The sequence below is a fragment of the Microbispora sp. ATCC PTA-5024 genome (assembly GCF_000511135.2).
GTDB lineage: Bacteria > Actinomycetota > Actinomycetes > Streptosporangiales > Streptosporangiaceae > Microbispora > Microbispora corallina.
On record NZ_KI866522.1, the window covers coordinates 499,055 to 556,607 of the forward strand.

Annotated in this window: 49 protein-coding genes and 1 riboswitch (1 of these 50 only partly in view); of the genes, 23 read left to right on the forward strand and 26 right to left on the reverse strand. The window is 72.8% G+C overall.

What is annotated here, in order from left to right:
- A partial coding sequence (locus MPTA5024_RS02275; protein WP_198166913.1) for a tetratricopeptide repeat protein occupies positions 1-380 on the forward strand: 380 nt, incomplete at its 5' end.
- A gap of 86 nt (positions 381-466) precedes the next feature.
- Here MPTA5024_RS02275 and MPTA5024_RS02280 read toward each other — a convergent pair.
- Together MPTA5024_RS02280 and MPTA5024_RS02285 are read right to left on the reverse strand one after the other, a co-directional pair.
- A complete protein-coding gene (locus MPTA5024_RS02280) occupies positions 467-2,833 on the reverse strand; it encodes an ABC transporter permease (protein ID WP_036319216.1) in 2,367 nt (788 codons plus the stop codon).
- Positions 2,834-2,873: 40 nt separating this feature from the next.
- On the reverse strand, positions 2,874-3,458 hold the full coding sequence (locus tag MPTA5024_RS02285; RefSeq protein ID WP_051457617.1) for a TetR/AcrR family transcriptional regulator: 585 nt from the start codon (positions 3,456-3,458) through the stop codon (positions 2,874-2,876).
- A 35-nt stretch (positions 3,459-3,493) separates the two neighbouring features.
- Here MPTA5024_RS02285 and MPTA5024_RS02290 point away from each other — a divergent pair, with 35 nt between their 5' ends.
- A complete protein-coding gene (locus tag MPTA5024_RS02290; RefSeq protein ID WP_269750527.1) occupies positions 3,494-4,213 on the forward strand; it encodes an alpha/beta fold hydrolase in 720 nt (239 codons plus the stop codon).
- 25 nt (positions 4,214-4,238) lie between these two features.
- Here the strand turns inward: MPTA5024_RS02290 and MPTA5024_RS02295 are convergent, their stop codons facing one another.
- From MPTA5024_RS02295 to MPTA5024_RS02335, 9 genes are all read right to left on the reverse strand, one after another.
- A complete protein-coding gene (locus MPTA5024_RS02295) occupies positions 4,239-4,994 on the reverse strand; it encodes a GntR family transcriptional regulator (RefSeq protein ID WP_036319222.1) in 756 nt (251 codons plus the stop codon).
- Complete coding sequence (trpA, locus tag MPTA5024_RS02300; RefSeq protein ID WP_084369381.1) at positions 4,991-5,806, reverse strand: tryptophan synthase subunit alpha; 816 nt, start codon at positions 5,804-5,806, stop codon at positions 4,991-4,993. Before trpA ends, MPTA5024_RS02295 begins: the two co-directional genes overlap by 4 nt.
- On the reverse strand, positions 5,803-7,008 hold the full coding sequence (gene trpB, locus MPTA5024_RS02305) for a tryptophan synthase subunit beta (RefSeq protein WP_051457618.1): 1,206 nt from the start codon (positions 7,006-7,008) through the stop codon (positions 5,803-5,805). Before trpB ends, trpA begins: the two co-directional genes overlap by 4 nt.
- Positions 7,009-7,295: 287 nt before the next feature.
- Entirely contained in the window at positions 7,296-8,045 is a 750-nt protein-coding gene (locus MPTA5024_RS02310; protein ID WP_036319228.1) for an SDR family NAD(P)-dependent oxidoreductase, read from the reverse strand.
- Positions 8,038-8,664: a VC0807 family protein gene (locus MPTA5024_RS02315; RefSeq protein WP_051457619.1), complete on the reverse strand. Its 627-nt coding sequence runs from the start codon at positions 8,662-8,664 to the stop codon at positions 8,038-8,040. Before MPTA5024_RS02315 ends, MPTA5024_RS02310 begins: the two co-directional genes overlap by 8 nt.
- Positions 8,661-9,299, reverse strand: coding sequence for a TetR/AcrR family transcriptional regulator (locus MPTA5024_RS41755; protein ID WP_036322860.1), 639 nt, complete (start codon positions 9,297-9,299; stop codon positions 8,661-8,663). Before MPTA5024_RS41755 ends, MPTA5024_RS02315 begins: the two co-directional genes overlap by 4 nt.
- A 558-nt stretch (positions 9,300-9,857) precedes the next feature.
- The gene (locus tag MPTA5024_RS02325; RefSeq protein ID WP_036319231.1) at positions 9,858-10,229 is read right to left on the reverse strand and encodes a dihydrofolate reductase family protein; all 372 of its coding nucleotides are present in this window, start codon (positions 10,227-10,229) and stop codon (positions 9,858-9,860) included.
- A 65-nt stretch (positions 10,230-10,294) separates the two neighbouring features.
- On the reverse strand, positions 10,295-10,936 hold the full coding sequence (locus MPTA5024_RS02330) for an AraC family transcriptional regulator (RefSeq protein ID WP_198166915.1): 642 nt from the start codon (positions 10,934-10,936) through the stop codon (positions 10,295-10,297).
- Between the two features lie 360 nt (positions 10,937-11,296).
- Positions 11,297-12,292, reverse strand: a complete 996-nt coding sequence (locus MPTA5024_RS02335) for a helix-turn-helix transcriptional regulator (protein ID WP_051457621.1) — start codon at positions 12,290-12,292, stop codon at positions 11,297-11,299.
- A gap of 64 nt (positions 12,293-12,356) precedes the next feature.
- Between MPTA5024_RS02335 and MPTA5024_RS02340 the strand changes: the two genes are divergently transcribed.
- Both MPTA5024_RS02340 and MPTA5024_RS02345 read left to right on the forward strand, forming a co-directional pair.
- Positions 12,357-13,340: an MDR family NADP-dependent oxidoreductase gene (locus MPTA5024_RS02340; protein ID WP_232326412.1), complete on the forward strand. Its 984-nt coding sequence runs from the start codon at positions 12,357-12,359 to the stop codon at positions 13,338-13,340.
- Entirely contained in the window at positions 13,337-14,626 is a 1,290-nt protein-coding gene (locus MPTA5024_RS02345; protein ID WP_063794606.1) for a winged helix DNA-binding domain-containing protein, read from the forward strand. Before MPTA5024_RS02340 ends, MPTA5024_RS02345 begins: the two co-directional genes overlap by 4 nt.
- Here the strand turns inward: MPTA5024_RS02345 and MPTA5024_RS02350 are convergent.
- Positions 14,568-15,653 (reverse strand): helix-turn-helix domain-containing protein, encoded by a 1,086-nt coding sequence (locus MPTA5024_RS02350; RefSeq protein WP_036319237.1) that lies wholly within the window; start codon positions 15,651-15,653, stop codon positions 14,568-14,570. The genes MPTA5024_RS02345 and MPTA5024_RS02350 overlap by 59 nt on opposite strands.
- 99 nt (positions 15,654-15,752) lie before the next feature.
- Between MPTA5024_RS02350 and MPTA5024_RS02355 the strand changes: the two genes are divergently transcribed.
- The 3 genes from MPTA5024_RS02355 to MPTA5024_RS02365 all read left to right on the forward strand — a co-directional run bounded on the left by MPTA5024_RS02355 (position 15,753) and on the right by MPTA5024_RS02365 (position 19,143).
- Positions 15,753-16,997, forward strand: coding sequence for an MFS transporter (locus MPTA5024_RS02355; protein WP_051457622.1), 1,245 nt, complete (start codon positions 15,753-15,755; stop codon positions 16,995-16,997).
- Between the two features lie 123 nt (positions 16,998-17,120).
- Positions 17,121-17,591, forward strand: a complete 471-nt coding sequence (locus tag MPTA5024_RS02360; protein WP_036319240.1) for a hypothetical protein — start codon at positions 17,121-17,123, stop codon at positions 17,589-17,591.
- A 10-nt stretch (positions 17,592-17,601) separates the two neighbouring features.
- Positions 17,602-19,143, forward strand: coding sequence for a multicopper oxidase family protein (locus MPTA5024_RS02365; protein ID WP_036319243.1), 1,542 nt, complete (start codon positions 17,602-17,604; stop codon positions 19,141-19,143).
- 11 nt (positions 19,144-19,154) lie between these two features.
- Here MPTA5024_RS02365 and MPTA5024_RS02370 read toward each other — a convergent pair whose 3' ends face one another.
- Positions 19,155-20,528, reverse strand: a complete 1,374-nt coding sequence (locus MPTA5024_RS02370; protein WP_036319246.1) for an FAD-binding oxidoreductase — start codon at positions 20,526-20,528, stop codon at positions 19,155-19,157.
- A gap of 335 nt (positions 20,529-20,863) precedes the next feature.
- Between MPTA5024_RS02370 and MPTA5024_RS02375 the strand changes: the two genes are divergently transcribed.
- Complete coding sequence (locus MPTA5024_RS02375; RefSeq protein ID WP_036319249.1) at positions 20,864-24,370, forward strand: S8 family serine peptidase; 3,507 nt, start codon at positions 20,864-20,866, stop codon at positions 24,368-24,370.
- Between the two features lie 60 nt (positions 24,371-24,430).
- Positions 24,431-24,718 carry a hypothetical protein gene (locus tag MPTA5024_RS02380; protein ID WP_157099257.1) on the forward strand — a complete coding sequence of 96 codons (288 nt, stop codon included), beginning with the start codon at positions 24,431-24,433 and terminating at the stop codon, positions 24,716-24,718.
- Between the two features lie 82 nt (positions 24,719-24,800).
- Here MPTA5024_RS02380 and MPTA5024_RS02385 read toward each other — a convergent pair whose 3' ends face one another.
- Both MPTA5024_RS02385 and MPTA5024_RS02390 read right to left on the reverse strand, forming a co-directional pair.
- On the reverse strand, positions 24,801-25,400 hold the full coding sequence (locus tag MPTA5024_RS02385) for a YdeI/OmpD-associated family protein (protein ID WP_036322869.1): 600 nt from the start codon (positions 25,398-25,400) through the stop codon (positions 24,801-24,803).
- A gap of 160 nt (positions 25,401-25,560) precedes the next feature.
- Positions 25,561-26,010: a carboxymuconolactone decarboxylase family protein gene (locus tag MPTA5024_RS02390; RefSeq protein ID WP_036319255.1), complete on the reverse strand. Its 450-nt coding sequence runs from the start codon at positions 26,008-26,010 to the stop codon at positions 25,561-25,563.
- A 169-nt stretch (positions 26,011-26,179) separates the two neighbouring features.
- On the opposite strand from MPTA5024_RS02390, the gene MPTA5024_RS02395 reads away from it, so the two are divergent.
- From MPTA5024_RS02395 to MPTA5024_RS02410, 4 genes are all read left to right on the forward strand, one after another.
- Positions 26,180-27,130: a helix-turn-helix transcriptional regulator gene (locus tag MPTA5024_RS02395; RefSeq protein ID WP_036322871.1), complete on the forward strand. Its 951-nt coding sequence runs from the start codon at positions 26,180-26,182 to the stop codon at positions 27,128-27,130.
- Positions 27,131-27,196: 66 nt separating this feature from the next.
- Positions 27,197-27,802: a phosphotransferase enzyme family protein gene (locus MPTA5024_RS02400; protein WP_198166916.1), complete on the forward strand. Its 606-nt coding sequence runs from the start codon at positions 27,197-27,199 to the stop codon at positions 27,800-27,802.
- A 241-nt stretch (positions 27,803-28,043) separates the two neighbouring features.
- Positions 28,044-28,703 carry a ComEA family DNA-binding protein gene (locus MPTA5024_RS02405; protein WP_198166917.1) on the forward strand — a complete coding sequence of 220 codons (660 nt, stop codon included), beginning with the start codon at positions 28,044-28,046 and terminating at the stop codon, positions 28,701-28,703.
- Between the two features lie 250 nt (positions 28,704-28,953).
- Positions 28,954-30,441, forward strand: coding sequence for a hypothetical protein (locus tag MPTA5024_RS02410; protein WP_157099258.1), 1,488 nt, complete (start codon positions 28,954-28,956; stop codon positions 30,439-30,441).
- A gap of 896 nt (positions 30,442-31,337) precedes the next feature.
- Here the strand turns inward: MPTA5024_RS02410 and MPTA5024_RS39205 are convergent.
- The 3 genes from MPTA5024_RS39205 to ligD form a co-directional block, all read right to left on the reverse strand.
- Entirely contained in the window at positions 31,338-32,213 is an 876-nt protein-coding gene (locus tag MPTA5024_RS39205; protein WP_084369384.1) for an HD domain-containing protein, read from the reverse strand.
- A gap of 191 nt (positions 32,214-32,404) precedes the next feature.
- Positions 32,405-33,196, reverse strand: a complete 792-nt coding sequence (locus MPTA5024_RS02425; RefSeq protein WP_036319266.1) for an alpha/beta fold hydrolase — start codon at positions 33,194-33,196, stop codon at positions 32,405-32,407.
- Between the two features lie 169 nt (positions 33,197-33,365).
- Positions 33,366-34,379 carry a non-homologous end-joining DNA ligase gene (ligD, locus tag MPTA5024_RS02430; protein ID WP_157099259.1) on the reverse strand — a complete coding sequence of 338 codons (1,014 nt, stop codon included), beginning with the start codon at positions 34,377-34,379 and terminating at the stop codon, positions 33,366-33,368.
- Positions 34,380-34,588: 209 nt separating this feature from the next.
- Here ligD and MPTA5024_RS02435 point away from each other — a divergent pair, with 209 nt between their 5' ends.
- Complete coding sequence (locus tag MPTA5024_RS02435; RefSeq protein ID WP_036319268.1) at positions 34,589-35,572, forward strand: ArsR/SmtB family transcription factor; 984 nt, start codon at positions 34,589-34,591, stop codon at positions 35,570-35,572.
- An 89-nt stretch (positions 35,573-35,661) separates the two neighbouring features.
- Here the strand turns inward: MPTA5024_RS02435 and MPTA5024_RS02440 are convergent, their stop codons facing one another.
- Positions 35,662-38,457: an ATP-binding protein gene (locus MPTA5024_RS02440; protein WP_036322879.1), complete on the reverse strand. Its 2,796-nt coding sequence runs from the start codon at positions 38,455-38,457 to the stop codon at positions 35,662-35,664.
- A gap of 179 nt (positions 38,458-38,636) precedes the next feature.
- On the opposite strand from MPTA5024_RS02440, the gene MPTA5024_RS02445 reads away from it, so the two are divergent.
- The 3 genes from MPTA5024_RS02445 to MPTA5024_RS40555 all read left to right on the forward strand — a co-directional run bounded on the left by MPTA5024_RS02445 (position 38,637) and on the right by MPTA5024_RS40555 (position 39,705).
- A complete protein-coding gene (locus MPTA5024_RS02445; RefSeq protein WP_036319270.1) occupies positions 38,637-38,993 on the forward strand; it encodes a VOC family protein in 357 nt (118 codons plus the stop codon).
- Between the two features lie 77 nt (positions 38,994-39,070).
- Positions 39,071-39,523: an iron chaperone gene (locus MPTA5024_RS02450; protein WP_036319272.1), complete on the forward strand. Its 453-nt coding sequence runs from the start codon at positions 39,071-39,073 to the stop codon at positions 39,521-39,523.
- A gap of 35 nt (positions 39,524-39,558) precedes the next feature.
- Positions 39,559-39,705, forward strand: a complete 147-nt coding sequence (locus MPTA5024_RS40555; RefSeq protein WP_157099260.1) for a hypothetical protein — start codon at positions 39,559-39,561, stop codon at positions 39,703-39,705.
- Positions 39,706-39,727: 22 nt separating this feature from the next.
- Here MPTA5024_RS40555 and sigJ read toward each other — a convergent pair whose 3' ends face one another.
- Positions 39,728-40,600 (reverse strand): RNA polymerase sigma factor SigJ, encoded by an 873-nt coding sequence (gene sigJ, locus MPTA5024_RS02455; protein WP_036319274.1) that lies wholly within the window; start codon positions 40,598-40,600, stop codon positions 39,728-39,730.
- Positions 40,601-40,804: 204 nt separating this feature from the next.
- On the opposite strand from sigJ, the gene MPTA5024_RS02460 reads away from it, so the two are divergent.
- Positions 40,805-41,344: a DUF1772 domain-containing protein gene (locus tag MPTA5024_RS02460; RefSeq protein WP_036319276.1), complete on the forward strand. Its 540-nt coding sequence runs from the start codon at positions 40,805-40,807 to the stop codon at positions 41,342-41,344.
- Between the two features lie 159 nt (positions 41,345-41,503).
- Here the strand turns inward: MPTA5024_RS02460 and MPTA5024_RS02465 are convergent, their stop codons facing one another.
- The 6 genes from MPTA5024_RS02465 to MPTA5024_RS02490 form a co-directional block, all read right to left on the reverse strand.
- The gene (locus MPTA5024_RS02465; RefSeq protein WP_157099261.1) at positions 41,504-42,592 is read right to left on the reverse strand and encodes a quinone oxidoreductase family protein; all 1,089 of its coding nucleotides are present in this window, start codon (positions 42,590-42,592) and stop codon (positions 41,504-41,506) included.
- Between the two features lie 16 nt (positions 42,593-42,608).
- On the reverse strand, positions 42,609-42,884 hold the full coding sequence (locus MPTA5024_RS02470) for a DUF302 domain-containing protein (RefSeq protein ID WP_198166918.1): 276 nt from the start codon (positions 42,882-42,884) through the stop codon (positions 42,609-42,611).
- Positions 42,885-43,432: 548 nt separating this feature from the next.
- Positions 43,433-47,605, reverse strand: coding sequence for a TIGR02680 family protein (locus MPTA5024_RS02475; protein WP_036319278.1), 4,173 nt, complete (start codon positions 47,603-47,605; stop codon positions 43,433-43,435).
- Positions 47,602-48,969 (reverse strand): DUF2398 family protein, encoded by a 1,368-nt coding sequence (locus tag MPTA5024_RS02480; protein WP_051457626.1) that lies wholly within the window; start codon positions 48,967-48,969, stop codon positions 47,602-47,604. The genes MPTA5024_RS02475 and MPTA5024_RS02480 overlap by 4 nt, the downstream gene beginning before the upstream one ends.
- A gap of 59 nt (positions 48,970-49,028) precedes the next feature.
- Positions 49,029-50,567, reverse strand: a complete 1,539-nt coding sequence (locus tag MPTA5024_RS02485) for a TIGR02677 family protein (protein WP_036322885.1) — start codon at positions 50,565-50,567, stop codon at positions 49,029-49,031.
- Positions 50,568-50,665: 98 nt separating this feature from the next.
- Positions 50,666-52,741: an AfsR/SARP family transcriptional regulator gene (locus tag MPTA5024_RS02490; protein WP_036319280.1), complete on the reverse strand. Its 2,076-nt coding sequence runs from the start codon at positions 52,739-52,741 to the stop codon at positions 50,666-50,668.
- A 113-nt stretch (positions 52,742-52,854) separates the two neighbouring features.
- Between MPTA5024_RS02490 and MPTA5024_RS02495 the strand changes: the two genes are divergently transcribed.
- The 5 genes from MPTA5024_RS02495 to MPTA5024_RS02515 all read left to right on the forward strand — a co-directional run.
- Positions 52,855-53,733, forward strand: a complete 879-nt coding sequence (locus tag MPTA5024_RS02495; RefSeq protein ID WP_036319283.1) for an alpha/beta fold hydrolase — start codon at positions 52,855-52,857, stop codon at positions 53,731-53,733.
- Positions 53,734-53,925: 192 nt separating this feature from the next.
- Positions 53,926-54,063: riboswitch (cyclic di-AMP (ydaO/yuaA leader) on the forward strand.
- An 11-nt stretch (positions 54,064-54,074) separates the two neighbouring features.
- A complete protein-coding gene (locus MPTA5024_RS02500) occupies positions 54,075-54,884 on the forward strand; it encodes a glycoside hydrolase family 25 protein (RefSeq protein ID WP_036319286.1) in 810 nt (269 codons plus the stop codon).
- Positions 54,885-55,031: 147 nt separating this feature from the next.
- Positions 55,032-55,628, forward strand: a complete 597-nt coding sequence (locus MPTA5024_RS02505; RefSeq protein ID WP_036319289.1) for an NADPH-dependent FMN reductase — start codon at positions 55,032-55,034, stop codon at positions 55,626-55,628.
- A 36-nt stretch (positions 55,629-55,664) separates the two neighbouring features.
- Positions 55,665-56,804, forward strand: coding sequence for an EstA family serine hydrolase (locus MPTA5024_RS02510; RefSeq protein ID WP_036319291.1), 1,140 nt, complete (start codon positions 55,665-55,667; stop codon positions 56,802-56,804).
- A 63-nt stretch (positions 56,805-56,867) separates the two neighbouring features.
- On the forward strand, positions 56,868-57,553 hold part of the coding region annotated (locus tag MPTA5024_RS02515) for a BTAD domain-containing putative transcriptional regulator (protein WP_084369386.1) (this coding region is incomplete at its 3' end). 2,360 nt of the annotated region lie beyond the right edge of the window; 686 of 3,046 annotated nt are visible.

The following is a 57,553-nucleotide window of genomic DNA, read 5'->3' on the forward strand; positions in this document are numbered from 1 at the left end:
AGCGGCAGCAGCAGTTCGCGTGGTCGTTGCATGTGCTGTCGGCCCGGTATCAGCAGGCGGGGCGGGCGGCCGAGGCCCATGGCCTGGGCACCGAGGCGCTTGGTCTGCTCCCCCGCGTGGCCTCCGCCTCGGATGCGGTACGGGCCGACGTGGCGGCCAACCTGATGTACCTGTCCGGATACCTGCTTCCCGGCGAGGAAGCCGTCACGCTGGCGTTCGCCGTCACCGATGTGTACCGCGCGCTCCTCGCGAGCTCGGGATCGGAGGAGGCGAGACACGCGCTCGCCACCGCCCTGAACAACCTCGCCGCCCGCCTGACCGCCGCCGGCCGACCGGACGAGGCGCAGGCCGCCACCCGCGAGGCGCAGGCCCTGTCGTAGGGACACGCCCGCTCCCCCGTACGCGATGCGCTTACGGGGCGGCGCGTGACGATCCCGGGGTCGGGAGGACGGGCGCGGCGGCGGGCTCACTCCGCCCTGAGGATCCGGGAGACCGCGAGGCGGGCCATCGAGCGAGCGGGCTGGGCGGCGATGGCCGCGGCTGCCGCCAGGGTCACGGGGGTGATGAGGGCCAGCGTCGCGACCGGGACCGGGGGCACGTAGACCATCGGGGTGTAGTCATGGGTCACCAGGCGCCAGAGCCCCCGGCCCGCGATCAGGCCGAGGGGGACGCCGGCGATCAGGCCGAAGGCGCCGAGCGTGCCCGCCTGGGTCAGCATGATCAGGCGCGCCTGGGGGCGGGTCATGCCGAGGGCCCGCAGGACCGCGATGTCGTGCCGCCTCCTGCGCCCCGTGATCGTCACCGCGTGAGCGGCGGCGGCAACGGCCAGCGCGGCCAGGAAGACCGCGAGTGCCCCCGGCAGGATCCGGACGTCCCTGAACTCGCTCATCTGCGGCGGCATGATCGCGGGTACCAGGCCGATCTTAGGGCCCACCAGCCGGGACAGCCGTGCGACGGCGGCGCCGGTGTCGGCGCCCGGGCGGAACACGACATGGCCCAGGTGCAGGTCGAAGGTCCGGAAGGCCCGGTCGTAGCCCTCGGCCGTGACCAGGGCCCCGTCGTCGTAGGTGTTGGAGACGCCGATGGGCAGGAACCCGATCGCCGAGACCCGGAAGTCGGCCGACGCCCCCCGCCCGGTGATCCTGACCACGTCACCGACCCCGGCCCGCAGGCGCTCCGCCGTGGTGACGCCGAGCAGGACGTCGGCGTCGGTCACCGGGGGGTGGCCGCTCACCACGACCGACGGGACGGCGTTCCGGACGGGCCTCGACCCGTACACCACATAGGCGTTGCCTCCCGTGGAGGCCGCGCCGACGCGCGCGTCGGCAACGGCCAGCACGTCGGGGTCAGTGGCCACCTTGGGCAACACCCCGGCTGATCCCTCCCCGTTGTACCCGAGGAAGACGAGGAGGTGATGGGTCTGCCCGAACCGCTCGGGATGCTCTGACGCGTCCTGCACGCCGGTGGAGAAGGTGAACGCGGCCGTCACGCCGAGGACCCCCGCCAGCGTGCCGGACAGCGCGGAACGGATCGGGAGTCCCTGCCCGCGGCCCAGCGCGTACCGGAGACCGGTCACCACCGGCACCGGCAGTCCGGCCCGCGTGGCCGCCGACACCAGGGCCGACGCGGGCGGCGTCCGGGTCCGTACGGCGGCGGACCGCGCGATCCGGGCGGCGACGACGGTGGTGACCGCGACCAGCAGGGGGACCACGACCAGCGGCGGCAGCAGGACCACCGGATCGAAATCGGCCCCCGGACGGGGCTCGAAGTTGGCGGCGGCCCCGATCGGCATCCAGGGGGAGGCGGCCGCCGCCCCCAACACTCCGAGGACTGTTCCCGCGATCGTGGCCGCGACCGGCCCGAGGGCCGCTGCGAGGGCCTCCTGCCGGGGCGTCAGCCCGCTCGCCCGCAGGGTCCGCAGGTCGGCGAGGACGCCGCCGGTGGACCGCAGGAGATGCTGCCCGACCAGCAACGTCGCGGCGGCGAGGGCGGCGAGGGCGAACGCGAGCAGGCTCACCGCCTCGTAGTCCAGCAGTTGGTCGTAGTGCCGTCCCGTCTCGGCCAGGGTGTCGATCTGTACCGGGTGTCCAATGAGCGTGGCCATCTGCGTCCGGAGCCGCTCCACTCCGGCGGCACCGTCCGCGAGCCTGACCAGGGCGATGGAGAATCCCTTGTGGTGAGCCCCCAGTAAGTTGTCACGATATTTCTGGAAAAGACCAGGTGATGGGAGCACGACACCAGGGCCGTCGACGCCGTCGGAGAAGTACGGCGACCTGATGATCCCCACGATGGTCGCCGTCACGGTCGGCCCGTGCCCGCCCGGCGTCGCCCCTCCGGACTCCGCGACGAGGTCGACCTCCTCGGGCGTGTCGAGCTGGATCCGGACGGTGTCCCCCACGCCCTTGCCGTACAACCGGGTGAACCGCCACTGCACCACGACCTCGTCCGCCCGGCGCGGATCCGGCAGCCGCCCGGCGAGCACCACCGGACGTTCCAGGTCCCGCCACATGGCGGCGTCCACGGGTGGCACGCACGACCAGTTGAGCGGCATGTCGTCGACGTGGATCCCGGCGATCGCGTAGGGCGCGACCCCCTCGACCCCCGGCAGCGCGCGCACCCGGTTCCAGTCGAGATCCGGCTCCTGGTTGGACACCAGGGCGTCCGCGGGCAGGGTCACCGCCCGCAGTCTGTCGAGCGCGCTCGCCCCGCGCCGCGCCCCCGCCACCGCGGTCAGCACGGTGGCCAGCGCGAACGCCACCACGAGGGCCAGCGCAAGCATCGCCCGCCACCGCCGCCGCAGTTCCAGCGCGAGCCAGGCTCCCAGGAAACCCACGCTCAGACTCTGCTATGGCCCGGTCACGCGGTGAAGTGTGCTAGCACCACTCCGCACGGCCGCCGTCGTTGTCGGACCGGGCGGTCTCGAGGAACCGGAGAAACGCGGCGAACGCCGCGTCCGTACGAGCGGTGTCTCCGGTCGCGTCCCGGTCGAGCAGCAGACCGCGGACGACGGCCAGGGTCGTGGTCGCCAGAGCGGGGGCGTCGTCGCCGTGTCCGGTCCGCAGGCCCTCCTCCAGGACGTCCAGCCAGTCGGTGGTCGCGGCACGGCGGAACTCCGGCCACAGCGCGGGGTCGTCGTGGACGCGGGCGAACAGCCGGACGAACGACGCCCCCTCCGGGCCGGTCACCGTCGCCCAGGCCCGGCCGAGGGTCCGCTCGTACGGCTCGTCCCGCGGCGCCAGCGCCTCGCGGAACAGGTGGAGCTGGCGCCGCCGCGCCTCCCCGAGCACCTCGCGGAGCAGCCGTTCACGGGTGCCGAAGTGGTAGACGAGCATGCGCGGCGAGGTGCCGGCGGTGGCGGCCAGCGCGGGAAGGCCGGATCCCAGGCCGTGGGCCAGCACATGGTCCGTGCAGGCGGCCAGCAACCGCTCCCTGATCTCCCGCTGCGGACGCCTGCCCATCGAAGCCCTTTCGCGTAATGACCGTTACGCTTATTATGCGTCGTGAGGACGGGAGGGCAGACGTGCGGGTCGTGTTCGTCCACGGAGCCTGCGTGCGGGACGGAGCGTGGTGGTGGCGGAGGACCGCCGCCCACCTCGCGGACGGCGGTGTGGTGAGCACCGCTCCGCCGTTGCCGAGCTGCGGGGAGACCGGACTGGCGCCGGGCGACGGCGGGCCGTCCCTGCCGGACGACGTGGCGGCGGTGCGGGCGCACATCGCGGCGTCGGACGAGCCCGCCGTGGTGGTGGCGCACAGCTACGGCGGCGTCGTCGTGAGCGAGGCGGCCGCCGGGCTCCTCCAGGTCCGCCACCTGCTGTTCGTCGCGAGCTTCCTGCCGGAGCCCGGCGAGAGTCAGGCCTCGTTCGGCGACGGCTCCCCCGCGCCGTACCTCGACCTGACCCCCGACGGGACCTTCGGCGTACGGCGGGAGCTCGTGGCGCGGACGTTCATGCAGGACTGCGCCGAGGAGGACGTCGAGCAGGGGCTCGCGAGGCTCGTCCGGCAGACTGCCGCCGCGACCGCACAACCGGTGGCGGCGGCGGCCTGGCGGCACATCCCGTCCACCTACCTGGTGTGCGCCCGCGACGACGGCACCCCGCCCGCCGTGCAACGCGCGCAGGGCCGGCGGGCCGGCCGGGTCGTGGAAATCGACGCCGGGCACCACCCGTTCCTGTCCCGGCCCCGGGAGGTCGCGTCCCTGGTCCTGGACCCGTGACCGTGCCCGCGCGCCTCGCAGGGTCTCAGCTGGTGGCGCCCCAGGTGAGGGAGAGGCCGGTGGCGGCGCGTTCGGTCCGGATCTCCATCATGCTGCCGAGGATGGTGGCGTGGTCGGACACCACGGGCGTGGCGTCGAGTGCGTAGGTGATCCGGGTGCTGACGAGCACCGGACTGCCCTGCGGCTCGTGGAGGTGACGGGCGGCGGCGGGGTCGAGCAGACCGGGCCTGACCACCTCGGACGCCCGGGCGACCGTCACCCCCGCGTCGGTGAGGGCCGTGTACAGGGAGACGGCGGTGAAGTCGCGGTCGCGGATCCGGTCGGCTATTGGCCGGCGGACCCAGGAAACCTGGTGCACGGCGGGACGTCCCGCGAACTCGCGGACCCGCTCCAGCCGCATAGCGGTGTCGCCGGGACGCAGCCGCAGCTCCGCGGCGATCCGGGCGGGAGCCCGGCGCACCGCCCGCCCGGCCACCGAGGTGCGCACGTCGTGGCCCTGTTTGCGCAGGTCGTCGACCAGGCTGCGGAGCGAGTCGAGCTGGTACGCCAGGTGGGGCGGGGCGACGAACGTGCCCCTGCCGGGCTGCTGCACGATCAGCCTCTCGTCGCTGAGCTCCCGCAACGCCTGGCGCAGCGTCATGAGGGTCACCCCGTAGGAGGCGCTCAGCTCCCGTTGCGGCGGCAGGGCCTCACCGGGGGCGTAGTGTCCCGACCGGATCTTCGCGGCGAGGTCGGCGGCGATGGCGCGGTATCTCGCCTCGTGCCCGGCGGCGGCGGTCATCGTGGTCGGTCACACTCCTGGTCGAGGGCCTGCCGCAGGGTCGCGAGGAAGGCCCGCAGGTCGTCCGGCCCGGCCCCGTCGAGCACCCGCCGCATGACCGCGGCGCCGACCACCACGCCGTCGGCGTGCCGGCGGGCTTCGCGTGCCTGGTCGGGGGTGGAAATGCCAAATCCTAGCAAGACCGGCCGGTCGGTGACGCGCCTGATCCACTCGGTGAGCTCGGCCGACGAAGCGGCGAGGCAGGCACGCTCACCGGTGGTGCCCATCAGCGACACCGCGTAGACGAATCCGCGGCTGCGACCCGAGATCTCCGCCAGCCGGGGCTGCGGAGTCGCCGGCGACGCCAGCAGGACAAGCTCGATCCCGGCGGCGCCGGCCACGTCCGTCAGCTCGTCCGCCTCGTGCACCGGCAGGTCGGGCACGATGAGGCCGCCGACGCCGGCCCGGCGCAGCGCGGCGCAGAACGCCTCGGGACCGTCGTGCAGCACCAGGTTGTAGTAGGTGCTGACGACCAGCGGAACGCCCAGGTCCGGCATGCCGGACAGGTCGGAGAGGATCCGGCGGGTGCTCGCTCCCCGGGCCAGTGCCGTGTCGCTGGCCTGCTGGATGGTGGCGCCGTCCAGCGTCGGGTCGGAGAAGGGCAGGCCGACCTCGATCGCGTCCGCCCCGGCGGCGGCGAACGCCCGCAGGTACTCCGTCCAGCCGGGCGTGATCCCCCCGGTCACATACGGCATGAGCAGGCCGCGGCCGGTGTCCCGGCGGGCACGCAGGTGGCGTTCGACCGCGCCCGCGGCCAGGGTGGGGTTCGTCACAGCAGCTCCTTGAAGGTGGAGACGTCCTTGTCGCCGCGGCCGGACAACGTCATCAGCACGGTCGATCCCGCGGGCAGGTCGCCGTCGCCCGCCGCGTGGATCACCCAGGCGAGGGCGTGCGCCGATTCGAGTGCCGGGACGATGCCTTCGGCGCGCGCGAGCCGTACCGCCGCGGCGACCGCCTCGTCGTCGGTCACCGTGACGTAGCGGGCCCGGCCCAGGTCGCGCAGGTGGGCGTGCTCCGGGCCGACTCCCGGATAGTCGAGCCCGGCGGCGATGGAGTGCGCCTGGGTGATCTGCCCGTCGCCGTCCTGCAGGAACAGCGAACGGCAGCCGTGCAGGACGCCGAGCCGGCCGCGGGCCGCCCCGGCCCCGCCCTCCGCCTCGACCCCGACCAGGCGTGCCGAGGTGTCGGCGAATCCGGCGAACGTGCCGGCCGCGTTGGAGCCGCCGCCGACGCACGCGACGACGTGGTCCGGCACGCCGGTCCGCAGCTCGGCGGCGCACTGCACGCGAGCCTCGTCGCCGATGACCCGCTGGAACTCCCTCACCATCCAGGGGTACGGATCCGGCCCGACGACCGAGCCGATGCAGTAGTGGGAGTCGCCGGTCGCGCCCACCCAGTGCCGCATGGCCTCGCTGGTCGCGTCCTTGAGGGTACGGCTGCCCGTGGTCACGGGGACGACCTCGGCGCCCAGCATGCGCATCCGGAAGACGTTCAGCGCCTGCCGCTCGATGTCGCGCTCGCCCATGAACACCGTGGCCTCCAGGCCGAGCAGCGCGGCGGCGGTCGCGGTGGCCACGCCGTGCTGGCCCGCTCCCGTCTCGGCGATCAGCCTGCGCCGTCCCATCCGGGCGGCCAGCAGGGCCTGGCCCAGCACGTTGTTGATCTTGTGGGATCCGGTGTGGGTGAGATCCTCGCGCTTGAGGTACAGCTCCACGCCCAGCGCGTCCGACAGCCGGCGGGCCGGGGTGAGCGGGGTCGGGCGTCCGGCGTGCACGGCGAGCAGCCGCGCCAGGTCGCCGCGGAACCCCGGGTCCGCCCAGGCCTCCCGGAACGCCTCGTCCACCTGGCGGCACGCCTCCACCAGGGACTCGGGCGCGTACCGCCCGCCGTACTCGCCGAACCGCCCTCGTGCCAGGGGCTCGCCCATCGTCCCGTCGCGTGGGACCGGCTCACGCCACGGCGGCACAACTCGCATGCCACGCTCCGATCGTTATAGAACTCTATGATGAGTTCTATAACAGTGGCACAAGCGGCCGATAGGCGCCACCGGACGTGCCGGTAAGAAGCGCGTCATGAGCCCAAACGAGCTTGGTGCTCAAGCGGGGCATCGACACCTCCACCCCCATCCGGGCGACTCAGTTCCAGATGGTCGGCGCCTTCGATGAGGTCCTCCGCGAGCTCATCGTCGAGGGATGACGAGGGATCCGCCGGTTGATCCCGATCGCCCCGTCTGCCCGGCTGCTCGGGGTGGCGGCCGTGTGGTCAGCTTGAAGATCGAGAATCTCGCATGCTCAGCGTGATGTGCGGGAATTGCACCGGCATGGGTGGTTGGTCCGCCTGTATGTTCCACGCTTCCCCCGTCCTGCCGGAGTCGAGGACGTGTTCTGCTGCCGCGGCGACGTGGTCGGGTTCGGCGATTGCGATTCCGTACCCCGTCAGCGTGCCGCGGTGGACGGCGACGAGACGGGTATCAGTGAACCCGGGGCACAGTGCGTTGACGGTGATCCCATCGGGCTGCAGGAGCAGCGCCAGCGAGCGGGTGAGACCGATGAGCGCGTGCTTGGCCGTCGCGTAGTACGGGTCGGGAGATGCCGTGACGCCCGCGAGGCTCGATGTGATCAGGATGGCGCCGCCACCCTCGCGAAGGTGGGGTATCGCGGCGTTCACGCCGTAGACGGGGCCGTCGAGGTTGACGCGCATCGCGCGGTGATACTTCCCGGCGTCGAAGTCGTCGCCGAGACCCTGCTCGCCGGGGATGCCGGCGTTGAGACAGACCGCGTCGAGCCGGCCGAAGCGGTTCACCGCCTCGGCGACGGCGGCCTGGTTGTCCTCCAGGACGGCGACGTCGGCCTGGACGAAGTGGCAGCCAGTCTGCGCGGCCAGGTCAAGTCCCTCACCGCGGTCGACGTCGGCCACCGCGACGTGGTGGCCCGCCGCGGTGAAGCGGCGAACCATCGCCGCGCCGATGCCGTGGGCCCCGCCGGTGACCAGGATCACGCGCGGGTCAGCCATGGTTCCTCATCAGGGCCAGGGCGCCGCTGCGCCTGCCGTGCACCATCACAGCGCCCTGGGCGAGTGCGATCAGGACGATCAGCGCCCCGGTGCCCGCTGCGGGCACGCTGTCCACGGTGAGGGTGTAGGCGAACACCACCCGGATCGCCGCGTCGAGCAGGAACGCCGCCCCCCACGCGAGGCTGGCCAGCATCACCCAGCGCCGGAACACCCGGTTGCCGGCCCACAGCGAATCGACCCGTCGTGCGACACCGGCGGGGCTGACCTTCCCGGCCACGTCCAGCAGGAACGGCCGCCCGGTGGCCAGCGAGCCGAGGATCCACAGCCCCACCGCCCCGGTCAGCCAGCTCTCGCGGGCCAGCAGCACGCGGGCATCGCCGGTGACGAACGCGACCAGCAACGACAATGCCATGCTGACGATGACGAACACAGCGGTCGCGTCGAGGCGGCGCCGCCTGGCCCACGTCCAGCCGATCCCGGCCGCTGGCGCAAGGGCGGCCAGCAGCAGCGCCAGCCACTGGTTCACCCCGGCGCCGCGCGCCAGGTAGAACGCTGCCAGCGGGATGACGACGTCCAACGCCAGCGCGAGCACCGCGCCCGAGCGCCGCTCACCGGTCACGGCATTGCCTCCTTCGTGGTCGCGTGCCGGAAAAGCGACACCAGGTCCCGCACGTAGGCGTCGAGATCGAGGTCCGGGATGACGCTGAGCTGCGGGCCGATGACGTCGATGGCCGCGCGGACGGTCATGGCCATGGTGCGCGTACTGAAGTCGCGGAACTCGCCGGCGCGCTGGCCGCGCTCGAGGATCGCCTGCAACGGCGCCAGGCTCGTGCCGTACACGGACGCGTCGTGCGGCAACCGGGTCCGACCGTCAACGTCGGTGAAGTTCATCGCGATCGCGGTCAGCACCCGCACCTGTTTGCGGTGCATGTCGATGTAGGCGACGTTGGCCTCGATGTAGGTCTGCAGCTCCGCCCCCGCGCTTTGCCCGCTTGTCGTCCGCTCCGCCATGAACTCGGCGCCCTGCCGCAGGACCGAGGCGAACACCTCGTGGATGAGCTCCTCACGGCTGGCGAAGTGGTAGAGGATCGTGGTTTTGGTGACGCCTGCTCGTTTGGCGACCTCCGCCAGCGACGCCTTGGGCAACCCGAGCTCGGCGATGGCATCGATGGCGCACTCCACCAGTTGCGCGCGGCGCGCGATGTCGACGAACGTCCGCTCCGACTTACCGATCGGTATTTTTTCTGACCGCACGGTAATCACCGTAGCACGCCACCTCTCGGCACCGACGGACCGATTCGTCGCCCTGGGATCACACCTTCCGTACCGGCCCTCCGCTCCCGAACGTGTCCCCAGCCGTTCGCCCAGGTCAGCGGAGGCCCTACCGATCGGTGGGGATATGGCTGACGGCGTCTTCGAGGTCGGCGGTGGGTAGGCAGGGTGTGGCCGAGGAGTTCGGTGACGACGACGATGTCGAGCCCACGCGCAGGAGGTTGGTCGCCAAGGTGTGCCGCAGGATGTGGGCGGAAAGGGCGAGGGCGCCCGCGTCGTCGAGATGTGGTGTCGGTGGCGGGTTCGTCCATGAGCTGGTCGACCGCCCGGGCCGACAGACGCCCGCCGGGGCGATTGAGGAACAGCGCCGAGGTGTCGGCGCCGGGCCAGGAGGCGCGGTCGGTGCGCCACTTGGTGATGGAGGTCCGCGCGGTGCCGTCCAGGAGCGCGTCGGCTGCCCGGCCGTGGACAGCGGTGCGCAAACGCAGCCGAGGGCCGATCTTGTGTCGCCGTTCGCGGTGGACTTCTTCGCGTGCCCGCTCAGATCGGTCGGTGCACCCGATAGCGCAGGTGAAGCACCCGGTTGCCCTGAATCACGACGTCAGGATCCTCCAACAGGTGCTGCGCGTGGACCGACCCGAAGTAGCGCTTGCCGGACCCGAACACGACGGGTACGACGTCCATGCGCACTTCGTCGATCAGGCCCGCGGCGAGCACCTGGCCACCGACGTCGCCGGCGGCGACCTCGACCATGCGGTCACCCGCAAGCTCCTGCGCCGTGGCCACGGCCGCCTCGACGCCGTCGACGACGTCACCGCTGGACAACCAGTCGAACAGCGGTCCGGGCTGGTCATTCTCGTCCGCGACGAAGCCGTCCACCGACACCGAGCTGTACATGACCACCTTGCCCACGGGCTCTCCTCTGCTTCGGGGTGCCCCCAAGCCAGCGTGCCGTGAGCTGCCGCTCTTGTACGAAATCAATCGGCCGGCAGCGGCCAGCCGTCCAGCGCGTGACCGGGATGTTCGCGCAGGAACCGCCGCCGGACTTCGACGTACCGCGTCGGGGTGAGCCCGGTGAACGCCCGGAACTCGTGGCCGAAGTGGGCCTGGTCGAAGTAGCCTGCGCCACCGGCGAGGTCGCCCCAGTCGATCGGCCCGGCGGGGTCGATCGCGAACACGGTGGCGGCGAAGCGGTAGGTGCGGGCCAGCCGCTTCGGCCTGACACCGATGAGCTCCTTGAACCGCTGTGCCAGATGAGTGCTGCTGACACCGGCTGCCACGCCCAGGTCGCCGATCGCCACCGCCCCGCCGGCCGCCGCGATGACGCCGCTCCCATGGCGGACCAGCCCCAGACCGGCGGTCTCGCACAGCCGACGCATCAGCTCCTCCTCGAGCAGCGTCAGCATTTCGCGCGGTCCGCCGGCCGTGGCCAGCCGGTCCCGCAGCTCAGCGATGGCGGGCCGACCCCACACCTGTTCCAGTGTCACCGGCCGGTCACACAGCTCGGCCGCGGGCACCGGCAGGAACGGCGCCAGCCCCCACGGCTTGACGTGCACGCCGACGGACCGGGTCCCCGGCGGATAGCCGAAGTCGAAGACACGGGTGGGCGTGGTGACCACACAGCCGTCGGCGTACTCGGCCGTCTCGATGTCGATGCCGGCCCGGATGCCAACGGCGCCCCGAGGTTGACGATGAGCAACGCCGCCGGCATCGGCGGCAGCGTCAGCCGGGCGTACGGCGGCGCACCCTCCAGGTAATAAAGGTCGTCGATCAGCCCGTCCAACCGCGGCCGCGGCACTCTGGACACATACTCCACACCCACAGTCTCGCCGACGCCCCGCCGCGGCATCGAGCGCCGGGATGGTCCAGCCGCGCTGCCGCCGGAATGGGCGAGCGTCCGGCGTTACGCATTCGGCAGGTCGGTGAGGTCCAGGCGCCGGTCGGTGCGCAGCTCGCCACCCCGCGAGAGGCGGATCAACCTACACCGGGGGCATGTCCGGGAGTGCAGAACTGGCCGGGCCTGCCGATCCGCCGGCGGCATGGAGAAAGCGTGTGCCCCAATCTCTCAGGTGATCGACGAATTGCGGTGGTTGGAGCACCTCGAATTCGGCGCCGAGATTGCCCAGCGCTTGCGTGGGCCAGTCCAGGCTGGTGGAGATCATCGTCAGCCGGCAGCGATGGCCGTCGACCGGTTCGACCTCGCCCCATTGGCCGACCACCCGGCGCACCTGCTCTGCGGATGCGTGAACCAGCACGACGACGGTGTGACCGGTCGGGACCTGGGTCGCGGCGCGGACGAACGCGGCGGCGTCCCCGCCCGGCAGTGGCCGTGGCAGGAAGGGGGAGCCGGTGTTGCATGGCTGGGCCAGCCGGTCGAGGCGGAAGCTTCGCCAGTCGTGTCTGGCCAGGTCGTAGGCCACCAGATACCAGCGGCCCCTGAGCGCGACGAGGCGATGGGGTTCCACCTCGCGCTCTGTCTGCGCGCCGCCGCGGCTGGTGTAGTGGAAGCGCAGCCGTTCCTGGTCCCGGCACGCCTGGGCGATCATCGTCAGCACCTCCGCCGGGATGACCGGCCCGGAGGAGGCCGCGGAGACGGTCATCGCGCGCAGTGCGTTCACTCTGGCCCGCAGCCGGGGCGGCAGGACCTGGACCACCTTGGTCAGCGCCCGCACCGCCGCCTCGTCCAGCCCGGCGATGCCGCTCTGCGCCGCGTCTCCCATGCCGACCGCCAGCGCGACCCCTTCCTCGTCATCCAGCAGCAACGGGGGCAGCACGGCCCCGGGCTCCAGTTGGTAGCCGCCGTCGGTGCCCCGGGAGGCGTGCACCGGATACCCCAGCTCGCGCAGGCGGTCGACGTCCCGGCGCAGCGTGCGTTCCGAAACCCCGAGACGAGCGGCCAGATCCGCGCCCGGCCAGTGGCGGTGAGTCTGCAGCAACGACAGCAGCGTGAGCGTCCGGGAACTCGTGTTGGCCATGTCACCACTGTCTCAGCACTTCCGGACAGAAACTGGCCGGAAGCGTCGATAACGTGCTCCCGTGATGACTCACGAGATCCAGTTGACCGCCCGGATCGACACCGCCCCCGCCCCCGAGCACTTCACCGTCGCCCAGACGGAGATCGAGGGCGAGGTCGTGGTCCGTACCGACTACCTGGGCCTGGCAGCCACCTACCTCGAACTGATGCGCGCCGACTGCCACCTCCCGATCCCGGCCTGGCAGCCCGGCCAGCGGGTGGGCGTCATGGCGATCGGCACCGTGCTGAGCTCGGCCGATCCTGACCTGCAAGAGGGCGACCTGGTGCAGTCGACGGCCGGCTGGAGCACCCATTCGGCGGGACCGGCCGCCTCTTACCTCAAGCTGGACCCGGACGCCTACCCCGACCCCAGCTACCACCTGGGCCAGGGCACGACCGCCTACTACGGCGTAGCCGACGTCGCCAAGGTCGGCGAGGGCGACGTCGTGTTCGTCTCCGGCGCGGCCGGCGGTGTCGGCTCACTGGCCGGACAGATCGCCCGCAACCTGGGCGCCAAGAAGGTGATCGGCAGCGCGGGCAGCCAGGCCAAAGCCGACTACCTCGTGAACGAACTCGGCTTCGACGCCGCCTTCGACTACCACCACGACCCGGCCGCCGCGCTCAAGGAACTGGCCCCCGAGGGCATCACCGCCTTCTTCGACACCGTGGGAGGCACGCTCTACGACGCCGCGCTCGAAGCCGCCGCACCCGGCGCCAGGTTCGCCCTGTGCGGCTCGCTGTCCACCCAGCTCGGCGCCGCCGCAGAACGTTTCCCCGAGCCCGACCACGACGCCGCCCTGGCCAGGGGAGTCGAGCTGATGCCGTTCTCCTGCCACCACACCTCCGACCAGATCGCTGCCTGGCACCAGCACTTCCGCGCCGCACTCGACCAGGGCCGCTTCGTCTACCCGCGAACCGTCGTCGAGACCGGCATCGACGGCGTTCCCGGCACGTTCCTGGCCATGTTGCGCGGCGAATACCGGGGCAACGTCTCGGTGCGGCTGGCATGACCACTCTGTCCCGCCGAGCGCTCAACCGGGCTCTGCTTCAGCGGCAGTTCTTGCTGGAACGGACCGGCCTGACGGCCTTGGAGGTGATCGGCCATCTGGTCGCCATGCAGGCCCAAGAGCCGAACTGGCCCTACATCGGCCTGTGGACCCGGATCCGCGACTTCACCCACGCCGGCCTCACCACCCTGCTCACCCAGGGGCGGGTGGTGCGTTCCGGCTTCCTGCGCAGCACGATGCACCTCACTGCGGCCGACGACTTCCGCCGGCTGCGGCCGGTGCTGCAGCCTGTGCTGAACCGCACCGCCGGCTCGGCGCACTTCCGGCGCAACAACGCCGGACTCGACACGGAAACTCTGGTCGCCGAGGGACAGGCCCTTCTGCAGACCGGGCCGCTGCCCAGAAGAGATCTCGCCAGGCACCTCGCGACCCTGCATCCGGGCCGCGACGGCCGAATCCTGGCCGGTGAGATCGAGTTGCGCACCCCGCTCATCCACGATCCGGCCACCGCGTCCTGGGGCGGCTGGGGCACCCGCTCGTCGGTCACCGTCACGGCCGCCGCGACCGACGCCGTTCACCCCGGCGCACTCCATGATCTGATTCTTCGCTACCTGGCGGCCTTCGGTCCCGCCACCGTGGCGGACATCCAGGCGTGGTGCGGGTTGACCCGGCTGGACCAGATCATCTCGGAGATGGGCGCCGGCCTGCGTCATTACGCCGGCCCTGACGGGCAGCGCCTCCTCGACCTGCCCGACGCCCCGCTTCCCGACCCTGATACCCCCGCCCCGGTGCGGCTGCTGCCCGCCTACGACAACGCCCTGCTAGGGCACGCCGACCGCAGCCGCATCATCGCCGAAGCCGACCGCAAGCAGGTCACCCCCGGCCAGGCCAGAGTCCTGCCGACGTTGCTCGTCGACGGCTACGTCCGCGGCACCTGGTCCTTCACCGCGGGCGAGGTACGGCTGACGGTGTTCCGGCCCCTGTCGGCAACCGAACAGCAGGCAGTCGACGACGAGATCAACCACCTGCTGCCGTTCCTGTCGCCTGGTCATGGTCGCGGTGACGGGGCGAGTAGGAGGCCGGCGGCGGCGCAGAGCGAGGTGCGCAGGCCGAAGGTGGTGGCCGGCCGGCCGCCGAGGAAGGCCCCGAAGGGGGTGGCGCACATGGCCGGCATGCGGGAGGTGGAGGCGGCGCGGCCGGAACCGAACGTCCGACCCGCCGGCGGACCGCTCAGCGCAGCACGGCCGCCAGCAGGTCGGCCCCGAGCGCCGTCAGATCGGGCAGATTGACGGTGTAACGGACGTAACGGCCGTGCCGCCGGGCCGTGAGCAGGCCCGCGCGGCGCAGGACAGCGAGGTGGCGGGAAACCTCCGGGGGCGAGAGTTCCCAGGCGTCGGCCAGCTCACCGGTGGTGTGCGGGCCGCGGGCCAGGGTGCGCAGCAGCCGCAGCCGTACCGGATGCGCGAGTGCCTCCAGCCGTAGCGTGACCGTTTCCAGCGGCACCGGCTCCGATGGACCTGCCTCGGCCACGGGGTACTGCACCACCGGCTGCCACCCGGGCGCGTGGACCACCACCAGGTGCGGGCGGCCGAAGACGCTGGGGAGGAAGGTGACTCCGCTGTCGTGGGCGGCGGTGGCGTTGTCCTGCAGCTTGTCCACGACGATGCGGTCGCCGTCCGGCGACAGGGTGACGGCGCTGGAGATCGACGCGAGTGCCGCCCCGATGCCCTGGCGCTTCAGCAGGTCGTTCTTCAGGCGCAGGTCGGCGGAGAGTCGCCCGGCGACGCCCGTCCAGGCGGCGTCGAAGAAGGCGTCGGCGCACTGTTCGAGGGTGTGACGCACCCGCGCCCGCACGGCGGCGGGGTCCGCGAGCAGCCGTTCCGCGAAGGCCTCTTGGAGTGCGCCGCGGGCCTGGGCGAGATCCAGGGCCCGCTCGCGCGCCGTCGCGTCGGCGAGCGGTGACGGCGCGGCGAAGTGGACCCGGTTGCTGCCGCACGTGGTGATGAGCGCGGCGGTCACATAGGTTTCGTCGTCGATCCGGTCCACATCGTCCAACTCCTCGGCGAGGGTCGGCCGGGGACGAGCGGGGACCAGGAAGTCGGCTCGTGAGGAACGCCAGAGGAACTCCGCCTCCCTGAGCCGTTCGGCCAGCTCCGGCCGCAGCCCGGCCCAGACGTCGGCGGCCCAGCCGGCGAGCTGCGGGTGATGCCCGGGTTCGGCCAGGACGTGCAGCATGGCGGTCAGCTCGGCCAGCGGGGAGGCGGCGAAGCGCAGTCGCCCGGACGGCAGGCCGCCGATGTCGATCCTCAACGTCATCCCCTCATCATCGCTGGTCGGAGGGACGACGACCGCGTCGATTGACGGTGTCCGTCAATCGACGTAGTCGCTTCGGCGGGCGAACGCATCGTTGACGCCATGGCAACCACCACCACGATCCAGCCGCGCGCCCTCGTCCGTGCCTCTGGAGGCCCCCGCTATGCCGTCGCCCTGGCCGTGGACGCTCTCGGCACCGGCATGCTGCGGCCCTTTCTGCTGCTCTACGGGGTGACGGTGCTGAGGCTGCCGGCGCCGGTCACCGGCATCGCCATGACGGCCGGCGTCGTCGTGGGTCTGGGGTGCATGCCCGCGGTCGGACGATGGCTGGACCGGGGCGCACGCAGCACGGTCGTGGCGGCGTCGATGCTGGTGCGGGTGCTGGGGGTGGCGCTGCTGCTGGCCGCCCCGGCTGGGCACGTCTGGCTGTTTTCGACGGCGGCGCTCTTCCTCGGTATCGGCAACCAGGCATGGCCGGCGGCCCATGCAGCCCTCGTGGCCACGGTCGCCCACGGCCGCGAACGTGACGCCGCTCTCGCGGGAGGCCGCGCCCTGCGCAACGCCGGCCTTGGAGCGGGCGCCCTCCTCGCCACCGCGTGCCTGGCGGGCGGCGTCACCGCCTTGCATGCGCTGGCGGCCGTCACCGGGCTCGCCTATCTCGGCGCGGCGGCCTTGGCATGGTCGGTCCGCCTGCGCACGCATCCGGCTGCTCATCCGGACAGGGCGGGCGGGCCCGCGCCCCGGATGCGCGCGCTGCTGGCCGCCAACGTGGTCTACGTCTTCTGCCTCAACGTCCCCGAAATCGCGCTCCCTCTGGTCCTGGTGACTCAGGTGCACGCATCCCCGGTGTGGTCGGCGGCCATCTTCGTGGCGAACACCGTGCTGGTGGTCACCCTGCAGGTTCCGGTCACCGTCCTGGTGTCCCGCTTCTCCCGGCGGACCGTGCTGGCTGTCGCCGGCGCGGTAATCGCCGCGTCCTACCTCGGCTTCCTCGCGGCCACCTCGCTTGGACACGGCTGGAGTGCCCCGGCGGTCGCCGCGGTGTCCGTGGTCTGCACCATCGGCGAGATCGTCTACGCCGGCAGCGCCACCGCGCTCATCACCGCCCTCGCCCCGGCCCATCTCCTGGGACGCGCCCTCGCCCGCTTCCAGCTCTCCACGGGCTTCGGCCTCGCCGTGTCCCCGGCGGTCATCACCGCTCTCGCCGCCCGCGGCTCGGCCGCCCTCTGGGGCGGTCTCGCGGCTGCGACGCTCCTGTCCGCCTCCGCCGTCGCCACCGAGAAGGATCGAGGGACGCGGCTCGGCGATCCGCCGAGGGACAGGCGGCACCAGCGGATCGCAACCTGACTCCAAGTGGGAACCAAGCGGCCCTCCCTACCGTGACCGCGTGTGGCCGGCGTGCGGAGACGGGCGCCGGTCGAGGCAGGAGGAAGCAAGAGACCTCCTCGGGTCCCCGATGGGAAGAACGTCATGAAACTCGTGTACAAGATCCTGGCTTACCTCGTCGCGGTCGAGGTCGCCGTACAGGCGAGCATGGTGGTCCTCGCCGACGCCGGGCTGGGCAAGTGGGTCGAGCAGGGCGGCGTGCTCGACAAGGCGGCCATGGAGAGCGACGCGTCGCCCTTCCCCGAGGTCGTCGGCTTCATGGTCCACGGCATCAACGGCATGATGATCATCCCGGTGATCGCGCTGCTCCTGCTGATCTCGTCGTTCTTCACCCGGCTCCCCGGAGCGGTGAAGGCGGCCGGGCTGGTGGTCCTGCTCGTCGTGGTCCAGGTCTCCCTGGGTCTGCTCGGCCACGAGATCTCCGCCCTGGGCGCCCTGCACGGCGTCAACGCCCTGCTGCTGTTCAGCGCCGCCGTCTACGCCGCCAGGCGCGGCCGCGCCGCGGCCGTGAGCGCGCCCGCCCAGCCGCAGGCCCGCGTCGGGACCGCCGGCTGACGGCAGTCGCATGAACGAGACTCGCCGCCGCGGCGCCCGCGTCCGCCTGGCCGTCGCGGGCGCCGCGACCGTCGCCCTGCTCGGCCCGCTGGTCTGGCTGTGGGTGGGCAGTCTGACGCCGGACACGTACTCCGTGATGGACATGGGGTACGCCGACTACGGGGGCCGGGCACCGGCCCCCGCGGCCGGCCTCCCGGACCACTCCGCCCACCTGATGGGGGCCGGCATGCACGGGCACGCCGGCCACACCCCCTCGAGCCGCAGCGTCACCTCGTTCACGCCCGACCCGGGCCGCCCGGCCGACGTCGCGGTGACGCTGACCGCCCGCCGGGAGCGTTTCCGGCTGGCCGGCGGCCGCTCCGTGGACGGCTACACGCTCAACGGCACCTCGCCCGGCCCGGTCATCCACGCGACCGCCGGGCAGCTGGTGCAGGTCACGCTCGTCAACGAGTCCGTGCCGGACGGCATCACCCTGCACTGGCACGGCCTCGACGTGCCCAACGCCGAGGACGGGGTCGCCGGCGTGACCCAGGAGGCGGTCCGGGTGGGCGGGTCGTTCGTCTACCGCTTCGTGGCCGACCAGGCCGGCACCTTCTGGTACCACTCTCACCAGGTCTCCCACGAGCAGGTCCGCCGTGGTCTGCTCGGCGCCCTGGTGGTGGCTCCGGCGGCGCGCCCACCCGCCCGCACGGTCGACACCGTGGCGCTGCTGCACCTCTACGACGGGGCAAGGACCCTCAACGGGCGCGAGGGCGACGTCCGCGTGCGGGCGCTCCCCGGCGACCGGGTGCGGGTCCGCGTGATCAACACGGAGAACGGCGAGACGCCGGTGTGGGTCGGCGGGGCGCCGTTCCGGCTGGTCGCCGTCGACGGCACCGACCTGAACGAGCCCGCTCCCGTACGGGACGCCGCCGTGCCGGTGACGGCGGGAGGCCGCGCCGACATCGAGGTGACCATGCCCGCGGACGGCGCGCCGGTGCGGGTCCACATCGGCGGCCCGACCGGCGTCGTGCTCGGCTCTCGCTCGTACGACCCGCCCGCCGCCCCCCGGCCCGCGACGACGCTCGACCCGCTCTCCTACGGACGGCCGGCGCCGATCGGCTTCGACCCGGACAGGCCGGATCGGCGCTTCGCCTATGAGATCGGGCGCCGCCCGGGCTTCCTGGACGGGCGTCCCGGCGTCTGGTGGACGATCAACGGCCACATGTTCCCCGACGTGCCGATGTTCGTGGTCGCGGAGGGCGACGTGGTGCGGGTGCGCATCACGAACGACAGCGGCGAGCCGCACCCCATGCACCTGCACGGCCACCACGCCGTCGTGCTGGCCCGCGACGGCGTGCCCGCGACGGGAAGCCCGTGGTGGGTGGACTCGCTCGACGTCGGCGACGGGGAGACCTACGACATCGCCTTCGTCGCCGACAACCCCGGGATCTGGATGGACCACTGCCACAACCTGCCGCACGCGACCGAGGGGCTGGTCGCCCACCTGATGTACGAGGGGGTCACCACGCCGTTCACCGTCGGCGGGCCGGACGGCAACGCGCCGGAGTGACCCCCGTGGCGTCAGGCCGGGGGGACGTTCTGGTTGAGCCGGAATAGGTTGTCCGGATCCCATGTCCGCTTGATCCGGGCCAGCCGTTCGTAGTTGTCCCCGTAGGCCCGGCGGACCCCCTCCGGCCCCTCGTCGCCGAGGTGGTTGACCTCCACCCCGGTCGCCCATGACCGGGTCGCCGCCCAGGTCCGCTCGGCCCAGTCGACGTGGCGGCGCGGGTCCTCGTCGCCCGCCCTCCAGGCGGCCCCGATCTCCAGGCAGTAGGAGGCCTCCCGGTGCCGGAACGCGGTGGCGTCGGGGGCGACCCTCCCCGCGGCGCCGCCCATCGGCAGGAGGAGGACCCCGCTGTCCGGCGAGGTCAGGTCGCCGCCGGCCTCGACCACGGCGTCGATCAGGTCACCGGTCGGCTGTCCGCCCAGATGAGAGCGCATGTGGTAGGGCGTGGGCCGTCCCTGCGCGTCGAACATGTGCTGAAGGACCTCGAACGTGGTCGGCTCGACCAGGTCGGCGAAGGGCCTGCCGGCTCCGCGCACCGCCGCGAGCGCGCGCTCCCCCTCGGCGAGGGGCCCGACATGACACATCGCCAGCGCGAGCACCGGCCTGCCGTGCAGTTCCTCCGGCACGAACGGCGCCGGCGGGGCGGCGAGGACCGCGGCCGCGACGTTGACCTCGTCGGGAGCGCCGGCGCCGTACTCGGAGAGGAAGCGGAGCACGTCGGCCGCGTCGTCCAGCCGGTGCAAAACCATCCCGGCGAGCAGCAGGTCGACCGGGTGCAGGCGCAGGGTGAATTCGAGGACGATCCCGAGATTCCCGCCGCCACCCCGCAGGCCCCAGAACAGGTCCTCGTTCTCGTCGGCGCTCGCCCGGACGACCCGCCCGGAGGCGGTGAGGACGTCGGCCGCGACGAGGTTGTCGCAGGCCAGCCCGAAGATCCGGGAGAACCAGCCGTTGCCGCCTCCCAGTGTCAGCCCGGCGACGCCCACGTCGGCCACGTGCCCGCCGACCGGCGCGAGGCCGTGGCGCGCCGTCGCCGCTGAGAACTCGCCCCATCGGACACCGGGACCGACGGCGGCCGTCCGCCGGCCGGCGTCGACGGCGATCTGCTTCATCGGACCCAGGTCGAGGACGAGGCCGCCCTCGGTCGTCGAGAAGCCGGGGAAGCCGTGTCCGCCGCCGCGTACGGCGAGCTCGAGACCGGTGTCGCGGGCGAGCGCCAGCGCCGCGACGGCGTCGTCACGGGTACGGCAGCGGGCGATCGCGGCGGGTTTGCGGTCGATCGACTGGTTCCAGACGCGGCGGGCCGACTCGTAACCGGCGTCCTGAGGCAGGATCACCTCGCCGTCGAAGCCGTCGGCCAGGGTGCGTAACGCGGTCTCGGGGTGCACGTCCCCTCCCTTACCTGGGCACACGGAGCCGACGGTCACGCCTCCCCGGCGTCCCGGAGCCGCCGGCGGCAGGACCGTCCATGAGGACATCGCGGTGGATCTTGGGGTCGTTCCGCCGAGCTGGGACGTCCGCGGCGGCAGACGCACCTTTCGGCCGCCCCGAATGGGCAGTAAGGGGCGATTGTTAAATCGAGTTGAACTTTTTGCCCCAGTATTGCCTGCCTCGGCAAGATCCACCACGATACGTCCCCGGAGTTCACCTGAACCCCACTAATCCCTTTCCCCCCTGTGGGTACCTGTTTGCCCACATAGGAGAGCTTGTGTTACTCCCGCACATGCGGCGTGCGGTCCTGATCGGGACCGCCGCCCTCGCCCTGCTGCTCCCGCAGAACGCCGCGTCCGGCGCAGCATCGGCCACACCCGGACCGGACAAGGTCGATCGGGTGGTCCAGAACGACCTGTCCGCCCACGGAAAGGCCACCTTCTGGGTACGGCTCAAGGACCGCGCCGACCTCGGCGCCGCCCGTACGGCGAAGAACAAGAACGACAAGGGGCGGCAGGTCTACCGGCTGAAGTCGGAGACCGCCGCGTCCTCCCAGGCCGGTCTGCGCAGGCTCCTCACGAAGGCGCACGCCGATTTCACCCCCTTCTGGATCGTCAACACCGTCAAGGTGACCGGTGACGAGAAGCTGGCCGCCGAGATCGCCGCGCTGCCCGAGGTGACGGCCATCGAGCCGTCCCGCACCATGCCCCTACCCGACCCGCAGCCGGCCAGGACGCAGGCCGCGACCGCCTCCGTCGAGTGGAACGTCGACCGCATCAACGCCCCGAAGGTGTGGAACGAGCTCGGCGACCACGGCGAGGGCGTCGTCATCGCCAGCATCGACACCGGTGTCCAGTGGGATCACCCCGCCCTGGTCTCCCACTACCGCGGCACCCAGCCGGGCGGCGCCGTCGACCACAACTACAACTGGTTCGACCCGGCGCACGCCTGCCCCGACCAGGCGCCGTGCGACGACCGCGGCCACGGCACCCACACGGTGGGCACCATGGTCGGCGGAGACGGCGGGGCCAACGGGATCGGCGTCGCCCCCGGAGCCAAGTGGATCGCGGCCAAGGGCTGCCTCACCACGGGGTGCCCCGACTACACGCTGCTCGCCGCCGGGCAGTGGATCCTCGCGCCCACCGACCTGAACGGCCAGAATCCCCGTCCCGACCTGGCGCCCGACATCGTCAACAACTCCTGGGGCGGCGAGGGCATCGACCTCTGGTACAAGGACATGGTCGAGGCGTGGGTCGCCGCCGGCATCTTCCCCGCCTTCTCCAACGGCAACGCGGGGTCGGACTGCGACACCACCGGCACGCCCGGCGGGTACGTCGCCAGCTACAGCGCCGGGGCCTTCGACTCCAGCGGCAAGATCGCGTACTTCTCCTCCAGGGGCCCGGGCGAGAACGGCGAGATCAAGCCCAACATCTCGGCCCCCGGCGTCGACATCCGCTCGGCGGTGCCCGGCAACGCGTACGGGCTGAAGTCGGGCACCTCGATGGCCAGCCCGCACGTCGCCGCGACCGTGGCGCTGATGTGGTCGGCCTCCCCCTACCTGCGGGGCGACATCGAGAGCACCCGGGCGCTGCTCGACCACACGGCGATCGACGTCGACGACGAGGGCTGCGGCGGCACCGCCGCGGACAACTTCGTCTGGGGCGAGGGCATGCTCGACGCGTACGCGGCCGTCAAGGCGACCCCGGCCGGTGAGCTGGGCACGCTGACCGGGACGGTCACCTCCGGCGGCTCCCCCGTCACCGGCGCGACCGTCGAGGTCTCCGGCCCGCTGAACCGCACCGTCTCCACCGCGCAGGACGGCACCTACAGCCTGCCCCGCCTGCTCAGCGGCGACTACGAGCTCACCGTGCGCAAGTTCGGCTACGACGACGTCACCCGGACCGTCACCGTCGGCACCGACGAGACGGTCACCGAGGACGTGACACTCACGGCGGAGACCCTGAGCACGGTGTCGGGAACGGTCACCAGCGTGGGCCTGCCCGAGGCGGGCGCCACGGTGACCGCAGCGGGCACGCCGGCCACCGCCGTCACCGACGCCCGGGGCCACTACGAGCTGCAGCTGCCGCACAAGACCTACGACCTGAAGGTCACGGCGGACTCCCTGTGCGCCGAGGACGCCACCGTGCCCGTCACGGTGACCGGCGAGATGACCAGGGACATCGAGCTGGCGAGCCACATCGACGGGTTCGGCCACACCTGCAGGAGCGGCGCCGAGCCGTACGTCGAGGGCACCCACCTGGAGCCCCTCAGCTACGACGACGACACCCAGAAGATCACGCTGCCGTTCGCCTTCCCGTTCTACGGCAAGACCTACACCAGCGGCCTGGTCAGCACCAACGGGTTCCTGAGCTTCGGCGACAACACCTACTCCTTCCCGACCCACGGGTCGCTGCCCTCCGCGAGCGAGCCGAACGCCGGCGTCTACCCGTACTGGACCGACCTCGGCCTGTTCGAGGGCGAGGGCGCGCTCTACACCGCCACGATCGGCACCGCGCCGAACCGCACCTTCGTGGTGGAGTGGCGCAACGCCCGGTTCTACGGCGTGGACGCGCTCATCTCGTTCGAGGCGCTGCTCGGTGAGGACGGCTCCGTCGGGTTCCGCTACCGCGGGATCGACAGCGGCTTCGAGGCCGGGGAGAAGGCCACGATCGGCATCGAGAACGGCGACGGCACCGACGCGTTCCAGTACTCGTTCGACAGCCCGGTCCTGCGTGACGGCCAGAGCCTGACCATCGCGGCCCGCGGGCACGGTCTGGTCGCCGGCACCGTCACCGACGCCAACGACGGCGGCCCGCTGGCCGGCGCGACCGTGAAGGTCGACGACGTCGCCTTCACGACGGGCTCCGACGGCGCCTTCCTCGGGCAGGTGCCCGCCGGCGACCACCATGTGGAGATCTCGGCGGACGACTACGGCACCATCACCAAGGAGGTCAGCGTCGCCGCAGGCGGGCGGACCCAGGTGGACGCCGCCCTGGCCACCGGCCGGGTCACCGCGTCCAGTGGCCAGGTCACCCTGGTGATGCCGGCCTCGGCCACCAGGAACGCGACCTTCGACCTGTCCAACCCGGGCTCCGACGCGACGTACACCGTCGAGAACGACCCGGCGCAGACCTGGCTCAGCGTGACGCCGGCGAGCGGGAGCATCAAGGCGGGAGGGTCCGTGACGCTCCGGGTCACCGCCTCCAGCGCGGGCCTGTCCCCCGGCGCCGTCCGCACCGGCGTGCTGCTGGTGCGCTCGTCGAGCGGCCGGGCGCCGGTCGTCCCGGTCAACGTGGTCGTCGTGGTGCCGAAGGTCCAGGTCGCCGTCGAGGCGGGCGGCGGCAAGAACGTGGTCGACGCGGCCGGCGACACGTGGACCGCCGACCGGGAGTACACCCCCGGCGGGTACGGCTACGTGGGTGACGGCACCAAGGCGAGCACGTCGCCCGCCGACGTCAAGGGCACGTCCGAGCAGGAACTGTTCCGCAGCGCCCGCGAGGGCATGCGCGCCTACCGGTTCGACCGTCTTCCGGACGGCGTCTACACCGTGGAACTGGGCTTCGCCGAGACCCGGCACAAGAAGGCGGGCAAGCGCGTCTTCGACGTCGCCGTCGCGGGCGCCCCGGTCATCCAGGGGCTCGACCTGGCCAAGGAGGCCGGTGACAACACGGCGATGACGCGCCAGTACACGGTGAAGGTCACCGGCGGCCGGCTCGACGTGGTCTTCCGGCCCCACGAGGGCGACCCCATCGTGAACGCGATCCGGGTCACCGAGCGTCCGGACAAGGCGGGCGCGTAACCCCCGGGACCGGCCCGCCCCTCCGGCGGGCCGGTCTCCCCCGCACGGCATACTCGTGCGGTGGCCGATCACCGTCCGTTGATCTGGGCGCCGGTGGGCGTCGCGCTGGGTGCTCTCCCCTTCGTGCTGCAGGCCGTCGAGATGAGCAGGGGCCGGGTCGCCCTCCCGATCGAGGTGTTCGGGCTGCGAGTCGCCGGCTACTCCGCTCGCGCCCTGCTCGTGGCCGACCTCGTCACGGGACCGCTCATGGTGCTCTTCGTGATCCTGGGGGCCCTGCTGTGCCGGGTGTTCCGCCTCGGGACCCGGGCCGTCGCCGCGCTCGCCGTCCTGCTCGGGGCGAACGCCTGATCACCGGCACCACGTCGTAGGCGCCGAGCCGTCATGGGCGTGGGCTTGGAGGAGCGAGGCGGGGAGAGGAGCGGGCCGGCGTTCAACTGCCGAGGGCGCGCTTTTGCGGATGGATCGTCTCGCCGCGGGCGAGCATGTCAACGAACTGGGTGATGCGGCGGGCTCGGGTCTCGGCGCGTTTGGCGTTCGCGATCCGATAGAGAACGGCGTAGCGGTTCTGGGAGGTGAGGATGTCGAACATGGCTTGTGCCTGGGGTTTCGCGGCCAACGCGGCGGCCAGGTCGGCCGGTACCTCGATGCCGGCTTGTCCCGCGTAGGCCGTGTCCCAGCGGCCGTCGGCCTTTGCGCGTTCGACCTCGGTCATTCCGGCCGGATGCATCCGGCCCTCGCTGATCAGATGGGTGACGATGGAGACGTTCCGCGCCGACCAGATACTTTGCCTTCCGCGAGGGGTGAAGCGCCGGCAGAAGGTGGTCTCATCCCGCCGTCGTAGCCGGCCGTCGATCCAGCCGTGGCACAGGGCTTCGTCGAGCGCCTGGTCATAGGTCAGGCTGGTGGGCCCGGTCGTGTTCTGCTTGGCGAGGACCAGCCACACCCCTGCAGAGCTGTCGTGGTGCGTGCTGAGCCACTCCCGCCAGGCTCGGGAATCGGTAACGGTCAGTTCCGGTAGTTCGTCGCTCATCGTCATGTGTCCCTTAGGTTGTCGGTGGTCACCCGAAGGTGGGGGCCCGGGACGGGGGCCTGCCGGAAGTGGCGCTGGATCGGTCAGTGATGGAGCCGGCCGGCCACGTCCTTCACCGCGTCGCCAGCGGGCCCCCTGGACGGATGACGCCCGCCCGTCTTCACCAGGTCTTGCCGGCCGGCTCCCGGATCGTGTGGTTGATCCGGTTGAAGAAGTTGGTGAGTGCGATGTTCAGGATGATCGCGGACATCTGCTTCTCGTCGAAGTGGTCGGCAGCAGCGTCCCAGATCTCGTCGGTCACGCCTGGCGCGCCGTCCTGGATCCGGGTGGCGGCCTCGGTCAGCGCGAGCGCTGCCCGCTCCTCCTCGGTGAAGAACGGGGCCTCGCGCCAGGCGACCACGTTGTGCAGCCGCTCCTCGGTCTCTCCGTGCTTCTTCGCCGTCTGAACGCCGGCGAACACACATGGGCTGCAGCCGTTGATCTGGCTGGCCCGCAGGTGGACCAGTTCGAGCACGAGCGGGTCGACGCCACCGGCGTGAATCGCCTTCTGGAGATGCTGGATCGCTGTGATCAGGTCGGGATTCGCCACGTTCTTCATGCGTGCTTCCATGGGTCCTGCTCCTCGTCGGTTACGTGCGTCCATCCGGCATCTGACGCACCTTGGCGGAGGTCATCGTGGCCGTAATTGACTTTTCGGCCGAGGCGTTCTCGGTCATGCCGGCGACATTACGGTATGACCCGGTCAGAAACGGTCCTGGTTATCGAGCAGACTGTTGGCCGTGGTCAACACCTCGGCGCGGCTGCTGCGGCTGCTGTCTTTGCTGTCGACGCGGCGTTCCTGGACGTGCGCTGATCTTTCTGCCCAGCTGGAGATCACCGAACGGACGGTTCGCCGGGACATCGCCCGGCTCCGTGAACTCGGCTACGGCATCGAATCGGAGATGGGCCCGTGGGGCGGCTACCACCTCGGGCCAGGAACCAGCATCCCGCCACTGATCCTTGACGAGGAGGAGGCCCTCGCGGTCGCTGTCGGGCTGCGCACGGCCGCCTTCAGCGGAGTCTCCGGCAGCGACCAGGCAGCCCTGTCGGCGCTGCTGAAACTACGCCAGGTGCTGCCGGCCAGGATCGCCGACCGGCTCGGCGAACTGGACGCCGCGTTCACCCACACCGCACGACCCGACGACAGCCAGATCTCCCCCGCGCTGCTGCTCGACCTGGCCACCGCGTGCCGGCGAGGCGAACGGACCCAGTTGACCTACCGCGACGAGGCCGGAACGACGTCCACCCGACGAGTGGACCCCTACCGGCTCATCTACACAGGCCGCCGCTGGTACCTCCTCGCCTACGACCTGACGCGGCAGGACTGGCGCACCTTCCGGGCCGATCGCATCATCGACGCCACAGCCACCGGGCAGGCCACCGCCCTGCCCGACCCGCCAGATCCAGCACAGTTGGTCGGCACGGGCATCGCGCGGAGGCCCTACCCGGTGCGGGTGACCATTCGACTGGCCGTACCGGCCGATGAGGCCCGCAGGCTGGTGCCGCCAACGGTCGGCGTCCACCACCGGGACGGCGATGACGCCACGATCATCGACATCGGCGGGCCAGACGCCGACGGCCTGGCCCGCTACCTGCTCAGCCTCGGCCGGCCACTCCAGATACTGCACCCGGAGGAGGTCCGCCAGGCATTCCTCACCCGCACACGACAACTCCTCGAGGACAACCAGTAACCCGCCGATCGCCGCGACATCCGTTGGTCTCTCGCACAGGATCACAGGGACCCCTAAGATGCGGCGATGGGATGGGAGGCGCTCGGGCGGTGGGGTGAGGACGTCACTCGCGTCGAACCGCTCACCGGTGGAGTGGCCAACGACGTGTGGAGTGTGCGCGTCGACGGGCGCCTCGCGGTCGGTCGTCTCGGTGGCAGGAGCGACGCCGATCTCGCGTGGGAGACCGAGCTCCTCCACTACCTCGACCGTGAAGGCCTGGCCGTGCCGGTGCCGATTCCGACGACGGACGGCCGGCTGTTCGCCGACGGTCTGGTGGTGATGACCTACGTGGAGGGCGGGGCGCCCGAGACAGAGGCCGACTGGCGTCGTGTGGCCGGCACGCTCCGCCGGCTGCATCAGTTGACGCGGGGCTGGCCGCAGCGCCCGGGCTGGCGATCGTCGATCGACCTCCTGCACGCCGAGACCGGGACGAGGATCGACCTGCGCGCGATGCCCCCTGAGGGTGTCGCTCGATGCCGGGCAGCGTGGGCGCGGCTCGCCGGACGCCAGACATGCGTTGTCCATGGCGACTCCAACAACCTCGGCAATGTGGGAGGCCGCCGTCTGCTGGGACGACGAGTTCGCAGTCAAGCGGCTCGCCGAAGTCCGAGCGGTCTGAGAACGTCATGGTGAGTGGTGTCATCCGCAGTCGGTCCAGCGCCGGCCCGGCTGATGATTGATCTTCTCGAACACTCATCACCTGAGAAGTGCCAAGCGCGTGTTCAAGCGCGGGCCGATCACACGGCCTCGGCTGGGAATCCAACCCAGGTGAAATCCAGACGGCGGTGTTACCCTCGATACGGAGCGCCGGGAAGCCTGGTCGGCAATGTCGTATCGGTCATACGGCTCGCGTCTGGAGGCGCTCATGCCAGGCATGACGACATCGACCAGACAGGTGGTCCAGACCGTCTGGGCATTCCTGCCGCTGGCGTCCACCGGCTATCTTGCGCCCCTGGTGTTCATGTACGCGGCGATTCGCATCCGTTCGATCTCGCTTTATCTCGCGACGGGCTTGTACACCGCCGTCGCGGTTATCGAGTTCGTCACCGCCAGCGCCCCGGTCGGCACCTATCAGCACACCGTCTGGGTCCTCTGCCTGATCGTCGCCGCGATCGTGGCCGCGGGCCACGCCGCCGCCATACGCGAGCAGGTCTTCGATTTCCCGGAGACGGGCGACGACCGGTGGAAGAAGGGCAACAAGAATGCCGTGAAACTGGCCCGGCGCCACCGTCAGATGCGCACCCGGGCGCGTGCGATCGCCGACCGGGATCCGGACCTGGCGCGAGAACTGGGCATCGGCCGGCCCGACCTGATCAGAAGCTACGACGATGGCGGACTGATCGACATCAATCACGCTCCCGCGGAGGCCATCTCGCGCATCCCCGGACTGCCTGCTGAACACCTGAAGCGGATCATGGATGTCCGGGACATGGTCGGCGCATTCAGTTCCGCCGAAGACCTGGCGATCACCGCCGATCTGCCGGCGGAACTGACCGCCCTGCTCAAGGAGTACACGACCTATCTGCCCCGGTGACCATCGGCCCTTCTCAGACACTCACTCAGAGATGAGGCCGGGCCGGCCGGGTCGAATGCAATTTCTCCCGTCCTCCGTTCCCGGTGATTTCTCGATCATTGCGCGGCCCGGCGGATAACCGCCGTAGTCGTGAATAGCGGCGGGCCGGCAAAAGCCGATACCAACTCGGCTGGTGCCCTGACAGAGGCCGGGCCCGGTTCTATTCTTGACGGCGCATCTGACGGAGTTCTCGCTGACTGCGGGAGAAGACGTGTCCGAGATCACGTGTACGCCGCGAACGGAGAAAGCCCGAAGCGAGAACTCCCGGGTGGAGGGACTGCGCGACCCGGATGTGGAGACCTTCGTCGAGGCGGCGCGGGGACGGATCCAGGCCGACGCCGAGACGATCGGGACCGACCTGCGTTCTCTGGAGATCCAGGTGCGCCTCCACCTGCCCCGGCTGAGCAGGCAGGCCCTGGTCGGCTGGTCGCCCGACAAGGTGTACGAGGAGGTCCGGCTGCAGGCGGTCGTCCGGGCGGCCGAGGTGCGCCAGTGGGCGCAGGAGGCGGCGTACCAGGCCCACGCGTCCGTGCTCCTCAACGTGGAGAAGGTGCGCCGCGACCTGAGCCTGTCGTTCACCGACGGCTACCGCACCGGCCTGCGCTTCGCCGAGGTCAGGCCCAGCGCCGGCCACGTCGTGCAGTCGCGCCTGCACTACCTGCGCAGTGAGCGGGCGGACACCGTCCTCCAGTTCGGGCTCTTCCTCCCCGGCGCCACCATGCCGCTCACCTATGTGGCGTTCTCACGCTGCGACCGGCAGTACGTGCTGGACGCCCTTACGGGGCACGGGCTGAAAGCCGGGCCGCGCGAGACAATGGTCCTCACGAGAATGCACGGCATCGCCGGCATTCCGGCGAATCTCATGAGCCTGACGGTCAGCCGCGCCGTCCGGGAGATCAGGACGAGAACCGCCGCCGAGTACGTCGTCACCGCGTACAACCCCATGCTCGGTTTCGACGGCGCCGCTTTCCTCGCGTCAGGATTCACTCCCATCGCTCTGTCACCCGTCGCCTACCGCTATGACGGGAAGGGCCTTTTCCAGACGCGCCGGATATCGGGAGACTCGATCCCGCAGTCGCTCGACACGCCCGACAACGTCCTCATGGTTCTCGGCGTGACCGGCGCGGCGAAGCGGCGTGCGGCGGCCCTCGGAGGGCTGATCACGGTGCCCCGCCGCGACCACTCGGGCGGCGACCACATCGCGTCGCCGGCGACGGACCTCGCCTCGCCGGAGTGGCGGACCCGGCTGCTCGGCTACCGCAGGACGCTGGAGACGGGATGGTCGGACGCCACGGCGCATCCCCGGTACCAGGCCGCCCCCGGCTCCGCCGGCGAGTCCCGGGGGCAGTGCGGCGTCACCTCCGTCTGGCTCGCCCGCAAGCTCCGGTCCGACCTGCTGGCCGAGCCCGTCTACTGCCAGGGACGGCTGCGGGTCGACGGCGACCACGCGGAGGGCGTGAGCCATCACTGCTGGGTGGAGGTGGGCCGCGACCACGACCCGCGGCGGCTCGTCCTCGACCTGACCGGAGACCAGTCCGCCGGGGCCGCGGAGCCGATCATCGTCGGGGAGCACGGCGACCTGGCCGCCCGGGGGATTCGCTACGAGCCCACCATGAGGCTGGGCCTCGACGAGTTGCCGAGGGACCGCGTGTGGCCGCGGTTCCTCGCGCTCGAGGACCGATTGGACGCCGTGCGATGACGCTCTCCGTGCCGCACCGTGACGACGCCGCGGACACGCCCGGCGTCCGCCCCACCGTCCTGCTGCTGTCGTCCAACGTGCGGCGACGGTACGCCGAGGACATCCTGTCGACGCTGGCGCTGCCTCGGGGGGCGGCCATCCAGTTCCGGTACGAGGCCGACTACGTGGCCGGCGGCCTGCTGCAGGCGGTCGCGAACGGCTCGGCTGTGGGCCGGCGCTGCCTCGTGGCCTTCATGGCCGACGTCGAGACGCCGCAGGAGACGCCGTTCGTCGTCCCCGTCCGCTTCGCCGCGGTGGTCGCCGCCGACTGCGTCGCCGACATGGTCGTGTTCCGGCTGCGGGCGGGCGACTTCGCGAACCTGGAGGAGTTCCCGCTGGCCCAGACGGAGATCAGGGCCAGGGGCCGGTGGTTCGTCGACAAGCTGACCGAGGCCCACAACGGGCGCTTCTACCCGGCGACGGCCCGCTTCCCCGACCTGCACGTGCACGAGCGGCAGGGCGACGAGGCGTACCTGTGGCTGGAGGTGGCCAGGCGGCTCGCCCGGCATCCCACCTTCAGATCCTCGTACTTCGTCCGCACGGAGGAGCCGCTCCTCAACGACAGGTTCAGGGCTCCGCTGGACGCGGCGGGGCGGCTGCGTCTCAGCGACGGCGACTCGGTCAAGCTGCGGGTCGGCTTCTACTCCGACAGCTACTCCGACACCGTCAGACGGCTCGCCTGCGCGACCGCCGGCACGTTCCTCACCGTCTCCTCGGACGCCTCCTACGAGGTGGCGCACCGCTACGACACCGTGGAGTTCTGGCTGCGGCCCGAGATCCTCGGCTTCGACGCGCTCACCCGGGTGACGATCACACTGGCGGCGGACGGACGGGAGGATCAGGAGCGGCCGGGCGACTCACTGACCACGAGCGCGGGGTTCCCCGTCGTCGTCCGCCGGTCGCGGCCGCGGCTGCTCCTGCGGGTGTCGGCCAGCTCGGCGGGGGCCTTCCTCGTCGCCCTGCCCGCCGTGCTCGGGCCGTCCTTCCCGCTGCACTGGCGGGTGCTGTGCGCCGTCACCGGCGCGGCCCTGCTCGCCGTCGCGACGATCGTCATATCCCACCCGAAGTGAGGCTCCGTCGGAGAAGAGATGGGGGCGCCGCGCGAACTCCCGGCACAGCTCGTCGAACAACGGGAGCAGGGCCGGGCAGCTCCTCCGTATCTTCCACCGGGCCACGACCTCCGTGCGCCGGTAGTCGGCCCAGGTGGGCCGGACCGGGTGATGGTCCGCCAGCAACACGTTGACGTGCGGGAGCAGCTTGTCGAGCGCGTAGACGAACCTGCTCTCCTGGTCCTCCTGGGCCTTGTAGCCGTACAGGTCCTCGATGACCCAGGGAAACGTCTCACCGAAGTCACGGGCGATGATCTCCCGTGCCTCCTCCTCCCGTACGGCCTTCTTCTCCCGTTCCGCGGCGTCCGCGTAGACGGACACGTCTCCCGCGTGGACCTCGGGCAGGTCGTGCACCAGCGCGTACCGCGCGACCCTGCCGAGGTCGAGGCCCTCGTCGACGAGCGGGGCGAGGCAGACGGCCACCAGGCCCAGGGCGAAGGAGTGCTCCGCGTCGTTCTCGTGGCGGGTGACGTTCTGCGGCACCGCCGAGGACCGTTCGATCCCGTACGGCGGGAAGACCAGCTCGCGCATCACCGCCAGCAGCGTCCGCGCATCCGGCCCGGCGCCGCCGCCCGGGACCGCCGGCGACGTGACGCCGGCGTCGTCAGATGTGTCCCTCGCCATCGGGCCGCCCTCGCATCGTCCGCCCACCGGCCCCGGGGCACCACTCGGGCCGCCGTCGGCGTCCCGATCCTCGCTGTGCGCCCGGACTTCTGCTCAGGGTAGCGGACGCCCGCGGAACGGCCCGGCGTTCGACGAGCACGGGTCCGACCGGGATGCGGGAGGGCGCACGGTGACTGGGCGGGCGGACGCGGTCAGCCGTAGAACGCGGCCAGAATCGGCGCGAGAGCCGCCGGGCGCTGCAACACCGCGTGGTCCTCTCCGGGCATCACCGTCAGCTCGGCGCCCGGCACGGTCGCCGCGACGGCCTCCGTCCCCGCGGCCAGGTTCGGCGCGGTCTGGTCGCCGTAGATCGCCAGCACCGGCACGCCGATCCCGGCGATCCGGTCGAACGGCATCACCTGCCAGGGCGTGCTGAGCAGCACGTCGTAGGGCAGGCTTGGCGCCTTGTTGGCGAGGAACGACCACGCCTCGCCGGCCTTCATCCCGGCGATCGCCTCGGCCGGGACGCCGACCGCCTCGCCGAGGAACAGCTCCACCGCGCCGTCGCGGTCGCCGGCGGCGACCACCGCCGCGAGCCGGTCGTAGAGGTCGGCCGGCGGGCCGGGCTGCTGCTCGTCCGCACGGTACGGCGGCTCGTACACGGCGACCCGGTCGACCGGCAGGCCGCGCATGGCCCCCTCCAGCACCAGGATGGCCCCCGACGAGTGACCGAACAGCGAGGCCCGGCCGCCGACGTGCTCGATGACGGCCGCCAGGTCGTCGACCTCGTTGGCGACCGAATAGTCGTCGGCCTTGTCGTCGCTGGCCCCCCGGCCGCGCCGGTCGTAGGTCACCACGGTGAAACCGGAGGCGAGCTCGGCGCCGAGCCCGGCCACGGTCGAGCGGTCGTTGAACGCGCCTCCCACGAGGATCACGGGCGCGCCCTGCCCGGCCGTGTCGACGGCGAGGGTCGTGCCGTCTCTGGACGTGATGGTCGCGGTCATGTCTGTCAGCCTTTCCGCCGTACCCGAGAGCCACAGCCACGGTACGGGAGACGTCCGACGGTTTCCCGGAAACGGCGTGGCGCCCCCGTGCCCGTCCTCGGCGCGCACCTTGGCGCGGGGGTCGGCCGGCGGGCGCGGCGGGCGCCTCCGGCCGGCACGCGTCCGCGCGTCACCCGGCCTCGGCCGTGCCGTCCCGTCCCTCGCGTGCCCGGCGCGCCTCCGCGAGGTTCACCTCCTGGGGCGGCTTGTCCCATCGCAGCCCGCGCCAGGACGGGTGGCGCAGCCGGCCGTCGTCCGTCCACTCGGCGTACTGCACCTCCCCCACGAGCCGCGGCTCGACCCACCGGGCGCCCCGGGCGTGCTCCCGCGGCACGACGTCGGCGAACGGGGCCGCGGGCCGCTCCAGCGGTGCCAGCCGCTCCAGCAGATCCCGCAGCGCGGCCTCCGTGAAGCCGGTGCCGACGTGCCCCACGTACATCAGGCGTCCGGCCTCGTCGTGCACGCCCATCAGCAGCGAGCCGACCATGCCGGAGCGCCGGCCCGCGCCGGGCTTCCATCCGCCGATCACGACCTCCTGCGTCGCGACGTTCTTCACCTTCGTCCAGTCCGGCGACCGCCGGCCCGGCCGGTACGGCGAGTCCAGCCGCTTGGCGACGATCCCCTCCAGACCGAGCCGCCGGGACGACTCCAGCGCCGTCCGCCCGGCGTGGGCGAACCACACCGGCACCTGCCAGCGGGGCCCCGGCGTCAAGATCCCCTCCAGCAGGCCGCGCCGTTCGACGTACGGCATGGCGATCGCCGGGGCGGCGCCGACGTGGAGCACGTCGAACGCCAGGAACGTCACCGGCACCGACGCGACCAGTTGCGCGATCCTGGCGGGCTGCCGCTGGTGCATGCGGGGCTGCAACGCGCCGAACGACGGCCGCCCGGCCTCGTCGAACGCGACGATCTCCCCGTCCAGTACGACGTCGCGGCCGCCCGTGGCGCCGGCCATGGCGTACAGCTCGGGGTAGGCCGTCGTGATGTCGTGGCCGTTGCGGGAGACCAGGCGCAGGGCGCGGTTCTCCACGTACGCGAGGGCGCGCACGCCGTCCCACTTCATCTCGTGGCTCCAGGCGGCGTCGTCGTCCGGAAGCGTCCCCAGTTGCGCCATCATCGGCCGGTACGGCGGGAGGTGCACCACGAAGGGTGCGGTACCCGCCGCGGAGATCCCTAGCGGCTGCCTGGAACTCCATCCGAGAGGAAGGAGCGGTGGGTGTCCGTGCGGAACCGGCCGGTGTCCGCGCGGAATCGGCGAGTGTCCGGGAGGAATCGGCGGGTACCGCTCATCACGCGGGCGGTCCCGGGCCGAGACCGCCCGCCGCGGGAGATCCGTCAGGCGAGGGGGCGGCGGTGCTGAGGATCCACTTCACCAGCGACGACCTGGCGCGCACGACCATCGCTCCGGGCCCCGACCCGATGTGGGAGACGCTGCTGAGCCTCTACCGGCTGCGCCACCCGGGCGGGGCCGTGTTCTTCGGCGAGTGGAGGAGACGGGCCCGCACCCGCCTGCCGTCCTCGGCGCGCCTCCTGGCCGACCTGGCTCCGCCGAAGGGGTATTCCGCCGACTTCATGACGCCCGGCCGCCTCGTCGCCTCGGTGGAGGAGGGCGTGGAGGCGGTGCGCGGCACTTCCCGGGCGAGACTGGGCGACGACATGGCCGAACTCGTCCGCCGCCACCCCCGCCGTCCCGTGCGGGCATGGATGCGTCGCCTCGCGGACGGCGACAGCGCCCAGGTCGGCCGGGTGGCGGACGCGCTGCGCGACTACCACGCCGCCTGCCTCTCGCCGTACTGGGAGCACGTCCGGGCGCAGGTCGAGCACGACCGGATCCGCAGGTCGCGCACGCTCGCCGCGTACGGCTGGGAGCGCGTTCTGGCCACACTGCATCCCTCGGCGCGCTGGAGCTACCCGGTGCTCGAACTGGACTTCCCCGCCGAGCACGACATCCACCTCGACGGCCGCGGCCTGCTCCTGCAGCCGGCCTTCTTCTGCTGGGGAGCGCCCACCACCCTGCTCGACACCACCCTCCCGCCCCGGCTGGTCTACCCGATCGAGCACGAGCCCGGCTGGACGGAGGACGGGGCGGAGCGCCGGCGGGGCCGCGCCCTGCCCGCCCTGCTCGGCGTCACCCGCGCCCAGGTCCTCGAGGCGGTGGCCGAGGGCGAGTGCACCACCAGCGAACTGGCCCGGCGGCTGCGCGTCCCTCCGGCGACCGCCAGCAGGCACGCGGCCGTCCTGCGCGAGGCCGGGCTCATCACCACACGGCGGCACCGCCAGTCGGTGATCCACGCGGTCGCCCCGCTCGGCGTCGGCCTGCTGGAGGGCGGCCGCTGAGTCGTGTCACCGGCGACGGACGTGGGAGTCGATCTTCGGCGGCACCGGTCCGGGCCGGTGCGGATGACGGCCCGCTGCGGCCGTGGGCGTCATCCGTGCCGGGCTGGGGCCATCGGGGCGAAGCCGAGGCCGGCGAGCGCGGCCGCGCCGCGCACGGCATGGTCGCCACCGGCCAGCACCATGGTCCGGGCGGACTGGTAGCGGCAGCCCGCGGCGTCGAACGCGTCCGCCGTGGCGAGCAGCGCCTCCTGGTCGCCGTCGAGCAGGGCTTCGGCCCGCTGCACGATGGCGTCGGCGACCGGGTTGCCGGCCACAGTGGTGCGGGCCTCGGCCACCCGGTCGCGGGCGTCGGGGCTCCCGGCGAGCACGGCGGCCTCGGTGCGGAGCGCGACATACCAGTGGTGCCAGATCCAGGTGACCCACTTCCACACCTGCCTGGCGTCCGGGGCCGTCCGCTCCAGCGCCTCCGCCGCCTGCCCGCGGTGCAGCAGGAGCATCGCGTCGAAGACCGCCCCATAGCCGTACGTGTGCTCGGGTGGGGTGTGGAGCTCGTCCAGGACCTCCTGCCACTCGCGCCGGGCGTCCCGGTCGTCGCGGAGGCCGTGGATCATCGCGACGGCGGCCACCGCCGGGCGGAAGAGCGCCCGGGCGGGGCTGCCTGCCCGCCGCCACGCGTCGAGGAACCGGACGCTAGCGGCGAGCGCCTCGTCGACGTCGCCCGCCAGCGCGTCGACCATCAGCAATCGGCAGGTGGCGCGGTGGCCGACCTCCGCCAGCGACGGATGGCCGGCCAGCCGGCGTGCCCATCGGAGAGCGCCGGGCACGTCCCCCGCGCCGAGGGCGGCCTCGGTGGCCATGCCGAGCGCGTCGATCAACTCGTGGGTGCCGGCCGGGGAGCTCGGGAGGGATGTCAGGAGCGTGATGCGGCGCCGTGCCGTGGCCGCGGTGGCGAACGTGTCGCCGGCCCAGCTCTGGGCTCCGGTGAGCGCGTCGAGCGCGGCCGACTCGGCGAGCGGGTCGCCGGTCGGGCGGGCGAGCTCGACCGCGCGCTCGGCGCGCGCGATCGTCTCGGGTACGGCGTTGCCGGGCGGCCCCTGGGCGGCGCCGAACGCGTCGGTGAGCACCGCGGCCTCGGCCAGTGCCACCGCGGCCCGCGCGGCCGGATCGTCGCCGGCCGTCTCTCGCGCCTCGCCGACCAGCGCGAGCGCCTCCTCGGGAGGCGGAAGCCGTACGAACGTGGTCGAGAACCGGAACGCGATGGTGGCGGCGGTCGCCAGGTCCGTGGCGGCTCCGGCCGTGTCGCCGGACCCGCGGGCGGCGTCGGCGGCGGCCAGGCGGAGGCGGTACATGTCATCGCCGATCGTCCGGCAGCCGGCCACGGCCGCGGCCTGCCGAAGCATCGACGCGGCGACGGAGGGGCCGGCCGCGAGCCCGGCCGCCTGCTCGAAGCGCCGCTGCGACTCGCCGGTCAGGTGACGGGTGAAGGTCAGCTCCGCCAGGTGCCGGGCGAGCGCGTACGCGTCCGCGCGCCGCTCCGGCCGCTCGGCCGCCCACGCCAGGGCCGCACGGAGGTCGTCGGCCACCAGGTCGAACCGGGCCCGCCAGTCCTCTCCCACCACGGTCAGGGCGGCGGCCTCGGCGAGGCACCAGCGAAGGTGCCGGGATCGGACGTCGTCCAGTTCGCCGGCCTCGGCGAGCCGCTCCGTCGCGTACTGGCGGATCGTCTCCAGCGCCCGGTATCGCGTACCGCCCGGGGACGCCGTGACCACCAGCAGGCTCTGCTCGGCGAGCCGGGCCAGGCCGTCGGCGACCACGCCCTCCTCGCCCCCGGTAACCTCGGCCGCCGCCGCAGTGGTGAACGGCGCCACGAACACCGACACCTGGCGAAGCAGCGCCCGGTCGGCCGGCTCCAGCAGGGCGTGACTCCAGTCCAGCGTCGTCCGGACCGAGCGGTGCCTCTCGTCGGCGCGGGAGCCGCCCGTGAGCATCCGCAGCGGGTGGGACAGGGCGGCGGTGATGCCGTCGACCCCGAGCGTGGGATACCGGGCGGCGGCGAGCTCGATCGCCAGCGCCATTCCGTCCAGCCGCTCACAGATCGCGGCGATCTGGTCGCGCAGCGGAGGATCCGGCGGCCCCCCGACCGCCGCCGCCCGCTCCATGAACAACGCGACCGCGTCCGACTCGCCGTCAGCGGGCAGCGACAGCGGCGGGACCGGATACACCCGTTCGAACGGGACTATCAGCCGGGCCCGGCTGGTCGCCAGCACCGTCACCCGAGGGCACGCCGCCAGGAGCCGTTCGAGAAACAGCGCCACCCCGCCGGCCACGTGCTCGCAGTTGTCCAGAACCAGGAGCGCGTGACGGTCGGCCAGCGCGGCGATCACGGACTCGGTCATGTCCCGGCCGAGCTGCTCACCGAGACCGAGCGCCCCGGCGACCGCGGGCGCGATCATGCCCGGGTCGGTGACCGGGACGAGGTCGGCGAACCACACCCCGTCGGCGTAATCGCCGGCGGCCTCCCCGGCCACCGCAAGCGCGAGCCGGGTCTTGCCCACTCCGCCGGGACCTGCCGCGGTCACCTGGCGGTGAGTCCCGATCATCTGGATCAGCTCGGTCCGCTCGCGCACCCGGCCGACGAACGAGGTCAGCCGGGCCGGCAGGACCGGTGCCAGACGCGACGGAGCGGCGGCGGCCGGCTCGGGCGCACGCCGGGCGAGCTCCCGCCGGTCCGGCACCTCCAGCTTGCGCAGGAGCGAGGAGACGTGACTTTCGACCGTACGCACCGAGATGCACAGCCGTGCCGCGATCTCGGCGTTGCTGAGGTGGGCCCCGACCAGTTCCAGCACCTCGGCTTCCCGAGGCGAGATCTCCACTCCTGTCACCATCGCCACCATTTTGTCGCATCTCCATCGTGGTTCCCCCCGCCATGGCCACCGTGCGCCATCCGTGCCGCCGATCCGTGGCCGGTTCCGTACTCACCACGGATGCGGACCCGCCAGGTGCAGGAGAAAGCTGTGACCACCCAGACAGCGGGTCGATGCGACCCACCACCTCAGGAGTGACCATGACCGACGCTTTTCGCCCGGCGATCAGGACCGTGCTGCACCCGGTGGCCGACCTGGCCAGGGCCAAGGCGGTGTACGCGGCCCTGCTCGGCATCCCGCCGCAGACCGACTCGCCCTACTACGTCGGCTTCGACGCCGAGGGCCAGCACATCGGACTCGTGCCGGACGGTGGACCGCAGGGCATGACCTCGCCGGTGGCCTACTGGCACGTACCGGACATCGAGGCGAAGCTGGCCGAGGTGGTCGCCGCCGGGGCCACCGTGAAGGAGGCCGCCCACGAGGTGGGCGCAGGCCGCCTGGTGGCCACCGTCGTCGACCACGACGGCAACGTCCTCGGGCTCCTGCAGGACCGCTGAGCTTCGTCTGGCAGGCTGCACCCCGTCCGAGGCACCCGGACGGGCCGAACATCAACAGTGCAAGGAGAAGTTCCGCCATGAGCACCACCGAAGACAGCAGGTACGAGGGATTCACGGCCGAGGAGCGGGCCGCGATGAAAGCGCACGCCGAAGAAGGGAAGAAGGCGGCGCGACGGGGCTCGCGCGCGGAGAAGGCGGCGGAGGCGGCGCGCGACGTCCTCGCGAAGATCGCCGAGATGCGGGACGCGGACCGGATCATGGCCGAGCGCGTCCATGCCGTCATCATGGCCGGCGCTCCGGACCTGGCACCCAGGCTCTGGTACGGGATGCCCGCCTACGCGCTGAACGACAAGATCGTCTGCCACTTCCAGCCCGCGGAGAAGTTCAAGACGCGCTACGCGACACTCGGCTTCAGCGACCAGGCGAAACTGGACGAGGACGCGATGTGGCCGGTCGCCTTCGCCCTGACCGAGATGACGCCCGAGGTGGAGGCGCGGATCAGTGCGCTGGTCAAGCAGGCGGCCGGCTGAGACGCGGCCGCCATCGGTTGCCCACGACCCCGGCGGTGAGCCGGACGCCGTTCATGGAGCGGGCGGCGGCGGCCGGCCGGCCGCTGGATCCCCCACTGCGCGACCAGGCCCCCTCGCCGGGCGGCGGCGGCCGGACGCCGAACCCGCTGCGCGACCGGCCCCATCGGCGGGTGGCCGCCTGACAGAGTGCGGAGATCTGTGGGGTCAGAGGCAGGGCAGGTCGAGCCGGCGCAGCCGGGCGGGGTCGGCGAGGATATCGATCTCCATGATCCTCCCCCGCGCGACGGCGAAGCCCATGACCGCCACCGGCCGGTCGCCGTCGGCCACGAGCACCCCGGCCGCTCCGTTCACCAGCGCTGGACGGGCCAGCTCCGCGCGCCACGCGAAGGCGAGTGCCTGCCCGGCCACGGCGGCCGCGCCGGAGACCACCCGCGACGCGCCGGGGGGTTCGGCGCCGACGTCGGCCCGCAGCGTCACATCGGGGTCGAGCAGGGCGAGCAGCGCCTCGAAGTCACCGTCGCGTGCCGCCGCGAGGAAGGCGTCGACGACCTCCCGCTGACGGGGGACGTCGGCGTCGGGAACGGTGGCGCCCTGGACCCGGCGTCGCGCCCGGCTGGCGAGCTGCCGGGCCGCGGCCGGGGAGCGGCCCACGATGGCGGCGATCTCGTCGAAGGGCAGGCTGAACATGTCGTGCAGCACGAAGGCGAGCCGTTCGGCCGGAGCCAGTGTGTCGAGCACGACGAGCAGCGCCAGGCTCACCGAGTCGGCCACCAGCGCCTGCCGCTCGGGGTCGGCTCCGTCCGGGGCCGTCACCACCGGGTCGGGCACGTACGCCGCCAGCGGCTCCTCGCGCCTCGCCCTCCGCGACTGCAGCATGTTCAGCGCCACCCGCGCCACGATCGTCGTGAACCACCCGCCCGGGTTGGCCACCTCGCCCGTGTCGGCGCGGCTCATGCGCAGCCAGGCCTCCTGCACCGCGTCCTCGGCCTCGCTGACCGAGCCGAGGATGCGGTAGGCGACCGTACGCAGATGAGGGCGGTGGACCTCGAACCGTGTAGCCAGCCAGTCGTCGTCCATCGGTCACAATCCCTCGTCGCGATCTGTCATATCACTGACAGAACGGACGCCGCCGATGTGACGCGATCCCCGGTCACCGACGGCACGACCGCACCGCCCGTGCGCGTGGCACCGGCCGTGCGCGCCGGACGGCGTCGGCGAGGCCGGTCTCCGCGGACGCCGGGCGGTGGCCGTCGGTACGTCGAGACGACGAGGAGTGGAACGATGTCCTGGACCCGGCAGACCTTGTCCACCTCCGGCGACGTCGCCGGGCCGGGGCGGCGAGGTGGCGTCGCCGACACGATGGCGGTCGCCGCCACGGCGGCCTTCGCGGGCGGCGCGCTGCTCAGCCAGACCGTGCTCGTCCCGGAATGGCGGGCGATGGACCCGGCCGCGTTCCTGGCTCGGTTCGCGGTGTCCGGGCCGGTCACAGGAGCGACGGTCTTCCCCTTCGAGCTCGCCTCCGTGGTGTCGCTGGGCATCGTCACGTACACCGCCGTGAGGCGCCACCGGCCCGGCAGGCTCCTCTGGGTGCTGGCGACGGCCGGCATGGCGGGGACGATCGCGCTCCTGCCGATCTACTTCGTCGGCGCGAACCTCGCCCTGCTCGACCCGTCCTTCCCGCCACAGGAGGTGCACGCCCAGCTGGCGACCTGGTACCGCTGGAACTGGGTGCGCACCGGGCTCGGCCTGGGCTCGGCCGTGCTGGCCTGCGTCGCGCTCGCCACCGGCCGCGCCGGGCACGCCTCGCCCGCCCCACGGTGACGGCCTGGGCCTCCTCTAGCCATGGAGAGCCGCGACCCCGATGAATCCCGCGGTCGCCGGTGCGACATGCGAAGAGTCAGCTCGCGGACCCCTTCGCGCGGTGGCTTCCTGGCCGCCCGGTGACGGTACACCTGCGGGGGGCTGGTGACGGCCGGCCCCTCACGCCCGCGCGGCAAGGTCGCGATCCACGATCACCGCGATCTTGCCCAGCGCTCCGCCGCCTTCCTTCAGCGACCGCAGTCCGATGTTGATCGCCTCGACGGTGCTGTCGATGGTCTGGCTGACGTGCGGGAGTACGAGCCCGTTGGTCGCCCACTCCATCGCCAGCTCCATCCCGCGCTGGAGGAAGCCCCGCGCCCGGCCGTCGAGCATGCCGGGTTCGGAAAAGTAGCGCAGCAGGTTGACGTTGACGTGCCTGGCGCCGCGCTCGGCCAGGATGGCGTCCACCGGGCTGTGCGTCTGGGCCAGGCGGGTCGTCCTGCCGGGGCCGACACCCAGCACGATCCAGCTGCCACCCCGCCGGACGGTCTTCGCGGTCTCGGCAAAGCTCTGCTCGCTGTAGGTGGCGTCGAAGACCAGGTCGACTCCCCGGCCGTGCGTCAGCTCCGCGATCTCGGCGGCGATGTCGTCACGCGTGTAGTCGAAGACGACGTGCGCGCCGCACTGCCGGGCCAGCGCGATCGACTCCGGCCTGCCACCACTGCTGATCACCGTCCCGGCGTCCAGGGCACGTGCCGCCATCTGCACGGCGAGATGGCCGACACCGCCCCCGCCGCCCGGTATGTAGGCCGTGGCGCCGGCCTGGACGGCCCCGTACAGACCCGCGAAAGCCGACAGGAAGCACATGGGAAGCGCCGCCGCGTCGCGGAAGCTCACGGACGGCGGCTTGCGGACGGTGAGGAACCGCGGTGCGACGGCGTAGGAGGCGCCGTCGCCACCCGTCGCGGCCCACCCCCCGTCGCCGTTCAGGCCGGCCATGGCGGCCACCTCGTCACCGACGGCCACGCCCTCCACGTCACGGCCCACGCCGGCCATCTCACCGGCGAGGTCGAAACCGAGCACGACGGGAGGCGTGCGTCCCATGAAGTTGAGGTCGGCCAGCTTGTACTCCAGCGGGTTCAGCGACGAGGCGGCGACGCGGATCAGCACCTCGCCGGCCGCCGGCCGCGGGACGGGAACGCGTACCGCCTCAAGGGGCAGCCCCGCGCGGTCCCTCGTGTAACCGACACCGACAAACGTCTGCCTCATGTCCGCCACCCCGTCTCTACCTCGTAGCGCCCGCCGGGACGAGGCGTTCCGGCACGGGCACACCGAGGTGGGCGAGGAGGGCGGCGACCTTCCGGTCGAGGTCGACGCCGACGGCCGCTATCTCCGGATCGCCGAAGGAGGCGAACTGGGCGCTCGGCTGGTCGAAGGAGAAGCGCGTCACCCCGCGCGCGTCCTCGTAGATCGTGGTGCGCAGCGGAGCGTAGAGCAGGACACCGGGATCGTGGTGGAACATCCGCTGAGCGATGGTCTGGTTGCCCATCAGGTACTGCACGCTGCGCTACCCGTCGCCGGAGCCCTGCCACGTCCTGGACAGGGTGGGTCCGGATGGCCGTCATGGCGATTCCCCCTTCACCAGCGCGGGGCGGCGTGGCAGCCCGCTCCACGGGAGGAGCACGGCGTCGCCGTACGGCAGAGCGCGGGTGCCGGCTCGTACTCCGGGACAGAACTCTCGACCGCCGTGATTTTCGAAAAAGCCCCTCTACCTGCGACGTTACGTGTATAACTTGTCAGATGCAAGCCAGGGTACGCGCCAGCATTGAAAGCCTCACGACCCCGGGCAAAGTGTGTGACAGTTGCGGCGAGCCCGTCCCGCGCGAGGAGGAAGCCTGGGTCCGCCCCTGGCTCTCCCCCGACCCGATCACCTTGGCCCGCCCGGTCACCACCGGCACCTGACATCAAACCCGGCGCTGACCCCATCGCCAAGGTCACCGAGGTCCTGGCACCCCGTCGCCGTAGCCACCGATCAACCGAGTGGCCGGCCGGAGCCATAGGAGTTCCGGGCCGTGACGGCCGCGCCCCCGCGGTGAGGGCCCGGCCTCGTCACTCGCCGCCGGCCGGTATCAGGACGCCGTCCTCCTCCGGGACACGGCGGGTCGGCGGGAATCCCAGGATCTCTCCCGCGAGCTCGTCGTTGCCGGAGAACCCCGCTGCGGAGTCGACGAGCTCGCATCCGTCCCACAGGACGAGCATGGCCGAGACCGTGTGGGACGCCTTGTCGCTGTGCATGTCGTAGTGGGCCGCCGCGGGCACCGTGTCGTACCGGACCCACAGGTCGTGGCCGGTCATGAACACGTCGAGGTCGTAGCGCACGGTCAGCCCGAGCAGGTCGGGCTTGTAGACGTCGTCGATGCCGGCGAACGCCTCGTCGAGCGCGATCATTCGGGGGCAGGTGGGCGCGGCCGATCCGTACAGGGCGTTGGCGGCGGCGAACAGCGGCAGGTGGATGGCGGCCGACTTCTCGCCGCCCGACATCTGGGAGTGGCGCTTCCTGCTCAGCTTGACCTCCTCCTCCCCGGGGACCTTGAGCCGCAGTTCGAACGAGCGCCAGGCGCGGTAGTCGAGGACGGCCGACAGGGCCTCCTTGTACGTCGCCCGAGGGTGCCCGGCACGGTACTCGTGGATCATCTGCCGCAGGAGCCGCCGGAGGTCGGCGAGCCGGGCCGGCCCGAGATCGTCGCGACCGAGCAGCTCGGATACCTCGCGCTGGTCGTCGGTGACCCTGTCGGAGACGACCCATCGGATGCCCACGGTCGTGCCGGTCGACATCGGCCGGGATCTGGTGTCCGCGTCCATGCCCTTGACCAGGTCCTTCGCCAGCATCACACGGTCGAAGACCTGCTGGGACAGGCCCGCGAGCAGCTCGTCCTCCAGGACCCTGCGCTCGCGTTCCTCCAGCAGCACGCCCTGCTCCTCGGCGCGTTCCGCGACGCGCCGGGCGAAGGCGGCCACCGGGTGACGGCCGTCGGCGTCGTGGACCCGGACCAGGACGAGCGACTCGCCCTGCTCCCAGTCGAGCCGGTAGTCCTCCTCGCAGGCGTTGAGCGCCTCGCCGAACTCCTTGAGGGCCTGGGACATCCGGTCGCGGGCCCGCTTGCGGGCACCCTCCCCCGGCTGCCGCCCGGCTGCCGCCGTCTCGTAGAGGGCGAGGAGGTCCGCCGCGCCGTCCGGCAGCACGGCCCGCACCGCCATCGCCGCGTCCTCGCCGGCCAGCCGCTCGACGACGTCGGCGGCGGCCCGTTCGGGCTCGGGCCACCGTGCCGCGTCGGGCCACACCGGCGCGGCGGCGACGCCCAGCACCGGCCGCAGCTCCGGCTGGGTGAACGGCGCGAAGGACGCGAGCTGGTCGAGCAGCTCACGCAGCGCGGACACGAGCGAGGCACGCCCGTGCTCGTAGGAGACCTTGGCCTTCACCAGCGCGTCGTGCTCGTCGCGGGCCCGCTGCTCGGCGGCGCGGGCGGCGCCGGTCGCGGCGGCCAGGGCCCGCTCGGCGTCGCCGATCTGGTCGAGGATCTCCTTGAGCGGCGCGCTGAGCGCCTCCTCCGCGGCGGCCAGGCGTTCGGCGAGGGCCAGGTGTGCCTCCTCCTTGTCCGCCAGGTCGTCGGACGCGGCGGCGAGCTCGGCCTCCAGCCGTTCGACGGTTCGGAGCCGCCCGGTGAGATCCCTGTCGAGTCTCCCGACCGCGGCCAGCTGCTGGGCGTGGCGGTCCGCCGCCGCGGTGAAGTCGCCGATGGCGGCGGCGACCGCCTCGACCTCGTCGGCGGCGGACGGCATGGTTCGGTCCGCCGCCGTCTGCCGGAGGCGCCGCCGTTCCGCGTCCATTTCGGCGGTGGCGGCGTCGAGGGCGGTGGCGGCCTCGGCCAGCTCCGTGCGGGCCGCAGCGAGCAGCGCCGACGCCTGGGCGAGCGCCGCCGCGGCGCCGGGGATGTCCCGGCCGATCGGCCTCAGCTCACGTCGCGCCCGGCCGAGGTCGTCGAGTCGCCGACGGAGGGAGTCGCGGGCCGCCACGGTCCGTTCGCGCTCACCGGACCTGTCCCCGATCTCCCGCCCGTACTCGGCGAGGCGGCCGGCCCGGCGGGCCGCCCGATGGGTGGCGCCGATGTACTCCGGCGCGTCCTTGGTCCGGACGCCCAGGTGAACGCCCACACCGAACTGGCCCCGGGTGCTGACCGCCGGCGTGCCCGACGCCGGGTCGATCTCCTCGGTCAGCGCGATCGACGCGAGCACGCCGGAGACGACCTCCGCCGGGACGGCGTCCTGATCCTCGGGCACCAGCACGCTCGCCAGCGTCGGCCCGGACGGCCGCAGCCCGGGCGGGGCCGGCAGCAGGTAGGCGTCGGGCTCCGCCTTCTCCAGCGCCTCCGCGGTCAGCCGGGGGTCGGGATGGACCCACGCGGTGAGCAGCCCCGCCGCCTCCAGGGCCCCTTCCACGGCGGCGGCGCCGGCGTGCCCGACCTCTTCGGCGAAGCGCACCAGCCGCCACAGCGGCGCTCCCGGCCGCCCCTCACGATCGGCGTGGCGTGCGAGCGGGGGCGCGTCGTCCCGCTCGGACGCGACCTCGTCCCGTTCCGCCGCCAGCCGTGCGATCTCCGCGGTGAGGCGTTCCAGTGTCACGTCGAGCCCGGCCGCCTCGGCGGCGAGCGCGGTGCGGCGCGTCTCGACGAGGTCGCCGAACACCTCGCCCAGGCTGGGGGCGCCGGGCTCCCGTAGCCTGGCCAGGCTCTCGGCCAGGGTGTCGCCGTCGCCCGGAGGCACGACGGGCTCGGCGAGCTCGGCGCGGCCGGTCCACCTGCCGGCCCAGGCGCGCAGGTCGGCCTCTGCCCGGCCGACCGCCTCGGCGAGGGCGTGCTCGGCCTTCTCACACGCGTGCCCGCCCGCGTCGATCTTCTGCTGCGCCCGCTGAACGGCCTGCTCTGCCCGGCCGCGTTCGCGTTCCGCCTCCTCGACCTTCCGCAGGCCGCGGCGGACGTCCTCGACGTCCTGGAGCCGGGCGACGGCCCGTGCTCTGATCTCCGGGGCGTCGCCTCCCTCGTCTCGCGGGATCCCGGCGAGGTCGGCGGCCTCCGCCTTCGCCGCTGCCTGGCGCCCGGCCGCCTCCCTGGCCTCGGCCAGCTCGCGGTCGAGCTCGGCGGCCTCGCGGCGCAGGTCCGCGACGTGCCGGGCGCCCCTGGCGTTCGCCTCCCGCATCCGGGTGATCTCCTGGGACCCCTGGGCGACCCGGGTGCGCAGACTCTCCAGCTCGCCCTGGGCGGTGTAGGCCTCGTGCCGCTTGAGGGCGTCGAGCCGGGCCTCCAGCCTCTTCCGCTCCGCGACCGCGGCGGCGCACGCCTCCTCGGCCTCCTGCTGGGCCGTGTCGGCGCGGCGCATCTCGGCCCGCGCCTCGCCGACCAGCACGGCCGGCCGTACGGCCTGCTCGGTGCGGGCCTCGATCCGGTCGAGGCACCCGCGCACGCCGACCCGCAGATAGTCGGCGTAGCAGGCCAAAAACGCGCGGGCGGCGGAGTCGGCCGCCGCGAGGTCCTCGGCGAGGCGCTGGACGGCCGCCAGGTTGTCGAAGTCGCGGGCCGCCTGCTCGATCAGGTCGTCGGAGACGGGACTCAGCCCGGCCGTGAGCGTGTCGGAGACCTTGACCGGGTCGAGGTCCTTGGCCAGCAGCGGACGGCGCAGCGCGAGCAGCAGGTCGAGCAGCTGCGTGTACCGCTCCCGCCCGAGGCCGAACAGCGCCGCGTCGATCGCGTCGCGGTAGTCGGTGGCGTTGGATCGGGCCGCGCCGGGTTCGAGCACGCGCTTGAGCTGCTGGTCGGTCAGCGGCCGGGCGTCCTCCGACAGGAGCCCGAAGTCGACACCCACGCGTCTGGCCGTGACGAAGTAGGTCCGCTTCACGTCGGGCCGGTCCCGGTGGGCGTGCATGGCGACGATCAGGGTGACCGTCCGGCGCCCGTCCGCGAACTCCATCCACACGAAGCCGTATTCGGACTCCTGTCCCCGGTAGAGCAGGTTGGACTTCATCGTGCGGTTCTCGCCGCTGAACGGGTCGAGCCGGCGGGCGTCGACCACCCCGTCGAGGATGAAGGGGAACAGCACCTCGAGGGCCTTGGTCTTGCCGGAGCCGTTGTGCCCGCGCAGCACCAGCCGGCCGTCCGCGAAGACGAACTCCTCGTCGGTGTAGTCCCAGATGTTGATCAGGCCGGCACGGGACGGCTTGAACCGGGTCATGCCGGGTCTCCTCCTTCGAACAGATCCGTCTGGCCCCTGGGCGGCGCCGGGATCGCCATCGTGATGTTGCGGTAGCGGACGGCGGCCGGGAGCAGCAGCACCCCGCCGGGCACCGGCCGGACCAGGCGCAGGTCGGCCAGCAGGTCGAGCGCGGCGTCGAGCAGGCCGTGGGGGTCCTGCTGCCAGGCGCCGGTGAACGAGGCCGCGCCGAACGTCTCGTACAGATCGTCGATCAGCGCCTCGAGCCGGTGGCGTTCGAGGAGGACGAGCGGGTCGGGTCGATCCGGCGGCATCGGCGGCGTGTGGCCGGACGACCACGCGAGGTCCCTGACGACGCCGGCCTGCGGCAGCGCCGAGTCGACGCGGGCGAGCAGGTCACGCTGGACGTCCGCCTCCACCGGGGGCTCCAGCCGTTCGAACGTCCCGGTGGAGGCTGGCGCGGACCGCTCCTCTTCGAGCGCGTCGGCGATGCGGGCGAGCAGGAGCCCGGCGGCCCGGTTGACCGCGCCGCCCCTGCCGGGGAAGGCCCGGTCGGTGAACCTGCCGCCCGGGTCGGCGAGCAGCACGCCCTCGGCGCGGCGCTCCACCACCAGGCCGGTGAGGCGTGCCAGGTTGTCGACGAGGTCGTCGCGCCGCAGGACGGCGGCGGCCTCCGCGTCGAGGTCGGCGTAGTAGACGACGGGCCGCTCCAGCAGCAGCCGGCGCACGCGTGCCTCGGCGCCGCCGTCCAGGCCGTCGAGCAGGCCGGCGGCGCTGGTCAGGTGCTGTATCGGGCGGGACGGGCGGAAGATCGCCGCACAGATGTCGTGGTCGATGTCGTAGAGGGCGTCTCCCCCGTCGCCGCGCGCCCACGCCTCGACGGAGCCGTCCGACAGGTTCAGCGCGCCGCGCTCCACCAGCCAGCCGATCACGTCGACGACCGCCGCCTTGTGCCCGGGGACCAGCGGATCGAAGCCGAGCCCCGGGATGGAGTTGGCCGCGGGGGCGAACAGGCGCACCAGGTCCGCCAGGCTGATCTCCACCCGGGAGCGCTGGAAGGAGCCGAGCACCAGGCAGAGGTACGCGAGCCGCCTGCGGTCGAAGGGCTTGCCCGCCCTGTTGGCGAAGATCTTCCCACGCGACGGGTCGAGGGCGTCGAACCGGCGGATCAGCCGTGCCTGACGGGTGGTGGCGATGAGCGTGTAGCCGAACAGGTCGCGAAGGTCGCGGGTCAGCTGGTCGGCCCAGGGCAGCACGCGTTCCAGCACGCCGGGACGGGGATGGACGGCCGTGATCAGGTCGCTGGTCAGCACGAGCCGCACCGCTTCCTGGTAGCCGCCGAGGTCGGCGGGGGCGACGCCGGCGGCGGCGAGGGGCTCAGGCATGGGCGCTCCCGTGGCGCGGCGCGATCTGCCGTACGCGGACACGGGCGGCGGCGAGGGGCTCAGGCATGGGCGGTCCCAGCGCGGGGCGCGATCTCGAGGGCGAACCCCGGCAGGTGCAGCAGGCCGTGTGGAGTCCGCACGCTGCTGCCCGCGGAGTGGGGCACGAGCCGGAGGACCACGGTGTCGTCGCTGCCGTCGCCGGACCTCAGCCGCCCGGACACCACCGAGCGGGCCTCCAGCGCCCTGGTCAGCAGCGCCAGCAGGACGCGGGTCTCGGCCTCGTCGAGCGCCCGTCCGTGTGGCCCGCGCTCCGCCAGGCTCCGGGCGGCCCGGCGCTCGGCCGCCCTGGCCGCGATCTGCTCGCGGCGCAGGTCGGCGCGCCTGCGCGGATCGACCCGGACGGGCTGCGGGATGCCCGGCCCGGCCTGCCGCCCCGTCCGGAAGGGCGTGAGCGCGACCTCGACACCGGGCGCGTCCCACCAGGTGGCCCGCGGCGAGATCTGCTCCACGTCGTCGTGGGCCCCGCCCATGTGCCGGGCCGACCCCAGGTTGAACGCCGCCGCCGCCAGCGCGTACGCCGCGTCCTCGTCGGGGGTGTCGCAGATCCACTCCGCGAGATGCCGCAGCTCGGAGGCGCGGTTCACCCCGCCGCGCTGGGCCTCGGTGAGCTGCCGGAGCAGGGCCACGACCCCGGACACGGCGGCGCGGGTCGCGCGGCGCAGCTCGGCGGCGCCGGACTCCGCGCCCGGCTCCGCCGTGAACCAGGCGCGCAGGACCTCCCAGCGGCGCTTCCAGTCCTCCATCCGCTCCCCCGGGCTGAGGAACGGCCTGTCGTCGGCGTCGGCCGCACGCACCATCATGGTGGCGACACCCGTGGCCTCCACGTCGAGGACGGCCCGGTGCAGGCGGGGCAGGTGGCGGTCGAGCTCCGCCATGACGTCGGTCATGTGGGTGAGCAGGGCGTTCTTGTAGCGGAGGAACAGCTCGGGCGACGCCTCCGTCGAGGTGACGATCTCGCCGAGGGTGACGTGGAATCGGGCCGACCGGCGCACCATGTCCTCCATCACCCGGTCGAGCCGCGAGATGCGCCGGTAGACCTGCTCCTCGTCGCCGGCGCGGTTGGCCGCGGCGAGCGACCTCAGGTCGTCGAGGATGTCGGAGAACACCAGGCGGGACAGGTTGGCGTCGCGGACCCGGGCCGCCAGGACGTCTTCCACCGCCGTGAACGCCCGGTAGCCGAGCTCGCTGAACTGGTAGACCGACTGCCGGTTGCGGTAGCGCTCCAGCGAGCCCGCCCGGGACGCGTCCTCCAGCCGGTGGACGATGCCGTCGGCGGCGAGGGCGTCGAGCCGCCCCCGGAGCGAGCCGTCCACCACGGGAACCCCGTCGTGCGCCAGCGCCAGCTCCGCCATCGCCGCCGCGACGTCCTCGCTGTCCACCTGGACGCGGTGCACGGCCCGCAGCCGGTCCATCGCCCTGAGCACCCACAGATAGACGACGTAGTCGTCCCTGTGGGTGAAGTTGAACAGCCGGAACCTGTCCCCCACCGCGAGCGCGTCGAGATCGAGCGCCCTGTTTCCACCCCGTGAATCTGCCATGACCACGTGAGTATCCCGCACGCCACCGACAGTTCCGACGCGACGACGCTCGGCTGCACCGGTATGGCACGAGTACCCCCCAGGTGCGACGAGCGCGCCTATCCCCGGGCGTCGAGGGCGGCGGAGAGCGCGGCGAGGTGGCCGGCGACCGGGCCGAGAGTGATCAGGCCGCTGCCCGCCCCGGCCAGCTCGCCGGCCGCGGGCGCGAGCGCGGCACGGGCCCGCTCCATCGTCTCCCGGTCGCCGAGGGCGACGGCCGCACGGCCCGTGAGGCACCACATGGCCTCGAACAGCAGGTCGCGGGGCGGATCGGGCGCCGCGCGCAGCGCAACCGCGGCCTCCTCGCGCCGGCCGCGGGCCAGCAGAACCAGGGGCCGGGCCCACGGCTCGTACGGCCCCCAGTCCGCGTCTTCCTCCGCGGGCAGCCCCCGCCTGACGCGCAGGGACAGCAGCGTGAGCGCGGGCAGGCCCCGCGCCAGCCCGGGCATGCCGGCCCCGTCGAGCCGTGCGACGGCGTCCCGGTAGGCCGCGTCCACCTCGGCCTCCGCGCTCCCCGCCTCTAAAGCCTCCGCCTCCGAAACCTCCGCCTCCGAAACCTCCGCCTCCGAAACCTCCGCCTCCGAAACCTCCGCCTCCGAAACCTCCGGCGTCTCGGCTCCCGGCGCGCGGACCGCGGCGGCGAGCCGCAGCGCCCGGTACCACCGGGTGAACACCCCCACCAGCGGCAGCTCGTGCCGTTCCGACAGCCGGTCGGCGGCGGCCGCGTGCCCGTCCGCGCCGTCGAAGTCGGCGAGCGCGGAACGGGCCTGCATACGCACGAGATGACCGAGCACCTCATAGGTGACGAGGCCGTGCCGGGCCGACAGATCGACCAGCTCGGCGCCGATCCCGTCCCGTTCGGGCGCCAGGCCCGCGCGGTGGAAGGTCTGCATGAACGCGCCGTTCAGGGCGAACGCCAGCAGCGCGGGGTCGTTCAGACGGCGGGCGATCTCCACCGCCTGCCGGGCGGCCTCGGCCCCGCGGGCGGAACGGGTTCCGCGGGACTCCAGGGCGACCGTGGCCAGCAGGCGGGCACGCACGCCGTCGTGCGCCCCGCCGGGGAGGCGGGCCAGGGTCCGCTCCGCCGCCGCGACGACCCGCGCGGCCTGCGCCGGGTCGTCGACGCGGGTCCAGTTGGCCGGGACGTCGTACGCGCCGATCACGCGGGCCGTGAGCTCCACGTCGCCCAGCTCCTCGGCCGCGGCGACGGCGGCGACCCGGTGCTCGCGGGCCGCCTCAAGGCCGTCGCCGCCGGTCACCGCGAGGGTGCGCAGGAGGCCCACCGTCGACTCCAGCCGGGCCCTCGCCCCGGAGGCCACCGTACGGTCGTAGACGGCGGCGGCCCGCGCCCACACCCGCCCCGCGGGGCCGGCGGCGTCCGGGTCGAGGCGGTCGGCGTGGTGGAGGATGTCGGCCTCCAGACGGCGCAGGTCCGGCCCGGGATCCACCCCGAGCTGCTCGACCAGAAGCGTGCGCGCCCGGCGCAGGACGGCGAGCGCGTCGCCCTGACGCCCGGTCCGGTAAAGGGCGAGCGCGAGCAGCCGCCAGCCCTCCTCGCGCCAGGGGTGCTCGGCCACGTGCGCGTCGAGGTCGGGCACCGCCTCACCCGCCCTGCCCAGGGCCATTCTGGCCTCGGCCCGCCGTTCGGCGGCGTGCAGCCGCAGCTCGGCCAGGCGGGACCGTTCGGCGCGCGTCCAGTCGTGGCCGGCGAACTCGGCGTACGCCGGGCCCCGCCACCATCCCAGCGCCTCCTCCAGGCGGGCGAGCGCCTCTCCGGGCGTCAGCGCGGCGGCCTCGGCCACCGACCGCTCGAACCGCCAGGCGTCCACGGCCTCCGGAGTGGCCCGCAGCGCGTACCCCGGTCCCTCGGTGACCAGCAGCCGGGCGGGGCCGCGCGGACGGCGGCCGGGTTCGAGCGCGCGGCGCAGGGCCGCCACGAACGTGCGCACCGCGCCCACCGCGTCCGGAGGCGGGTCCTCCCACAGGTCGTCCACCAGGTGGGTCACCGGGACGACGCGGCCGCGGGCGACGATCAGCCGGGCCAGCACGGCGCGGTGCCGCGGCCCCTTCAGGGCGACGGCGTCACCGCCGTCCCAGGCCGTGACCGGGCCCAGCACCCCGAACGTGACCCTCACTCCCGACCGTCCTCTCCGCGCCCGCTCCCGGTCACGGTAGCGCGCTCATCGGATGCTCATCCGCCCCCGGGAGGCTGGAACGCGCCCGTTCACCTGCGGAAAGGAAAATGACCATGACGCTGGCCATCTCCGGATTCGACTACGTGCGCGTGCCGGTCGCCGACGGCGTGTCCCTGAACGCCGCGGTCGGCGGCTCGGGCAGCCCGATCGTGCTGCTCCACGGCTTCCCCCAGACGCACCTGATGTGGCGGCACGTGGCCGCCCTGCTCGCCGCCGACCACACCGTGATCTGCCCCGACCTGCGCGGCTACGGCGCCAGCGACAAACCGGCGGAGACCGGCCCCTCGACCTACGCCAAGCGCACGATGGCCGCCGACGTCGTGGCCCTGGCCGGCGCCCTGGGGCACGAGCGGTTCGCGCTGGCCGGGCACGACCGGGGGGCGCTCGTCGCCTTCCGGGCCGCGCTCGACCACCCGCGGGCGGTCACCCACCTGGCCTGCCTCGACATCCTGCCGACCCTCGACATGTGGGACGTGATGCACGGCGTCACCGCGGCAGTCGGTTTCCACCTCTACCTCATGGCCCAGCCGCCGGGCCTGCCGGAGCGGATGATCGGCGCCACCGCGGACGCGTTCTTCGGCCACTTCCTCGATCAGTGGAGCGCCGACCCACGAGCGGTCCCGGCCGACGTCCGCGCCGCCTACCTCGACGCCTGCCGCGCGGCGGTGCCCTCGATCGTGGCCGACTACCGCGCGTCCGCCGGCGTGGACGTCGAGCACGACCGGGCCGACCGGGACGCCGGCACCCGGCTGCGGATGCCCGTCGCCGTGCTGCAGCAGGACTGGGGCTCCGCCCTCGGCTACGACGCCGCCGCCCTGTGGCGCGCGTGGGCGCCCGACCTGGAGCACAGCACGGTCGCCTGGGGCCACTTCATGGCGGAGGAGGCCCCGGACGAGGTCGCCGGGGCCCTGCGGACCCTGCTCGCCCGCTGAACCCCCGGGGAATGAGGATCATTCGGGCACCGTCCAGATCGTTCCTTACTGAGTAGTTTGTCCTATTTACACCTTTCTGGGATTGTGTGTACCTTTAGTCAACGCCGGTATGCGGAACGATGTCCTCTCCGTCGTATCCCTTGCCGGCACGTTGCCCGGACCGCGCGCTTCCGTGGGACCCCGTCCCGTCGGAGCGCGCGGCCGCCGAATCCGCGTCTCGCGGAGCCGGGGACCCACCTCTTCCGGGGTGAATCGGAGCGCGACCGCGCCCCGTAGGGCACTTCCTGCCCGAACCCGTCAGCTAACCCGGTAGGCGGCATGGAAGAAGGAGTCAACCCCACATGCCCACCCATCGGCTCAGCTGGGCCGCCCACTCGCTGAAACAGCGGCTGGGCTCGTCCCGTCCCGCCCTCGCCGGCGCGACCCTGGCCCTGTCCGCGGCCCTGGCGGCCGGCACGGCCGCCGCCGTCCCCGCTCTCATGGCGGGACCGGCGCACGCCGCCACCCGCGACGCCGCGAACCCGGCGGGCAACGGCGCCGACCACGACTGGAAGGCCGGGTCGGCCCGGGCCGCCACCACCTACGGGCAGGACGTCTCAGGATACGAGGCCGACCACGACTGGAAGGCCAGCCCGGCCCAGTTCGGCATCATCAAGGCCACCGAGGGCCTCGACTTCGTCGACCCCGCCTTCGCCCGCCACTGGGCCGAGCTGGCCAAGAAGGGCATCGTGCGCGGTGTCTACCACTACGGCCACCCCTCGAACGACCCCGTCGAGGAGGCCGACTACTTCCTGTCGGTGGTGAACCGGCAGCCGGCCCGCCCCGGCGACCTGCTGGTGCTGGACCTCGAGACGACCGACGGGGAGTCGGTCCAGCACGTGAACGCCTGGGCGAAGACGTGGCTGGCCCACGTGAAGGAGAAGACGGGCGTCACCCCGATGTTCTACAGCGGGTGGAACTTCGCCGACCGCTACGGCCATGGGCTCGGCCAGTACCCGCTGTGGGTGGCCTACTACGGCATCCCGAAGGGCTCGGTCACGCCCCCGGCTGACTGGAAGACCTGGGTCATCCACCAGTACACGGACACGCCCATCGACCAGAACGTCTCCTCGCTGACGCCCGACCAGCTGCGCGCGCTCGGCCGTCACTGAGGCCCTCACCGAGGCCGTCAGTAAGGCCGTCATGCGGTCGCCGGTTGACGCCGGGAGCGCGGCCTCCCGGCAGACCGGCGTAAACAGACCGTAAACCCCCTCGGGCACGATCGTCGTACTGGACGGACAGCCCGAGGGAGGCCGCAGATGCCGGAGACACGGGACGGCACGCCGTTGCGGGTGGCGGTCATCATCGGCAGCACCCGCAACGGCCGGTTCGGCCCGACGGCCGCCGCCTGGTTCGCCGCACGGGCGCGGCGGCGCCGCGAGCTCGAGCTCGACGTGATCGACCTGGCCGAGGCGCGGCTGCCCGACACCCTCACCGACCACGACGAGGCCGTGCCCGACCGCGTACGGGCGCTGGGCCCGCGCCTCACGGCGGCCGACGCCTTCGTGGTGGTGACGCCCGAGTACAACCGGAGCTTCCCGGCTCCGCTGAAGACCGCCATCGACTGGTACTACGAGGAATGGCAGGCCAAGCCCGTCGCCTTCGTCGCGTACGGCAGGGAGTCGGGCGGCCTGCACGCGGCCGCGCAGCTGCGGGAGGTGTTCGGCGAGCTGCACGCGGTGCCCGTCCAGGCCGTCGTCAGCCTGCCGTGCTACTGGGAGCTGTTCGCGGCCGACGGCAGCTGGCCGCTGCCTACCGCGGCCTGCAACACCGCCGTGACCACTGTGCTGGACGAGCTGACCTGGTGGGCGTACGCGCTGCGCGACGCCCGCGCCAGGACCCCCTACACGCGCTGACGCGCGTATCCCCCAAGCCCTGGAAGGAACACCGGGATGAACGATGTTCAGCGGCAGGTGCAGGACGCCGTCGACCAGTTGGTCGAGTCGGGCGCGGAGCGCGGGCTCCAGGTCGCCGTGTACCGGCACGGAGACCTCGTGGCCGACGCCGTCGCCGGCGTCGCCGACGCGGAGACCGGACGCCCCGTCACCGCCGGCACTCCTTTTCACGTCACCTCCACCGGCAAGGGGGTGACCTCCGCCGTCGTCCACGTGCTCGTAAAGCAGGGCGTCCTCGGGTACGACACGCGGATCGCCGACCTGTGGCCCGAGTTCGCCGCGCACGGCAAGGAACGGGCGACGGTCAGGGACGCGCTCACCCACGCGGTGGGCGTGCCGGGCCTGCCCGTGGAGACCACGCCCGAGGACCTCACCGACTGGGACGGCATGTGCGCGGTCATCGCGGACGCCGCGCCCTGGTGGGAGCCGGGGACCAGGACCGGCTACCACCCCCAGTCGTACGGCTTCATTGTTGGAGAGATCGTGCGGCGCGCCACCGGGCGGCCGATCTCGCGGGTGCTCAGGGAGGAGGTGGCCGGGCCGCTCGGCGTCGCGGACGAGATGTTCTTCGGCGTCCCGGAGTCGGAGCTGGGCCGCGTCGCCCGCATGGAGGAGCCGGAGGGCGGCATGGAGTTCACGCCGGAGATGATGGCGGCGATGGCCGAGCAGGTGCCGTTCTTCCGCGTGGTGAACGGATGGACGGCGGCGCCTCCGGCCGCCATGCCCACCGCCGCGTACTGCAACAGGCGCGACGTGCTCACGGCCGACATCCCGGCCGGCGGGGTCATGAGCGCCCGCGCCCTCGCGCGGATGTACGCCGCCCTCATGGGCGAGACCGGCGGAGTACGGCTGATCTCGCCCGAGCGGCTCCGCGAGGTCACCGCCCCCGCGATCAGCGGCGTCGACGAGATCACCGGTGCGCCGGTCACCCGCGGGCTGGGTTACGACATCGGCTTCCCCGGCCCCCTCGACGGCCCGGCCCTGTTCGGCATGGCCGGAAGCGGCGGCACCGCCGCCTACGCCGACCACGCGAGCGGGATCGCGATCGCCGTGGCCAAGAACCGGGTGACGGCGGGCGACTACACCACCTTCCAGCACATCGCGTCGATCGTCGCGAAGACCCTCCCGGCGAGCTGAGCCCCGGCGCCTCCCGCCTCTTCCGGACGGCGGGAGGCGCCGGGTCCCGTTATGGTGACGGTCATGCGCTTCGGGGTCCTCGGGCCGCTGGCCGTCTGGAACGACCGGGGGGACGCCGTCACGGTGCCCGGGCTCAAGGTGCGCGCCCTGCTGGCCGCGCTGCTCGTCGACCCCGGGCGGCCCGTCTCCGCCGACCGGCTGGTGGAGCACCTGTGGGGCGACGACCTGCCGGGCAACCCGCTGGGGGCGCTGTCCGCCAAGGTCTCCCAGCTGCGCCGCGCGATGGAGGACGCCGAGCCGGGGGCCCGCGCCCTCATCGTGTCGCCGCCGCCCGGGTACCTGCTCAGGGCCGGCGCGGACGCGGTGGACGCCGGCCGGTTCGAGCGCCTGGCCGCCGAGGCGCGTGAGGCCACGGGCCCCGAGGAGAAGGCCGCGCTGCTGTCCGGCGCCCTCGGCCTGTGGCGCGGGCCGGCGTTCGCCGACGTCGCCGACGAGCCGTTCGTCCGGGCCGCCGTCGCGCGCCTGGAGGAGCTGCGGCTCACTGCTCTGGAGGACCTGGCGCGGGCGCGGCTCGCGCTCGGCATGGCGGCGGAGGTCGCCGCCGACCTCGCGGACATGCTCGACCGCCACCCTCTGCGGGAGCGGGCGCGGACCCTGCACATGCTCGCCCTGTACCGGTCGGGGCGGCAGACCGACGCGCTCGCCAGCTACGAGGAGGCGCGCGCCCGGCTGGACGAGGAGCTGGGGCT

Bases quoted from the DNA above. Each gene is read 5' to 3' on its own strand.
- MPTA5024_RS02285 (WP_051457617.1), bottom strand. From the start codon at position 3,458: ATGGGCAGGCGTCCGCAGCGGGAGATCAGGGAGCGGTTGCTGGCCGCC.
- MPTA5024_RS02290 (WP_269750527.1), top strand. From the start codon at position 3,494: ATGCGTCGTGAGGACGGGAGGGCAGACGTGCGGGTCGTGTTCGTCCAC.
- MPTA5024_RS02295 (WP_036319222.1), bottom strand. From the start codon at position 4,994: ATGACCGCCGCCGCCGGGCACGAGGCGAGATACCGCGCCATCGCCGCC.
- trpB (WP_051457618.1), bottom strand. From the start codon at position 7,008: ATGCGAGTTGTGCCGCCGTGGCGTGAGCCGGTCCCACGCGACGGGACG.
- MPTA5024_RS02310 (WP_036319228.1), bottom strand. From the start codon at position 8,045: ATGGCTGACCCGCGCGTGATCCTGGTCACCGGCGGGGCCCACGGCATC.
- MPTA5024_RS02335 (WP_051457621.1), bottom strand. From the start codon at position 12,292: ATGGCCAACACGAGTTCCCGGACGCTCACGCTGCTGTCGTTGCTGCAG.
- MPTA5024_RS02340 (WP_232326412.1), top strand. From the start codon at position 12,357: ATGACTCACGAGATCCAGTTGACCGCCCGGATCGACACCGCCCCCGCC.
- MPTA5024_RS02345 (WP_063794606.1), top strand. From the start codon at position 13,337: ATGACCACTCTGTCCCGCCGAGCGCTCAACCGGGCTCTGCTTCAGCGG.
- MPTA5024_RS02350 (WP_036319237.1), bottom strand. From the start codon at position 15,653: ATGACGTTGAGGATCGACATCGGCGGCCTGCCGTCCGGGCGACTGCGC.
- MPTA5024_RS02355 (WP_051457622.1), top strand. From the start codon at position 15,753: ATGGCAACCACCACCACGATCCAGCCGCGCGCCCTCGTCCGTGCCTCT.
- MPTA5024_RS02360 (WP_036319240.1), top strand. From the start codon at position 17,121: ATGAAACTCGTGTACAAGATCCTGGCTTACCTCGTCGCGGTCGAGGTC.
- MPTA5024_RS02365 (WP_036319243.1), top strand. From the start codon at position 17,602: ATGAACGAGACTCGCCGCCGCGGCGCCCGCGTCCGCCTGGCCGTCGCG.
- MPTA5024_RS02375 (WP_036319249.1), top strand. From the start codon at position 20,864: ATGCGGCGTGCGGTCCTGATCGGGACCGCCGCCCTCGCCCTGCTGCTC.
- MPTA5024_RS02385 (WP_036322869.1), bottom strand. From the start codon at position 25,400: ATGAGCGACGAACTACCGGAACTGACCGTTACCGATTCCCGAGCCTGG.
- MPTA5024_RS02390 (WP_036319255.1), bottom strand. From the start codon at position 26,010: ATGGAAGCACGCATGAAGAACGTGGCGAATCCCGACCTGATCACAGCG.
- MPTA5024_RS02400 (WP_198166916.1), top strand. From the start codon at position 27,197: ATGGGATGGGAGGCGCTCGGGCGGTGGGGTGAGGACGTCACTCGCGTC.
- MPTA5024_RS02405 (WP_198166917.1), top strand. From the start codon at position 28,044: ATGACGACATCGACCAGACAGGTGGTCCAGACCGTCTGGGCATTCCTG.
- MPTA5024_RS39205 (WP_084369384.1), bottom strand. From the start codon at position 32,213: ATGGCGAGGGACACATCTGACGACGCCGGCGTCACGTCGCCGGCGGTC.
- MPTA5024_RS02425 (WP_036319266.1), bottom strand. From the start codon at position 33,196: ATGACCGCGACCATCACGTCCAGAGACGGCACGACCCTCGCCGTCGAC.
- MPTA5024_RS02440 (WP_036322879.1), bottom strand. From the start codon at position 38,457: ATGGTGACAGGAGTGGAGATCTCGCCTCGGGAAGCCGAGGTGCTGGAA.
- MPTA5024_RS02445 (WP_036319270.1), top strand. From the start codon at position 38,637: ATGACCGACGCTTTTCGCCCGGCGATCAGGACCGTGCTGCACCCGGTG.
- MPTA5024_RS02450 (WP_036319272.1), top strand. From the start codon at position 39,071: ATGAGCACCACCGAAGACAGCAGGTACGAGGGATTCACGGCCGAGGAG.
- sigJ (WP_036319274.1), bottom strand. From the start codon at position 40,600: ATGGACGACGACTGGCTGGCTACACGGTTCGAGGTCCACCGCCCTCAT.
- MPTA5024_RS02460 (WP_036319276.1), top strand. From the start codon at position 40,805: ATGTCCTGGACCCGGCAGACCTTGTCCACCTCCGGCGACGTCGCCGGG.
- MPTA5024_RS02465 (WP_157099261.1), bottom strand. From the start codon at position 42,592: ATGAGGCAGACGTTTGTCGGTGTCGGTTACACGAGGGACCGCGCGGGG.
- MPTA5024_RS02475 (WP_036319278.1), bottom strand. From the start codon at position 47,605: ATGACCCGGTTCAAGCCGTCCCGTGCCGGCCTGATCAACATCTGGGAC.
- MPTA5024_RS02480 (WP_051457626.1), bottom strand. From the start codon at position 48,969: ATGCCTGAGCCCCTCGCCGCCGCCGGCGTCGCCCCCGCCGACCTCGGC.
- MPTA5024_RS02485 (WP_036322885.1), bottom strand. From the start codon at position 50,567: ATGGCAGATTCACGGGGTGGAAACAGGGCGCTCGATCTCGACGCGCTC.
- MPTA5024_RS02495 (WP_036319283.1), top strand. From the start codon at position 52,855: ATGACGCTGGCCATCTCCGGATTCGACTACGTGCGCGTGCCGGTCGCC.
- MPTA5024_RS02500 (WP_036319286.1), top strand. From the start codon at position 54,075: ATGCCCACCCATCGGCTCAGCTGGGCCGCCCACTCGCTGAAACAGCGG.
- MPTA5024_RS02505 (WP_036319289.1), top strand. From the start codon at position 55,032: ATGCCGGAGACACGGGACGGCACGCCGTTGCGGGTGGCGGTCATCATC.
- MPTA5024_RS02510 (WP_036319291.1), top strand. From the start codon at position 55,665: ATGAACGATGTTCAGCGGCAGGTGCAGGACGCCGTCGACCAGTTGGTC.